Source organism: Proteiniborus sp. (assembly GCF_040308045.1).
Taxonomy (GTDB): Bacteria; Bacillota; Clostridia; order Tissierellales; family Proteiniboraceae; genus Proteiniborus.
In genome coordinates this window covers 1-57671 of the sequence record NZ_JAWRHZ010000039.1, presented here as the reverse complement: position 1 = coordinate 57671, position 57671 = coordinate 1, and the positions used below count along the sequence as shown (strand labels likewise).

Genomic DNA, 57671 nt, shown 5'->3' with positions numbered 1-57671 from the left:
GCGTTTCAAAATCTCTAGGTATCAATGAACAATAAATTTCTTCATCTTTTCCAACTATAAAATCGTGTACATTATAATCATCTAAAAGATATGTTGCATATTTTCTAAAATCAAATATTGATTTTAGAAACTCACCATTATTGGCATCAAATGCATTAATCATTTTAGGATCTGGTACTACAGAGCCAAATCCATATATGTAATTTCCATCTGTCTTCTTCTTCAAGGAAATCTTCAACATAATAAAAAGCATCAGTTGCAGCATCTGAATCTTTATTTAACCCAGTGTTTAGTTCCTCGTTAGACTTGATATTTGACTCTTTTCCTTCATTGTTCTTAATAAGAAAAATACCAATTACAATTATAGCTATTAGTATTATGGATAGTATAATTACTCTATTCTTCTGATTCCTCATATCTTCACCTAATTTCAATTAGTCATTATCTTCTTTTTACCTCACTAGCTGTAATGGATGCATAGCTTACCCAACTTGCTTTTACAAGTTTTGTCAACCTTCCTTTTCCTTTATATTTTTTGGCACTCCTACTCATTCAGCCTAATCATCACATTTTCTTCTGCTTTTTTAAGTGCTTCATCAAGTGTCATTTTATCTTCCATATACAAGCCTATAGGGTCTGAAATATCTAATCTAAGGTAGCCCATATTGTATAGATAGTCTATTTTATGAGAGTTTTCTATCATAGCTTTGTTATACCGCTCTCTATTGCTTTTGTAGCTGTCTGTATTGCTGTCCATAGAACGCATACTAATACCATCTTCTATCATTCTATCGACTCCTTTTTCACTGATAGGCATTCCTGTGTTCTCTTTTGATGCAATTAACTGAATATCTTCTGTGAGCAAAAAGCTTAAATATTTCCATGCATTTTCTTTTCTCTCTGAACGGTTATTTATTGAATACATCCTTATACTATAACCAATTCTGTTATTGTTTTTTTCTCCGATAAAGTCTGGTATCATTCGACTTTTATTAGTCTTGTTATATTCATTAAATTCATATACTTTACCTTCATAAGAAATATCTCGACTCATTGTTAAAGCTAGCAAAGAGCCATATAGTTTGTCAAACCGACTAAATTCAACATCATTAAGTACAAAATTTTTGCTTTTGCTGCATTCCTTAAATTTTATCAAAAGGTCTTTAAACCATTGTTGGTTTAAATTTACTTCTTTAGTTTCTAGGTTAATAAGATCTGGCATATTGGCTATAAGTATAGATTCCCCAAAATCTTCCCAAAGATTTTCTATGTCCACTATGCCCAAGCGTGTAAATAAGTGTCTATCTGGAGCTTTCTCTTCTATTACTTTTACAAGGTCTAACACTTCCGACCAAGATATATTTTCAAAATCTATACTAAGCCCCAATTGTTTTTCTAGCTCTTCGTTTAATTCATATTGATAGAACAGATAGTTAATGGGTAGTCCTCTTATGGCATTATTTATCTTGATAGCATTTAATACATCTTTGTTTAAAAATTCATAATTTTTATCCTTTTGTAGTAAATCTGTTAGATCCATAAACACATCTGTTCTAAAAAGATTGTGATATGCTAATCCTGTACCTCCTGTTTGAATGATATCTCCTATATCTCCTGATATGATATCAAGAGTTAGTTTATCACCGTATTCTTTGCTATTTTCACGAAATGCCTCATAGGTATTGTATGCGTAGCTGTATTCTATATGCTCATCAGGATATTTTAGCTCATATCGTTTAATAGCTTCTGCCATGAAGTCATTTCTATATGGAGCAGTAATGGTAAGAGTGGTTTCTCTTTTTGGTCTTTCTCCTTCTTTTTTTGTGTATAGGTAATAATGATTTCTAATATCGCTCATTTTAAATTCTTGCTCGTCTAGTATTTTAGTTTCTAGCCAGCAATAAATCTCTTCATCTTTTCCTACTATAAAATCATTAAACCAATAATCATCCAAAAGATATGTAGAATCTTTACCAAATTCAAATATTGATCTCTTAAAGCCACCGTCCTTGGCAGAGAAAATATGTATCTTTTCGTCAAATCCATATATAAGCTCGCCATCCTCTGAAAAACGTATAGGCTCTAGCTTATAAGACGTATTTCTGAATATTTCAGTACCTGTTTCTGAATCAATCATAAAAAATCCACTATAAGGAAAGGATTCAGAACTCCAAGTTGTATATATGCAATGATCTTTATTATCTACATCAAAGCTTGTTACATTTTCATACGAATTCTTTAAATCTCCTGTCTTAGTAAATATTTGGAGTATAGGTTGAGTATTTGTGCTAGATAATAGATATATGTAATCATTAGTAACTTTCATATCTTCAACTTGAATATAGGAATCATGGTTAATATTCCCTTTGAATTTCTTTATTTCTATACTCTCTTTTTTATTTCCATCAAAATCGAAGGAGCTAACTATTACTTTCTTGCTATCAGCATCGTATTTCACATTCCAAAAGCCTTCTTCATTAATAATCCACTCTCCTTTCCACTCAATTCCATCGGGAATCTTATGAATGTTTTCTCCAGTTTTTATATTTTTAAAATATCCATCTTTATATTTAACTATTTCCCCATTATATTTAAATAGCTTATCAAAGACATCACCATCAAGTAACGATTCTCCTACAAACTCCTCTACATAATAAAATTTATCTGTTTCTTTTTTTTCATTTCCTTTATTTTCTTTTACAACGTCAAGTTCTTTGTTCAATACGATATTTGATTCTTTATCGTTGTTTTTCTTAACAAGAAAAATACCAGTTGCAATTATGGTTATTAGTACTATAGATAATAAAATTATTCTATTCTTATTATTTCTCATATCTTCACCTAATTTCAATTAGTTATTATCTTCTTTTTGCCTCACTAGCTGTAATGGATGCATAGCTTGTTCAACTTACTTTCACAAGCTAGGCAAGCTCCATTCAGCAATTATAGGAGATTGTTCATTGCATCAATTCCATCTCCATTTCTACATTTCTCTGCACAAGTATAAGAACAACCATAGGCACAGTTGCTAAAACAACCAGTTTCGCATGTATCTGAACAATCCCGTCTACAAATACCCTCACAGCTGGTTTTACAAGTTACGGCACAATTTTTTTCGCAACCGTCTCCACACCCTCCTACGCAATCTCCTGAACATTCTGAACATAGCCCCATAGTTCCGATAGGGTTGTTCATAATACTTTTCTTGATCTTGCTGTTGTATGACATAAGCTCTCCTCCTAATTATATTATTTTTTTGTGAAGCCTTTTCAGACATATCACCAATTCTATATCTCCTTTCCAACTTTTTCTTTAGTCTCCCCTGGTCTTTATCTCCTTATTTTTTATCGCTTGTATTTGTAATACCCTGTAAATTCATTATTGCTCTTGAAAAATTCAACTATTGGGTCTAGGAAATCATTTGTTTTTATGTCTGAATCGTTTTTACCAGATATCACTTCACAGCCCTTTAGTTTATCTTTCAAATCTAAGGCAACTGCTCTTTCTATATGGCTTTTCCTACATTGGAATGATGGTGAAACATTGTACTCTTTTGTGTTCTCTCTGTTGATATAAACACAATTCTTGCATTGGTAAGCATCACAGTTTCTGCATAGATTGCTGTTTTCAATTTTATGTAAACGTGCACCGTATTCCTTTATTATGCCTTCTTTGATATCTCCGATAAAGCTATCTTCATTGTTTGAATACTCTGCACAGCAAGTATATACTCTTCCTGTTGGAGATAATACAAATGTGTTTTCTCCCGCTTGACAGTTATCATGTTTGTCTAAAAGAAGTATATCTGTTAGCAGGTTTATCTCTTTCAATATTCCTTCTTCTTTCCATATATTTATAACTTTGTCTCTTATCATCTCCATTTGCAGTCTGTATTCCTCTTCGTCAAAATGCCTGTCTAGTTCTGTTATGTTTACATTGATTCTGTTTGAGAACTCTATTAATTCATCTATTGCTTTGCCTAGCTCTTTTATTTCATCTGCTTTTACGTTCAGTATTACATTGTCTATAAATGTTTTTTCTTTCCAAACATCTTCTATAGTATATACTGGTAATATTCTCTTGAATCCTTGTTTTTTTGCTTGATTATAACATCTTATGGGGATTATATGAAGTATGTCGTAGGATGTGTATTCTTCTCTGGTTTTTAGGGTTTGTCCATTTTCTCCATGTACAAATATAGGTGTCATGAAGTTCTCTTGTGCATAATTTAATCCTTCTAGGATTACTTTGCTATCCATTTCTTTGTCAAATGTATTTTGATTTTCGTAACTGCAATAGGCAGTATAATTATCTGATAGTAAAAAGTACAGTGATTTCTTATTTGTCTTGTTGTTTTCTCTTTCTATGTCGTATATGTTATATAGCTTTGAGAAAAAGTAGTTGTTTGCTCTAACTCTTGCTTTGTGCATATTGCATATATATTTAGCTCTGTGGAAGTTTGTAGGTATCGGTGCATCATCATAGTTGAAGCCCTGACAAAATCCACAGCCTGTTGCTATTTCACAATTTAGGCATTCTGAATCACTTTGTAGTCTGTTGGTGGATAGTACAAATGGTCTTACCTTTTCCATGTCTATTCCATTTTGTATATCTCCTACTGACCATTCTTCATGATTGTTTAATGAGTAACCATAGTATCTGATACATGGATAGATTTTCCCACTTGGTGATAGTGCTATCATTTTACCTGCTCCGCAATAGGTCTTATCCATATCTTCATATTCATAGGGATACCCTATGGCTTCATCAAAGAATGAGCAATAGTAACCTTTGTCATATAGTTTATTGTCTATTACATAGTCTGCTAACTTTTTAAGCTGTTGCTCTAGTATCTTATCATCTCCATCTTTCCAAACATTTTCAAAGACAACGTTGGCACTGACTTCTTTTATGCCTCTATTCCATAAGTATAATATACTATCGTATAGTAAAGGTAAGTCATCGCTTGCAAATGTCACTTTAGTTGAGCCTCTGAATTGGCTTAACCATAGGTCTATGTTTTTATTGATTTTATCAAATGAGCCTGAACCGTCTGGAAAAATCCTTTGCAAATCGTGTTTTTCCTTAGTCCCATCTACTGATATGGTTACTGATATCTTATTGTAATTCTTTTTGATAAGATTCTGAACTTCTGGACATGAGTAATTAACTCCATTGGTACAGATACTTATCCTATAGTTCCAATACCAGTCGTGATCTAGTTCAAATGCCTTCATCTTAAAATAATCCGCTATTCTATCTATAAGCTTAGCTTCTATCAATGGTTCTCCGCCTATGAATTCTAAGATAACAGCTTCTGAGTATCTCATCTCATCAGTTGTAAGCAAGAGATCTATGAAAGCTTTAGCTGTATCAAAGTCCATTTTGTTGTCAGACTTCTTGTGCGTTATGTAACAATATTTGCATCTCAAGTTACAATCGTCTGTTACTACAAGTGTAACTGTCTGGGCTCTGTCTGCATGCCAACTGCCGACTTGTTTTCCAAAGGTATAATTGTTATTGTTCATTTTGCTCCCCCTTCGTTTGTTTTCAAATAGACAAACTTATGCTTTTTATCCACTTTCCGATAAAGCTACAAAATGATATTAGTAAGGTCCTACATCATTTGAAATATGACTAGAATCATCTTCACATGGTGTTACATAATCATCCTCTTCACAAAAACCAGTTCCACTAAACACACTTAAAATAACTAGTACGCCTATTATCAACATTTTAATTATTTTAACATTATTCCTCTTTTTCCTCATCCCAAGTCCCCCTGACTAAATTTAGAAACTTTTAAATACTTTTACAAATATGTTATACTAAAAGCATAAATAAGTATACCCGATTGAAATCGGGGAAGGGGGATAACAAATGTTTGAATCATATGATTTAAAACAATTCGGGGAAAAAATAAAGAACCTGCGCACCTCTCTAGGTTTTTCGCAGGCGATGGTGTCTAAGGAAACTGGTATTAATATTGATACTATTCATAATATAGAAAATGGTTATTCTATTCCTCGGTATGATACACTTGTTCAACTAAGTCTTTGCTACAAGACAGACCTACATAAAATACTAGCAAGCTATCAAAGATGTAATTTATTATTTGATTTTTACAAGAAGCTTGACTATTTAATAAACTATGGCAAATTTGAAGAAATAAAAAATTTGCATGAATGTTTTTTATCTGAATTAAGTAAAAGTAATGATTTGCGATTAATCACTGTAGTTGAATTGGAGCAGATCAACTGTTTAATATTGGCTGTAAGCTCTAGGTATAAAAAGGAAATCAATTCTGCTTTAGAAACTATACGTTACGCATTTAATTTGACAATCCCAGAATTCACATATGAAAGATATGCTGATTTTAGATACTCTTCTCTTGAAATTCGCTTACTTGTAGTTGCTGCAGCATGTCTAGGAGACATAAGAAAATGTTCATTGAGCATAAGTATTTCCGAATTCATCATAAGCCTAATTGACATCGACTTGTTCAGTGATAAGTCTGAGGATTCATATGTGATTAAATCTCTTGCAAACATCTCATATAATTATCACAGATTGGACAATCATGAAAAAGCACTGGAATATGCTAAAAAAGGAATTGACTTGTCCCTAGAGAAAGGACTTTTGGATATGCTTCATTTTCTATTCTTAAGACTAGCAGTTGCACAATTAAGACTTGGTATTAGTGAATATATGGATTCTTTTAAAAAGTGCTTGTATGTTCTAAAAATCGGGGGGGATCAAGCACATTATGATCATATGGTTGAAATTATTAGGAGCAGATATTCTCTTAATTTTACCGAGCTATAAACAAAACCTAAATTATATAAGAATTAATGTAGATAGATTTTTGAAGTAATATCAAGTAATATTAAGGAAGATTTTCAATGAGCCAAAATTTTAAGCTTGATAATCATGGGAACAGTTTTCTTGATTATGCAAGTTTAAAAAACTGCCCCCTATAGTTTTTAACTATATTATTCTTTTTGACGATCTGGGAATACATTTCTAACAACATATTTATGGAATACCCATTCTCCTATTCCCAAAACTACTGCAGATACCAATGCATCAGCAAATGATATCTCTCTAATGTTCCATATAAATTCATATCCCCCAATATTATGACCATAGTCTATCATGACTCTTACATTTTCTAGTTCAAAAATATTAAATCTGCCAGGATTCATATTAATATCAGATTTAAAGGTTCTTAATCCTTCTCTAATAACTTCTAGTGATGTACCTAATCCATATAAAGCGCTAGCTACTGTAAGTACATTTTCTATGCATAGTGCCTTCTTTCCCTCTTTGATATGGTTAGTCAAAATTTCATTTTCATGAATTTTGAAAACAAAATTAAGTTCCCACTTGCTACCTCAAGTACTGCAATGTCTATTTTTTCTTTAGAGCTCAATACGTTTCTTGCACTTATTGGACCTGTATTATCTCCCTCTAATATACATTTATCATTCTTGAACTCCATTTTTTACAGCTCATAGAAAGTTAATCATGTCATCCTGTGAGCAGGTGAAGATTCTCTACACCAATGTTTGTAAAACAAGCATAATGATTAAGAAAACTCCTATTATCCCCATCAGTGGAAGTATAAACTTTAACCACTTGTTATATGTTACATCTACCATCTCAAGAGTTGCTAGAATTAATCCTGTTGGAGTGATAAAGGCCATCCAGCCCTGACCCCAGTTATAAGCAGTAACTACAACAGCTCTTGATATACCAACTGTATCTGCCAAGGGTGCCATTAATCGGCATAGATAGTGTAGCTAGCCCAGATGAAGAGGGAACAAAAAATCCCAAGAAGCTAAATAGTATCATTTGGACTGCTGCAAAAATACCTCTATTCATATTCCCGACAACTGATGAAGAGCCCATATATATAGCTGCTATACAAACCATTGCATCATATCTACTTGCTAAAAAATAAAGGCATTAGAAAAGGTACTGATTTCTCCCTTATGGTTTTCTACCAATAATACATTCTGCTCAGCATCATAAGACAATTTTGAATAGTGTCCTGCTGGTACTATATAGGTTAAAATGACTGCTAGGATTAGAATGATAACAGGTATGATAAAATAAAAACATAAAACCTACATAATAGTAAATTCCCTTAGGTTATATGTCTAAGGAAATTTAAATTTATTTATGTTATTTTCTATTTATTTTTGGTCTTTATATCCTTCTCTTATTACTTTATATTCGCCGGTTTCTGTATTCAAATCATAGATACTAAAATTAGTTCTCATATCAATACCTTCAAGATGAGTCGCTAAGTTGATAGATGCTGAGCCATCATCTCCACTTATGATCCTATGAAATACATAGGTTGGCCAAGTTAATATAGCTCCACCTTCACAAACTATTTCCCCATTGTGTTCAATATAATCTGGTGTTACTACAAATTTTTCAATCCTTCCATGCTCTTGTGTATATAATTCAACATATCTCCTTCCATGAAGCACAAATAAATTGTCCTCCTGATATGGATGCATATACCATGGACGTTCAACATCTCCTACTGCGCCAGGTGATACTGCGTTGTTTTTATGTAATACTCTATCTATGCCATCAATTTTAGGTATCATTGATTTAACCATAATATCAAAAGCAACTCCCTCGGTTCTTCGGAACTCCTTAAGTTTAATTATTTTGTAAAAGTTCTTTACTTCCTTAATTACATGATCCATTAGAATCCTCCTTATTAATTTTTTGACTCTGTATAATATCTATGAGTTCTTATACCCTTTATATTACTAATTAATTATTAAAAGTAATTTTTGACTATTTTTTATTTTTTATTTTTTAGTTTTATGATTTGTGTTAGATTAAGGGCTTTTGGATACTATAAGTTATGATGGAAAGATAAATCATTAATAACAACTAACAGGTGAAAGGTATAAATAATGAAAATAGGTATTATCTCTGATACTCATATAAAAAAGAATACTAGTAATTTAGCAGCCCTACTAAATACTCACTTTAAAGAAGTAGATCTCATTATTCATGCAGGGGACTATATATCTGCTGATGCAATAGAAATATTAAAGGACTACAAGAACTTTGTAGGAGTTTGGGGAAATGTCGATGAGTCTGAAATAAAGACTCTAATAAACGAAAATGAAATAATTACGATAGATGGCTATAAAATTGGGATTTTTCATGGACACGGCACTGGTAGCTCTACTTTTGATAGAGCTTATGATAGATTTAAGGAAGATAAAGTAGATATTATTATATTCGGACATAGCCATCAGCCTCTAGCTAAGACTAAAAACGGAGTACTGATATTAAATCCAGGTTCCTTAACAAGAAAACGCCGCGAAAGATGGTTTTCATATATTATTTTAGAACTACATGAAGGAAGTTTTGATTTGCAATTTAGATTCTTTTCATGACATTAAATATAACTATTAAGTAATATTTGTAAGCTCTTGGGTCAGGCTTTAACAATTTCATAACTAGTTATGAAATTATAAAAGCCTGACCACTATATATCCCTAACAACCTATATCTATTTGAAGTATGCTACAGCTTGATTTATTGTTTTAGGTTCTAACTCAACTACAACTGGACCATTTAGGAATATCTGAGCATTTGTTGTCCTGTCTTTTAGCATAATAAAATGACTGCAAAGAATTCTATTATCTGTTTTTATCATGTTCATTGGATCATAGCCAATTATCTGGAATTCCCCTTGTACGTATTCTCTATCTGCATTGAAAAAATCTTCGAATTTAGCTCTTTTCCTTTCGAAATATTTATTAGCCATTTCTTCTATGAGGTTAGCATCTTCTATTTCTACTGTAGCAGTTTTGTCAAAATTGGCACTTACAATTTCAAATACAGAGGAATTGCAATTACCTATTTGATGGTAAAATGAAATCCCTACTTCTGATACAATTACTAGAAGTACTGCACCACTAAAATATGATATTCTCCTTGTATCAAAAAACAGTTCACTTTCCGTAGATAAATAGCTTATGTATTCTTCCATACGTGCATTATATTTTTCAGTGGAGATTTGCTTAAGTGCCATTATCCCTACATACTCTGCCATTCCTTCGGCTGTTTCCGAAAGATATTCACATCTTATTATATCTCCTATGATTGCCTCTCTCCTACTACGGATAGATACAAACTGGGTTAGAAGCCTTTTCTTTTTTGCTTTATCCTTTTCTAGATATGCAGCTGCAAGAATTTTGTTTTCAGCATATTTTAATTTGAAATTCTCTATATCTGATGGATAGTCAAGTGTTCGTAAATCCTGTGGCCATCTGCTTTCTTTTAATTCGTATTGGTAGGCATGAAACATCTCATGTACAATGCATGCCGCCAAGACTTCGATATCTTCCTTGTCTGGATTTTCTACATTCCATATAGCTAGATATTGTCCTTCATAATTAATTGCAGTATTACCTATAAAGCGGTTATCATAAGAAATCACCTTATCTTTTAGAAATACCTCTTTATCATTGTATAGTGCAAAATCATAGAAATGGAAGCCCTCCCATAGCTCATTAAAGTTTACTCTACTGAGCAAATTACTAAGTTTTGCATATAGTTTTCTCATTATTCACATTCTCCCCCTTCTATTTCATAATAATAAAGCTCATCAATCCCCTACTTTGACTTTTTTCTTATTTCCATCCTATTTTATACATTTTCATATGTCAACATGTTAAATTATTTTATAATTTTACCATATTTCCTATTGCAATTTCAAAATATCTATTGTATTATTGTATTAAGCGCTTAATACAATAATACAGCTTGAGTGAGAAGGAGTGATGAAATGCAATGGAATATTGACTCTGAACGACCAGTTTATATTCAGCTAATTGAACAGATTCAGGCAGGGATTATTTCGGGTTACTATAACCTTGGAGATAAGCTTCCATCAGTCAGAGAATTGGCAACTGAAGCTGGTGTCAACCCTAATACTATGCAAAGGGCACTAGCTGAACTAGAGCAAACTGGATTAGTTTACACTAATCGAACCAGTGGCAGATATATAACCTCAGATATAGAAGTAATAAAAAAATTAAAGAAGCAATCAGCCAAAAATATCATTGTAGATTTTATAGAAAAGATGAAACAGCTTGGTTACGAAGAAGATGAAATCTTAGAATGTGTAACAAAAATATTAGAGGAGATGAGAAAATGAATCCTATTATAGAGTGTAAATCATTAACAAAAAAATATTCAGGATTTACTGCTCTTTCTGAAGTGAATTTAACATTAGAAAGAGGGCGTATTATCGGGCTATTAGGTCCAAATGGTAGTGGAAAAACAACTTTGCTTAAATTAATAAATGGACTATTAGTTCCTGATAACGGAAGCATACAAATTGCAGGTAAAAAGCCTGGAGTAGAAACTAAAAAAGTAGTATCATATTTACCCGAAAAAACCTACCTAGCTGATTGGATGAAGGTTACTCAAGTCATTGAATTTTTCCAGGACTTCTATGATAACTTTAATCCTAAAAAAGCCTATGATATGTTGATTGATTTAAAAATCGACCCAGAAAGACGATTAAAAACATTGTCAAAGGGAACAAAAGAGAAGGTTCAATTGATATTAGTGATGAGTAGAGAAGCAGATTTGTATTGCCTTGATGAACCTATAGGTGGAGTGGATCCTGCATCAAGAGATTATATCTTAAATACTATTATTAACAATTACAACGAAAATGCAACTGTTCTTATTTCAACGCATCTAATTGCAGATATTGAAAAGGTATTAGATGAGGTTATATTTCTTAAGGATGGCTCTGTAACCCTACATTCCTCTGTAGACGATGTGAGGGTAAGAGAAAACAAATCAATTGATTCACTATTTAGGGAGGTGTTCAGATGCTAAGTAATTTAATAAAGCACGAGTTTAAAGCTACTTCAAGAATATTAGTTCCCTTATATATAGTTCTGATATGTATATCAATTATAAATCGTTTTTTATTCCAATCTGGAATTAATGAAGGAGTTTTCGCTTTTTTCACTGGATTCCTGATGATTACTCAAATATTGCTTATTGTGGCAATCCTAATAACAACGGTCCTGTTTATGGTTATTAGATTCTATAAAAACCTCCTAAGTGATGAAGGATATTTGATGTTTACATTGCCAGTAAATACTCATCAATTAATTATATCTAAGCTTTTAGTTACAATAATATGGATATTTGTTAGCATAATAGCTATATTGTCATCTCTTTATATTGTTTTCGCTACCTCAGGTAGTATCGGTTTAATTATTAGAGAAATACAGAGAGCTTTTGCAGAATTAAAAACTAGCTTCGGTGGAAACTCAGTACTATTAATTATAGAATTAATTCTTATGCTACTATTAAGTGCAGTTACAAATATGCTAATGATTTACAGTTCTATTGCAATAGGTCAGCTGTTTAGTAAGCACAGGATTGTTGCATCCTTTGTATCCTATGTGGTTATTTATAACATTATGCAGCTAATTATGGTCTTAGTTCTAGTTATTCTAAGCTATATTCTATCTGGCAATTTAAATTTCGCGGCTATAGTGCCTCAGGTAATATTCCCAGTTATCATCATAATTACTTCACTGACATGTGTAGCCTTTTATATAACAACATATTGCATCTTTGAAAGGAAATTAAACCTAGAGTAAAAAGTAGACTCCCTCTGTCCTATGTTAGATGACAGAGGGAGTTGCGTTTTATATTTAACGATGTATAATAATATTGAAGGAGGAATTGATATGGAATTTACTAAAACGATAAAGATGAGAAGATCAACAAGAGGCTATAAGCCAGAACAAGTTACAAATGAAGAATTAAGCAAAGTATTATTTGCAGCTAATGCTGCACCTGTTGGAAATGGAATGTATGAAAATGTTCACCTTACAGTTGTACAAAATGCTGAACTATTACATAAAATGGTAAAATCTACAGCAGAGGTTTCTAATAACCCAGATGCTAATCCATTCTATGGAGCGCCAACTGTTATTATTGTTTCATGCAAAGTAACTGACCCTGCTAAAATAGGTAGTGCATATGCAAATGCAGGATGCATTATCGAAAACATGAGTCTTGCAGCTACTGACGCTGGTCTAGGAAGTGTTTATCTACTTGGTTTTATAAGAGCAGGTGCCATTAATGATAGCTTAAAGAAAGAATTAGGAATTCCTGAAGACTTTAATCCAGTTTCTGGTATGACACTTGGCTATCCAACTGAAGAGCTTGTGGAAAGAAATATACCTACAGATAGAATTGCAACAAATTATATTAAATAACCTAAAAACTCCATCCAAATAAGAGAGCTCAAGTTCTTATTTGGATGGAGTTTCTTATTGTATCTAAAACACACTTAAAGACAAATGGATTTCTCGTGTCCCTCTAATCAATTTGTAGGTACATAATCATGGTCAACAGTTATTACTGAGTGATAGTTTGGATTAAGCTTATAAATCCTTTCAGAAATAAGCTTAACTAGCTCATCATCACTCCACTTAAAGTCAAAAGGAACTACCACATCGAAAATCAAATTGGAATGACTTTTACCCCATACAACACGAAAATCATGCATACCTATTTCTGGTGATAAATTTTCAATAACATGTTCTACCTCTGCTCTTAGTCTAGTTGATATCTAGAAATTCAATGTTTCATGCTTACCTGTAATAATATATATTACCCATTCTGCCAAATTCGTAGCATGATCACTAATTCTTTCTATATATTTTGCCACTTGAGAAAGGATGATACCCTGTTCTACATAATCAGGATTCTTTTTCATCAACTCCTGTAAATCTTTTAATATTGCTTCATAGTATTCATCAACAATTTCATCCTTTTCACATACCTTTTTAGCCAGTTCTACATCTTTATTTACATAAGCATCTATCGCCTCTTTTACCATCTCACGTGCGACATCAGCTGCTTTAGGAACATCAATCAAAGGCTTTATATAGTTTTCTTCTTTTATCTTTAACATTAGCTCACTAATATCTGCTGACTGGTCTGCTATTCTTTCTAAATCTGTAATCATTTTAAGAATTGAAGTAATAAGCCTTAAATCCTTTGCTAGTGGCTGCTGTGTTGCTATTAGTCTAATACATTTTGCTTCTATTTCAGCATTCATGTCGTCTATAATATCGTCTTCTTCAACTACCTTTTTTGCTAATTCGATATCCTTATTTTTTAGAGCTAATATTGATTGATCAATTGATTTTTCTACAGCACTTGCCATCCTGACAAGGTCCAAGTTTAAATTTTCTAAGCTTTCGTCAAAAGCATATCTAACCATGCCATCCCCTCCTATTAACCAAATCTACCCGTAATATAATCTTCTGTACGTTTATCATAAGGATTACTGAAAATCTTTATTGTAGGTGAATACTCAACTACTTCACCATGTAAAAAGAATGCAGTATTATCTGATATACGTCCTGCTTGCTGCATATTATGAGTTACTATAATTATGGTATATTTCTCCTTTAGCTGTGAAGCTAAATCTTCTATTTTCAATGTAGAAATAGGGTCTAATGCTGATGTAGGCTCATCCATCAATAGTACCTCTGGCTCTACTGCCAACGCTCTTGCAATACACAGCCTTTGCTGTTGACCACCAGATAAACCTAAAGCATTCTTCTTTAATCTATCCTTTAACTCATCCCAAATAGCAGCAGAGCGTAAGCTCATCTCTACAATATCATCTAATTTAGCCTTGTTACGGACTCCATGAGTTCTGGGTCCATAGGCTACATTGTCATAAATACTCATCGGAAAAGGATTAGGCTTCTGAAATACCATTCCTACTTTTTTTCTTAATTCTATGACATCTACATTCTTGTATATATCTTGTCCGTCTAACTTAATTTCACCAGTTATTCTACAATTTTCTACTAAGTCATTCATACGATTTAATGTTTTTAAAAAAGTTGATTTACCACATCCTGAAGGTCCTATTAATGCCGTAATTTGCTTTTCAGGTATTGTCATATTTACAGATTTAAGTGCCTGCATATCTCCATAAAACAGATCTAAATCCTTTACTGAAAATTTCTCCTTATTCATTCCCTCACTCCTCTATCTATCTTTGACTAAAATACATCTTGTTTATACCCTCTTCATTCTTGAACCTATTTTATTCGCAACAAAATTAATTAAAGCCACAACTATAATCAATACTAATGCAGTAGCATCAGCTTGTTCAAAGGATATTCCTTCTTTAGCTAAAATGTATAAATGAACTGCTAATGTTCTTCCAGAATCCATGATACTTGATGGTAATCTTGGGACCATTCCTGCTGTCAAATATACTGCCGCTGTTTCTCCTACCACTCTACCTATACTCAATATTATAGCTGTTATAATTCCAGGCATAGCACTTGGCAATATTACTCTAAAAATAGTCCTAAGCTTTGATGCTCCTAAGGCTAGACTTCCTTCTCTAAAGCTTTTAGGCACTGCTTTTAGTGCTTCCTCTGTAGTTCTAATAATTGTAGGTAACACCATCATACTCAATGTAATTGCTCCTGAAATAAGTGAGAACTTTAATCCTAAAGCTATAACAAAAAATATCATACCAAACAATCCATATATTATCGATGGAATCCCAGCTAAGCTTTCAGTTGCAAATCTTATAAGACTAACTATTTTACCTGGCTTTGCATACTCTACCAAATATATTGCTGAGCACACTCCTATAGGAGTAGAAATTGCTATGGACAGTAACACAATATATAAAGTACTTATTATCATAGGAAAAATTCCTGGTACATCATCTGAAGCGTTATTTGTTAAGAATCTCCAACTTATTTCTGATATACCATTTGAGATAACGTATAATAAAATCCATGCAAGTGCACCAACTGTAATTAAGGCCGATGTCCAAATCAATACTTTAGCAATGGTATCCTTTAATCTTCTTTTACTCAACTTAATCACCTACCTTACTTGTCATTTTGCTGAGCACAATATTTAAAATCATTATAAAAGCAAATAAAATTACTCCAGTGGCAAACAACGCATCTTGGTGTAATCCAAAAGCATATGACATTTCCATAGCAATATTAGCTGTTAAAGTACGAATAGGTGCTAAAATTGAACCTGGAACAGCAGGAGTATTTCCTGCTACTAAAATTACTGCCATTGTTTCACCTATTGCTCTTCCTATTCCTAAGACTATCCCCGTAAGAATTCCTGAACGAGCAGCAGGTAGTATTACTTTAAAAATTGTTTGTATATGAGATGCTCCTATACCTAATGAAGCCTCCTTATATTCACTAGGCACAGCACGAATCGATGTTACAGAAATGTTAACTATAGTTGGCAATATCATTATACCTAACATTATGTTAACAGCTAGCAAGCTGTTCCCGGGACCACCTAAATAATTACTTATCATGGGTACTATAACTACTAATCCAAAGAAACCGTATACTACAGATGGAATACCTGCTAACAATTCAACTGCTGGCTGAACTATCTTGGCGATTCTTCTTGGTGCAATTTCAGCTAAAAACACTGCAGTTAACACCCCTATAGGAACACCTATTACTATAGCTCCTATTGTAGCTAATATAGAGCCAATTATCATAGGAAATATACCGAAAATATCCTGCATCGGTTTCCATACTGTCCCTAAAACAAAATCACCTAGGCCAATTGTAATTATTGCAGGAATGCCTTTAGCAAAGATATATATAGTAATTATTGCAACAGATAATACAGCAAATAAAGCGCATACAAAGAAGAAAATTTCGATTAACTTTTCACTTGACTTCATCTAATCACCTCTTCATTTTCAGGTTAAAAACATAAGAAATTAAAACGGAAGACAGACTCCAAGGATTTACAATGGAGTCTAGTCATCGTCAAAAGGGGGACATGTAACATTTTCTTTTAACTATTTTACTGGTATATATCCTTCACCAACTATTTTTTGTCCTTCACTACTCATAATGAAATCTATAAAAGCTTTTACCTCTGGTCTTAACTCACCCTTTGTTAACATTAAGAATGGTCTAGCCACTGGGTATTCATTTGATTGTATAGTTTCAACTGTTGCTTCAACACCATCAACTTTAACCGGTTTTATTGAATTATCTATATATCCAAGTGAAACATATCCTACAGCGGCTTGTTTAGTAGCTACATTTTGCTTTACAGCACCATTTCCTTCTGCAATTAAAGCTGTCTCAACAAGTGCATCTTCGATTTTTAATATTTCTTCAAATGCTCCCCTAGTACCTGAACCAGCTTCACGACTTACAACTATAATTTCTTTATCCTCTCCTCCAACTTCTTTCCAATTTGTGATTTCACCTTTGAATATTTTAGCAGCTTGCTCCGTAGTTAAATCAGATACAGAATTACTTGGATGAACTGCAATTGCAATACCATCTCTTGCTATAACATGCTCTGTTAATCCCCATTCTTTTTCCTCTGATTTAAGTTCACGAGAAGCAGTTCCAATATCTGCTGTTCCATCATTAGCAGCTTTTACACCTGCTGTTGAACCTACACCTTGTATATCAATTTGAACTCCTGTTTCAACACTTGCAAAAGCATCAGCTAACTCTTGTGCTAAAGGTTGTACAGAAGTAGACCCAATAATATTTATAGATCCCTTTAAAGTGCTTTCATTTTGAGTATTATTTTGAGTATTATTAGGAGTTTCATTACTATTAGAACCTGTACAGCCAACAAATGCTAATGATGATAACACAACAACTAATATTAAGCTAAGTATTTTTACTCTCTTCACAATAAACACGCTCCTTAAACTTTTAATTTCTGTCTACAATAATAATCTACATCCTCTTTGTTAAATCTGTATGTTTTGTATGTAAAATCTAAGTAAAATATTTTATTTCTATATAGCCTACGGATTTATAATAAGAAGATACCATAACACTAAAAAACTAAAAGGCAGTTCTTCCTAGTCATATGAATGACATAGAAAAACTGCCTCTGTTGTTCTAAGTTTTTTCCGTCTAGTTCATCTGCAATCCAAGCCTCATCTGCGCCACTAGTAAATGTTACACCTAGTCCCCAAAGCACTTGCAGTAAATAATCCACATATCACAAATCCAAACATTATATATCCTGGAGATGTACTATGTGTTCCAGGACTTATAGCTTACCCATGCGTTGTTATGCTAAGAAACTTAGTTCGTGTACCTTTTGGTATATCTTAATTAATGTAATTATAATACGGCAAACAAAACACCTCCTCGATTACTTGATTAGTTCATAACTTTATATTTTATAGTTACTTGATTTTTTAAACTCTCTATGGTAGAATGGAAAAAAAGTTCTTTAGAGGTGATTTTGTGATTAACTCATTAGTATCAACCAATAGTATTAGCTTTATTCTCGTGTTTTTAGAGGGATTTTTATCATTTTTCTCACCTTGTATAATTCCACTAATCCCTATCTATATGGGATATTTAGCTGGAAATACAGATGACATCGGCGAAGACGGAAGTATTAGCTATAATAGAAAAAAAGTGTTTTTTCATACTATATTTTTTGTATTAGGAATATCCTCTGCATTTTTTATTTTAGGGATGTCTTTTACTGCTATAGGTTCATTTTTTCAGAGTAATCAATTGTTGTTTACCCGTTTAGCAGGAATACTTATTATAGTTTTGGGTTTATTTCAGCTTGGTGTTTTTGAATTGAAATTTCTTAATAGGGATAGAAGGTTTAACTATAGATTAAGTAAGAAAAAAACAAATCCACTAATTGCATTTATAATGGGTTTTACTTTTAGCTTTGCTTGGACTCCTTGTGTTGGTCCTGCTCTTTCTTCTGTACTAATACTAGCATCAAGTGCAAGTAGCTCATTAACAGGGAATTTACTTGTATTATTGTATGCCATAGGATTTATTATACCATTCATGATATTAGGACTGTTTACTACCCAAGCTTTAAACTTTTTAGATAAGCATCAAAAGCTATTGAAGTATACGGTAAAAGTAGGGGGAGTTATACTAATCATCATGGGAGTTATGACCTTTACAGGGTGGATGAATGGTATATCAGGATACTTAAATTCTTTTGTTTCAACTTCTATTAGTGATAACAATGATAATCGACAAGAAAATCTAAAGGAAGATTTAGAGACCTCAGATATGCATAACAATGAACAGATAGAAGTTAATGAAGATTCTGAGACAAAAGATATTCCTATTATTGACTTTACATTGATAGACCAGTATGGTAACGAGCACACACTCTCTGATTATAAGGGCAAAGTAGTATTCTTAAATTTTTGGGCAACTTGGTGCCCTCCTTGTAGAAAGGAAATGCCAGATATACAATCACTCTATAATGAATATAATCAAAACCAAGATGATGTAATATTCTTAGGAGTTTCTAATCCAAGAAATGAAAACAATATAAATACACGTGAAGTAGATAAAGATGGAATAATCAGTTTCCTAAAAGAAAACGAATTAGATTTTCCCGTAGTATTCGATGAGTCAGGTGAAATCTTTAGTCTATATGGCATATCTTCCTTGCCTACTACTTTTTTGATAAACAAAGACGGTAATATTGTTGGCTATGCTCCTGGAATGCTTACAAAGGACATCATGAAAAGTGTTATTGAACAAACATTAAAATCTACAAATTAGAAAAGATTAATACTGTACGAAAGGAGTCTTTCAAATGAAGAATCAATACAACTTGCCCTGTAACATTGCACAAACCTTAAATATTATTGGTGACAAATGGACACTACTCATATTACGTCAGTTATCTAATGGTCACAACACTTATAATTCAATACTAGAAAATCTAGAAGGAATACCTAGTAATCTCCTCTCTAACCGATTAAAAAATCTAGAAGAAGATGGATTAATAATTCCTATCCTATACCAGTCACATCCTCCTAGATATAGATATGCTCTAACAGACAGCGGTAAAGATTTAGATGATGTTTTCTATAGCATTATCTTATGGGGTGAAAAGCATTTGGATAAATGCTATAAAGAGCTCATACACAATTCGTGTAATCATAATATTGAGCTACAGTATTATTGTCCACATTGTGAAAAGACTGTTAACAAAAATGAAATTACTGTAAAGGCGGGAAAGGATTATCCACGATAGTCCTTTCTGCTAAGCGTTACAAAAAATGTAATTATGATATGGAAACAAATCCTATCTTTGGTTTATTTCGATGTACTACTTTTCCACTCTTTGTAGTCATTAATATCTTTATCTATATGCTTTAGTATGAATCCAACTACCGAAACATCGTCAATTAACCCTAAAATCGGAATAGTATCTACAATCGCATCAACTGGAGACACAAAATATATTAATCCAATGATTATCATTATAATTGAACTCTTAGGTATTTTCTTATAGCTGCCATTCTTCCAATCTCTAACTAGTTCGAATAACAGTATCAACTTATCCCAAACTTTTTCTAATGGTGCTTTTCTTTTTCTAGCCTTTTTATTAGCTTTCTCGTAAAGTACCTGAAGCTTTTTTGGATTACTTAAATATTCTTGGGCTCTAATATTATGTTTTGATTTATATTCTTCAAAGTATTTTCTTCCGTCACTTTTTTCTTTGTCAGAATGATTGCTCATTATCAACCTCTCCTCTTTAGACATATGTCACTATTATTGTATTGGATATTTCTTGATTTTCTAAACAAATCGGTGCATATACATATTATGTCATAAAAATCAAACTCTAATTAAGTTTTTATGAATAGAGGTTATTTCACTAGAAAAATAATTTTTTTCAATTTGAAAAAGAGATATCACAAACTCATCTCTAACTAGTTTGTGATATCTCTATAGGTGCTCTTATAGTACTCTTATTTTATTTAGTAAATACTACATCTAAGGTTATAGTTCCATCTTCATGTTCAACAATGTTGTCTAATTTAATACTAGTTTCTGTACTCTTTGTGCTCCACTTAAATAAGGTACAGTTTCTAAAACTGTACCCTTCATCTTCGCCAAGCATTTAATGGCTTATTAATTAAATTGATAATTTACAGCCTGTGACTGGAATAGTTTATAATACAAGCTTTCTTTCTTTTCCATTAGATTTTCATGACTGTCAAAATCAGAAACTTTTCCTTCATCGATTATTAGTATTTTATCACAAAAAACACTACTGGACATTCTATGAGAAATATAGATTGCTGTCTTTCCACCTACTAGGTTATTGAAGTTCTCATAAATATCAGCTTCAGCCAGTGGATCTAGTGCAGATGTAGGCTCATCTAAAATGATAAGGGACGCGTCCTTGTATAAGGCTCTTGCTATGGCAACCTTTTGACTCTCTCCACCTGACATTTCTATTCCCTTTTCATCATAGGCTTTTCCAAACATGGACTTAATTCCATCAGGTAAACTGCTTATTTTTTCTTTTAAACCGACCTCTTCTATTAACTCCATAGTTTTATGAGCATCTTTATTTATTTCTTGGCATGTAATATTCTCCTCTATACTGAAAGCAAATAGCTTAAAATCCTGAAATACTGCTGCTATTCTCTTCATATAGCTTTCATGCTCGTATTCGAATATGTCGTGACCATTTATGAAAATTTCACCTGATGTAGGACGGTAAAGCCTACATATAAGCTTAATTAAAGTAGTTTTACCTGCACCATTTAATCCAACTATAGATATCTTCTCTCCGCTTTTTATTTCAAATGAGATATCCTGTAGCACTAGCTTATCACTTCCAGGATATTTAAAGGAAACATTTTTGAACTCTATAGTCTTAATATCACCTATAAATTCCAAGCTTCCTCCTATTTTGCCTTCGTCTGGCAGAGACATAAATTCCATAAAAGGATCCAAATATCCAAGCATTTGAGCGACAGTCATGATGTTCTTTCCAAATTCAGCCGTAGCAGTTGTGAAATTAATTGCTGCTGAAACATACATAGTAAAAGAGCCCAAACCTATTCTTGGTCCAAGTATATCTGTTATCACCCTAAGACCTACATAACCATACGCAATTGCTGCCTGTAAATCATTGATAACTCCGTATAATCCTAGATATTTACCTTGTTTCTTATAGTAACCACTGAACCATTCATTTATTTCAGCATTATATTTAGTTACACGGTCAGTCATCATTTTGCTCATACCATAAAGTCTTATATCTTTTTGAAGTTTATCATTATAACAAAGGCTTACATAATAGCCATATCTTCGGTTAATAGGAATTATTTCCTGGAAAAAGTTGATTTGATATTTCATAAAAAATCTATATATTAGTAAAGATAAACCAATTGTTAGAGCAAGAAAAATTACTAGTAAAGGGCTAAGCATAAACATAATAGCCACAAGTCCTATGATAGTCACAAGATTTTTTAGCATTGCAGCTACACTATTTATCATATTCTGCATTGCACCTTGGTTGTTAGATGCGAAAACTGCCCTCTCTTTTAAATCCAAATAGTATGGATTTTCAAGATAAGAGAACTCAACATTCATAATCTTTTCAGCCATTGCCTGACTCATTTTTTCACGCATATATATGTTTTTTACATCCATAATGCGCTTCATGGTATTTGATAAAAGTGCAAATAGTAAATTCGATAGCACAATCATAGAGCCTATTAGAACTAGCATCTCTATCTGTCTTCCCCCTACTAACTCATCTATTAAATATTTAGGAAGAATTACATTTATAAAAATCTGACCACTGCTTATTAGTGTACTAAGAATAAGAAGAATAATATAGGAAGGTGAAATTTTCCATGAAAGTGAGAAAAACATTTTAAATTTTTTAAAATTATTCATATGCTAATCCTCCCTCATTATAATACTTGCCTTGAATGGTAAACATTTCATAATAGCTGCCACGCTTTTCCATAAGCTCTTCGTGGCTTCCATATTCCTTTAGTCCATCATTATCAAACAAAGCAATGTTGTCGCAAAACTTTGTACTAGCCAATCTATGAGAAACATAAATTGCAGTTTTGCCCTTAACTAGCTCACTAAAGTTTTCATATATTTCTGCTTCTGCCAGCGCATCTAATGCAGCAGTTGGTTCATCCATTATTACCATGTTAGCATCTTTATAGAGTGCTCTTGCTATGGCAAGCTTTTGGCTTTCGCCACCTGAAAACTCAGTACCATTTTCATCAATTATCTTAAGCATCATTTGATTTAATCCTTTTGAGAAGCCCTTTACCTTTTCCCCAAGTCCAACCTTGTCAAGTGCAGTTAAAACCCTATTTTCATCTATTTTATCAGAATTACAAGCAACATTTTCTCCTATTGTATACGCAATTACGTTAACGTCCTGAAATACTACTGAAAACATAGAAAACAATTCTTTCTTATTAAATTCTTTTATAGGAATTCCATTTATTAAAATCTCTCCCTCTGTAACATTAAAAAGTCCTGTCATTAACTTAATCAACGTACTTTTACCTGCTCCGTTGATACCTACAATGGCCAGCTTCTCGCCTTTTTTGATTTTGAAATCTAAGTTTCTAAATATATATTTTTCCGTATTAGGATATTTAAAGCTTACATTCTTAAACTCAATTTCTAGGGTATCATCCTCAATAGCTTCTCTTGTTCCTCCCTTTTCGCCTAAGTCCTTATCCATAAACTCGTAGAAATCGTGCACATACTGTCCTTCATTTATGGTAAAAGAGATATTTTCTATTAATGTCTTCATAAGTAGAGATAAACTAACTATTGCAGCCAAATACATAGAAAAGTCCGCTATAGACATGCCATTTACAGTTTTATAGATAAGTATACCGTAAGTAGCCGCATCACTTAGCAAAAGTGTAATTAACCCTAAAAATCCTAATGCATATTGTTTATTAGCAATCATCTTATGTATATTCATGTATCCTGAGATTTCTTTAGAGTAATTGTTTAAAATCCTATCTTTAAAGCTATAAATTCTAATGTCTTTTCCATAGGCAAAATCATGAGTTGTTGTATAATAATACTGCTTTCTTCTTTCTGCATGAGTCAGAGCCTGACGCTTATTGTATCTATAATTATGAACTCTTCTACTGATCCACATAGAAACTAAAATATTTAGAATTAGTCCTAATAGTATGAAAATATTTAGCATACCTACAAACACTATAAAAGCCAGTGTTGTTAAAAGCATAGGTGGAGTTTCAAACAGCTTATGATACACTCCTTCTACTCCGTTATTGTTACTGCTGGTTGCCTCCATAGCTCTACCATTGTTTTCAAAAAAGGTTGCATCCTCCATATACCTATAATCAACGCTAACAATCTTATCGAACATGTCCCTGATATAATCAATTCTAAGTCTTGTAATCTGAGGATAGGTAAAATCCTTCACATAGGTTTGAACAAAACCAAATACAGATGTTAGCAGCAGGTAGCCTAATATAATATTAATTATATTTCTTATAGTTGCAGCACTACCTAAAGACAATTCTCCGATTAGAAGCTTAGGAAGCACAACTGAAAAAAATGGGTATATTGCTGCCGTAATAGTATAGATTACAAAATATACATATATCTTTTTGTTTTGATCGCTTACGTTTTTAAGTAAGCGCTTTATCATTTTAGTAAAAGGATAGCTAAGTTTTCCCTTCATACATACTCCCCCTAGTATTAATTTACTGCTAGACTTTTTATTGAATTGCCTATGCTTTCTAACTTTTCACCATTTACTTCATAAAATACTTTTCTTGCATTTTCATCTCCAACTGTAATTGAAATCAATTCTGATTTAAGTAAGGTACTGATATGATGCGATACAGTTGCAGGTGTTAATCCTAGGTCTTCAGCCAGCTCTTGTAAGTACATTTTCCTCTCCAAAAGAATGTGTATCATCTTAAGTCTTGTAGCATCTCCTAGAGCCTTTAAATCCGTAATCAAATCATTATCATTGAATCGATTTTTTTCCTTTAAATTTACTAGAGAAATGAAATAAATACCTAAATAATAATAATTCATATCAATATGAATCCCAAAATTAAATCTATTAAAATGAAATATGGTCAAGTAAATATCACAATCAAATTGTGATTTTATTTTTAGACCTACAGATTTATCAAGAAGCTTCTCTAAATCCTCTGTATTAGATAATGCTTCTAAAGCTTTTTCAAAATCTTCTTTAATAATATTGAAGTGCTTTTGACAAATAGGTACACATGATAGAAGCATTTCCCAAAGTTCTTTAATAGTGTCATGTCTTGTGTGATATAACTTTATTAACTGCATTTTAAATGCATCATCTATGCTAATATCGTTAAGTGCCTCTACTAAATCTGAAAGATTATTTATGGTTAATTCCTTATTTCCCGCTTCAATTGTATATTCTGATATGGTACTTACTAAATACTCAATAATCAGCTTATCAATATCAGTATCATTCATATCTAATTTTGCGCTTTTTCCCCAAAAGACTACTATAGATACTCCAAGACAAAAATCCGCTTCTATTTCAATCTCCAATGGCTGAAATAGCCATTTTAATGAAGAATAATTATTGTAAATAGGTATAATTTCCTTTAATACTGCTTTTTTATAAGCCTTATATTTTTTAAAGTAATCAGTCATTTCCTCTTTTGTCATACCAAATTTATTATGATTTTCTATTACTTTCTCTTCATTTTCTATATATTGCTCTGAAATACTTGCTGCTGCTTCAAATAACCAGTTCGGTGTATTATGAATAGTATGATTCATTAGTACTTCCTCCTTATCCTTTCTAAGTTATATATATCACTATATTAGATGGATGTCAAATATATTTTGTGTTTATCTAATAAGTGTAATACAAGGTCAACAAAATTCTGACTATAAGCCATTCCATAAGGCTATAACCAGATTTAAGGGTAATGTTGCTTTAGATATCAAATCACTTTTTACGTCTAAAACCGAAATGCTAAAAAAAGTTCTACTATTATAATCATTACTCCAAACTCTGATAAGGAAATAGGCTCAATAGGAATTCAGTTTTGTTTTGAATCCTAAATTGACAAACTGTAATAATTAATATAAACTATATTTTACCTGAGTTTAAATAAATATAGATAATTCTTACAATATATAGAATTTTTTAGGGGGTAGATATATGGTAAAAATCAAAGAACTATTTGCAGCCAAGGATTTAACTGAAGGTACTCCTTGGAAACGAATCATCGAATTTGCGATTCCAATGTTAATTGGAAATATAGCACAACAGTTTTATAACACTGCTGACTCTATTATTGTGGGAAAATATGTGGGCGACAATGCCCTTGCTGCTGTTGGTAGCTCTTCCCCCATATTGAATCTTTTACTTGTACTCTTTGTCGGGATTGCTGTAGGTGCAGGTATAATGGTATCCCAATATTTTGGAGCTAAGGATAGAGAAAAACTTTCTCACACTATAGGAATATGTATTTCCCTTACTGCCATAGCATCAATAATAATTATGATTATCGGCCCTCTTGTAACACGTCCAATGCTTCATTTTCTTAACACACCAGATACTATTATTGATTGGTGTGCAAATTATCTTAATATTTTCTTCGTTGGAATTTCTGGATTTGCCTATTACAATATTTTAGCAGGCGTACTGCGTGGACTTGGTGACTCATTATCAGCACTTATATTTTTACTTATTTCAACAGCTTTGAATGTAGTACTTGACCTATTGTTCGTGGCAAAATTCAACATGGGTGTTCCAGGTGTTGCGCTTGCAACTGTTATGGCACAAGGAATATCAGCAATTCTTTGTCTTATTAAGCTATTAAAGATGAAAAATAACTTTGATGTTAGCTTGAAAATGCTGAAATTAAATAAAGAATATTCCCTTAAATTAATAAAGCTTGGTCTACCTTCAGGCTTGACTCAAGCAATATTTTCTCTTGCAATGATTGTTGTACAATCACTAACTAATAGCTTTGGAGAAATGGTTATAGCTTGTAATGTTATTGTTATGCGTGTAGATGGATTTGCTATGATGCCAAACTTTTCTTTTGGAAGCGCAATGACAACATATGCAGGACAAAACATAGGTGCAAAAAAAATGGATAGAGTTGACAAGGGAACTAAGCACGGCACCTTGATTGCAGTTGGAGTGTCAACCGTAATAACTATCACTATTCTAGTTTTTGGTAGGTATCTTATGGGAGTCTTCACTGACACTAAAGAACTAGTTGATTTAAGTATGCACATGATGAGAATTCTTGCAGTAGGTTATATTGCAATGGCTGTAACTCAATGCTTATCTGGGGTTATGCGTGGTGCAGGTGATACAATGACACCTATGTGGATTTCACTTATTACTACAGTTGTTCTTCGTGTACCTGTAGCCTACACCATAGCTTACTTTACGCGAAGTTCAGCTTATCCTACAGGAAGACCAGAATCCACATTTATTTCCTTACTTGTATCTTGGACAATGGGAGCATTAATTACTACAATTTTCTTTAAAAGAGGTAAATGGCGTAAGAAAAGCATTGTTAATGAGGCATAGTCCCAAAAACGAGGAAGTCAGCTTAGACTCCTCGTTTTTTTATTCTAGTTATTAAGTTCCACAGAAGGTTCTATAAGGTTTAGTAGTATGCAATGTATTCAAAAGTACCTACATGTATATAGTAGCAGCCACACGAGTGGGAATTGCACCAGGTAATTCTGTTTCACGCATTACCATATCACCTGTAGTCACCACTGCTAAGCTACGAGTAGTTGGAATTCTTCCTGAACCCTTAAGTTGAATATCAAATCTTTCTCCATCTGGAGTTAGTTGCTCGCTATTATTTTGTCTCTATTATAATATTTCTTTTCTTTTTCAAATTTTTTTGAATCCTAGATTTCTTGTATGTTGCATTGCCAATTCACTATATCTACAAAACTTTTTTGCTTTAATTACTTACTTAACATAATTATTATATCCTTACTTAGCAGGGATGACTCTTACAAGTACTTTTACCTTTACTTCAATAATTGCCAACCATATTTCTAAAAAATTATTTTTTAATGCTTGACAAATTTTATTATTAAAATTATAATTAAGTTGCAATCATTACAAGTTAATACTCAATACATTAAAATGATTAATTTAAATTAGGATGTGTATTAAATGAAAATAACTTTTGAAGATTTATCAAAAGAATTAAAAAATAAAAATATACGACTATCACATCAAAGACTTAAAGTATTAGAGTATTTAGCTAATCACAAATGTCATCCTACTGTAGATCAAATATACAATAATCTACACAATGAGATACCTACCCTTTCAAAGACTACTGTATATAATACGTTAAATGCTTTGGTAGAAGCCGGAATTGTAAGACTAATAAATATAGGGGATAATGAATCTAGATATGATATAAATACAGAAAATCATGGGCATTTTAAATGTGAATCTTGTGGTTCCATATATGACTTTGAAATAAATATAGATTCATTTGACTCAAAGGATTTAAACGGCTTCAAGATAAATAATAAAGACGTATACTTTAAGGGAATTTGTCCAAGATGTACTAATTGATGCAATGATTTACTCAACTTAGGTCAACTAAAAATAAATTTAAATAAATGGAGGAGATAAATATGTCAGAAAACAAAACACTTCAAAATTTAATGGATGCATTTGCTGGTGAGTCTCAAGCTAATAGAAAGTACATAGCTTATGCAAAGAAAGCAGAGGCTGAAGGAAAAACTAACGCTGCTAAACTATTCAAGGCAGCTTCAGATGCAGAGGCTTTACATGCTCAGAAGCATTTAGAAGTAGCGGAAAAAATCCTATCAACCTCAGAAAATCTTAAGGATGCAGAGAATGGTGAAATATACGAATTTGAAAGTATGTATCCAGAATTCTTAAAGGTTGCTGAAGAAGAAGGAAACAAGGCAGCAATTAAAACATTTACTTTTGCAATGGAAGCTGAAAAGGTTCATGCTAAGCTTTATAGAGAAGCACTAGAAACTATTGATGAAACTGAAGAAGTATTCTACTATCTTTGTCCTGTTTGTGGTAACATTGAAAAGCTTGTGCCAGAAAAATGCAGCATATGTGGTGTACCAGGTTCAAAATTTATTAAATACTAAAATTAATGCACTGAGCAATCTGAACATGTCCCTGTCAAGTAGACAGTGGAAACAATAAAAAACTTTTTATACGCCAATCATTAAATCATGGTTGGCGTAATTTTTTATGCACTTATACCCAATAGATAATCTCTGTATTCTAATGGGGTCATGCACTTTAACCTCTTCTGATATCTACGGTTGTTGTAATAATTTATATACTCCATAACAGCAGACTTTAATTCATCATAGGTGTTTAATTTTTTAAGGTAATACATTTCGGACTTTAACATTCCTCAAAATGCTTCCATAGGGCCATTATCTATACATCTTGATACTCTAGATATACTCTGTGTCATACCTGCATCATCTAGTTTCTTTTTTAATGATTTACTTGTGTATTGATATCCTCGGTCGCTGTGAAAGATTGGTTCGCTATTTGGATATTTAGAATGTGCTATATCGAAGGTATCAAATACCAGTTTGTTATTATTTGAATGACCTAATACAAAGGATACAATACTTTTATCTGCAAGATCCAATATAGCACTAAGGTATGCCTTGCCTCCAGTTCCATACTTCATTTCGGTTAAATCTTAAGCCATTTCTCTCCAAATTTATATGATTTAAAATCTCGATCAAGTATATTATCAGCTGTAATTTCAGGAGTCGATTTAATGTAATTTTTCCTCTTTTTACGGCATACTGATTTTAGATTTAAAATATCCATTAGACGATAAATTCTTTTGTGATTAACTTTTAAATCATACTCACGATTAAGTTTAATTGTCATTTGTCTGTAGCCTAATATTCCATTTCTTTCTTCATAAGCATCTTTAATTAATGGAATTAGTTCTTTATTAAATCTTTCATTATTGCTATCTTTCCTATTAAGCCATTTGTAGTAGGATGCTCTTTGTATACCTGCTATTTTACATAATTCATTTATTAGATACTTTTTTGTATCATGTAATTCTCTTATAGATAAATATATATTTTCATACCTTACTTGGCTTAAAAACGCCCCCTTTCTAACTCTTTCAGCTTTTTTAAGAAATCAAGCTCCATTTGCTTTCTTTTATTTTCTGCCTGTAATAATTTATTCTCTGCTTTTAACTTTTCTAATTCAGAGACTTCTTCTACGGATTTTCTTTTACCACGTCTATCTTGAAGTGCTTCAACCCCATCCTTTTTATATTTTAACATCCATGAATAGACCTGCTGATATGATACCTGGAAATGCTCTGCTGCTTTAGCATAATTATATTCATTTTCTATACAATATTTTACTATTTCAATTCGCTCTTCATAAGTTGTTTTACGTCCTTTAGTCATGATTGGTATTCCTCCAGTTCCAGAAGATTTTAGTTCCTCATGACTATTATACTTAATAATCCAGTCTTTTAACTGTCTTGTTGATTTTATTCCATATTTTTTACATATGTCTCTTAGTGATCCTTCTTCTGAAAGATAATCATTAACAGCCATATTTTTAAGTTCTTCTGAATAAGAGGTGCTTTTAGATGTAGTATTTAATCCAGATATTCCCAAGGATTGATAGTTTCGAATCCAACTTTCTAAAGATGATTTATTCACACCAATTATCTTAGCAATATTTATTATTATACCAATAGGTGTATCTACTCAATTTAGCGTTGCTTCAGGTATTGTTCACAATCTGATTGATCCAAGTGTAATACAAGAAGATTCCGAAAACCCCTCAGGCTATTCAAGTACCAACGCTTATTATAATAAGTCAGAAGGAAGTATAGCAAAATCCATAAAAAACCCTATAAATTATGATTTTATATTTGTTCTTGCAATCCCTTTAGGTGCAATAGTAGGATATTTCCTAGATAAAAAAATCAAATCAAAAAAAGAAGAGAATTCAGAAGAATTAATAGTTAAGAACGATGATATGGAGTTATTGCCTACAGCTAAAAAAAACATTTTTACGAAATTATGCCCTTACATTTCTAGGGGGATTTTTAATATTATTTGGTGCTAGGATGGCAGACGGATGCACTAGTGGACATATGATGAGCGGTATGATGCAAGGTAGTGCAAGTGAGTTTTTATTTGCTGCTGCAGTTTTTGCCTCAGCTATTCCAACTGCAATAATAACTAAGAAAATAAATACTAGAAAGGCAGGTTAGATTCATGAAAATTATATTAGCAATTATACTAGGAAGTCTATTTGGCTTCGCACTATATAAATCAGGCGCATCAAACACCAAAAAAATATTATCTATGCTTAGACTAGAAAACTTAAACTTGGCCAAAATTATATTATTTGCAATAGGTTTTTCCAGTATTTTAGTATTTATTGCAAATAGCCTTGGGATATTTGATATAAGCCACTTTAGCGTTAAAGCAACAAATTTAGGTGTAATAATTGGTGGTATTATATTTGGAATAGGTTTTGGCTCTATTGGTAGTTGTCCTGGAACTTGTGTGGCAGCAGCAGGAGGAGCTAGTTTTAAAAAGGCTTTTAGTGCTATCCTAGGAGGACTATTTGGAGCATTCATCTTCTCTCTTAGTTATGGATGGTTTAGCGAGTTAGGGTTATTTAGTACTATAGATTTAGGAAAATTAACTTTATTTCAAATTTCCGATAAGTATCCATCAGTGTTTCAGTTAGGTTTTATAGGGCTATTGATTTCTGGAATAATATTATCAGCAGTTGCATGGTTTTTACCTAGTAAACCATTTAAAAAAGATACTATAAGTAGTTTAAGTGAAGAATAATGAAAAAGGGACAGTTATGCTCTCCATCACAGGATTTGAAAAACTGTCCCTTTTAATAGTTAAGAATTTGATTTAGCTTTCCTTTATCGATGATTTCAATAGTCCCTCTAGATAGTGATACCATATCCTCATTTTGAAAATATTTAAGCATACGAGTAATGACTTCTCTGGCAGTTCCAAGATTTTTAGCAATATTCTCATGAGTAATATAAAGCTTATCTGTTCCTTCGATATCTGCTTGTTCTAGGAGAAAGTTAGCTAATCTTTTATCCATACTCATGAATACAACTTGCTCCATTAGCCACATAATATCTGATAGTCTTGAAGCCATTATTTGTGCTTCAAAATCCTTCACATAGAAATTTGATTTGCACAGTTGTTTATGAATCTCACTTGGAATAAGATATATCTCGCAGTCTTTCTCTGCCTCAATATTAATATCAAAGGTAATATCTCTTAGTATGCAGGATGAAGATAAAATGCAAGTATCCCTATCCAACAACCGAAACAATGTTATCTCTTTGCCTGATTCAGAAAGAAAAAGGCTACGAATAATACCACTAATCACTACTAAAATACCAGTGCAATCATGACCTCCTTCATGTATACTTTGACCTTTCTTGAATCTAAGTAAGTTTCCATTATTTAAAACTAACTTTTGCTCATCGATTGATAACTTATTCCAGAATGGGAGTAACTCTTTTAGTAATTCTATGTCATTATTTATCATTAACCTCACTCCATTCAAAGTGTCCATATATTATACTTATGTTTATTTTTAAGAATTATGAAATTCTATACGCCCTCTTCATTAAACTCTGGAATGAAACTTTCTGAAGCAGTATCCCCTTCCTGTATAAATCCATTTTCTACTCCTAGCTGAACTGCAAAATCAACTAACTCATTGTACTCGTTCTCTGCTATCTTTCGATTAAGCTCAGGATATTTTTCTACATTTGGAAGAGGTGTATATTGATTCATAATACTAATATATATTGAGTCTCCATGGGTTTGGTAAAGATATTCTATTATATTTTTAGAATCTTCAAGATAGCCAGGTAGAGTCAGAGGCAAAGAAATATAGTAATATTCTTATATATTAAAAACCTCCTCCCACAATGTAGTGAAAGAAGGTAAAGTTATTAATTAGCCTCTCATTTCTAAAAGCTTAGTTTTCAATTCTCCCTCAATTCTGTTTAACTCAGCTTCCGCTTCTTTCCTCTTTTGATGACCTTCATTTTGAATACGTATTACTTCATCAAGGGTAGATATTAATGATTCATTAGTAATACGAAGAGTCTCAATATCTACAATTCCCCGTTCTGATTCCTTTGCTATATCAATAGTTGCCATTTTAAGTGTTTCAGCATTTTTTCTTAATAGCTTATTCGTCATATCCGTTACTTCCCTTTGAGCTTTTGCAGCCTGACCCGAGTGAGTAACTCCCAAGGCTAAAACCATCTGACTTTTCCAAAGTGGAATTGTGTTTACAATCGTTGACTGAATTTTCTCAGCCATCATGGTATCATTTCCTTGAACCAAACGAATCTGCGGTGCCATTTGAATCGAAATCATCCTCGTTAATTCCAAATCATGAATTTTTTTTTCAAAACGGTTACAGATGGCAGTTAAATCATTAACGGCCTGTGCATCTTCTGGAAGTCCACTGGCAGCAGATTTTTCTATCAATGCAGGTAATTCTTCATTTCGAACCTTAGCCAGCTTCTTTTTACCTGCTAGAATATACATGGAAAGCTCTTTAAAATATGTCTTGTTAATTTCATACATTTTATCAAGCATGGCTATATCTTTTAGTAACTGTATCTGATGCGTTTCTAATGCATCACAGATTTTATTTATATTAACTTCTGCCTTATCATATTTCGTCTTCATAGCAGCAAGTTTATTAGATGTTTTTTTGAAGAACCCTAAAAACCCTTTCTCCTCTTCATCTATATCAAAGCTTTTCAATTCCGTTACAACACCTGAAAGCATTTCACCGATTTCACCTAAATCTTTGGTTTTTACATTATTTAAAGCAGTTTCGGAAAAATCTGCTATCTTCTTTTGAGCTCCTACGCCATATTGAAGAATCTTATTTGATTTGCTTAAATCAATCTGATTTGCAAAATCGTCGACTATCTTTTTCTCTTCTGGTGAAAGGATGCTTTCATCAAATACTGACTTTTCAATCTGATTGTTATCATTATTTACTATGTCTTTGCTTAGTAGCTCTTGAGCTGATGTATCATCACTAAAAGGCTCAAAAGTTAATGTAGGTACTTCCTTATTCATTGTTTATCACCTCATAGTTTGTTTTTATCTCTTATATTCTTCTCAGTTAATCCTTCCTGTGCAAACATAGTTTGTAATACAGATATATCTGTTGATATATCCATTGCCACATCCTCGAACAAACCATCTAATAAATTTTCAAATGCAAGGTTAATAGTATCCATTGTTTCCTCTATCTCTTTCTTTGCGTTTGAAATATTATCCCCTTGTACAGGCTGATAGTCAAATTCTCTATAAGCATCTACCAGTTTTAATGTTGTTGGTAGAAAATATTCCGCAAATTTCTTTATTTCAGGAAATTTCTCAGGATGGATTTCTACATAGTCATAAATTTTTCCTGTTACCTCTTCTAATCTATCTAATTTCCTTGAAATTTCTTCTCCAGGAATTGCTATATTCGCATTTTTGATTTCTAATACAAATTGTCGTCCTTCATCAATTGCCTTTCTAATTTCTGGTTTCAATGAATCACTTTTACTATTTTTTTCTCCCTGTCCAAATTCATGACGAGTCGATTGTTCTTTCTGGTTTGCTTGTTCCTCCAGATTTTTCATTCTTATATTTTCCTGCAAATTAAGGTATTGTTCATAGCATTCATTATCTAACATAAAACAGGTCTTTTTGTCATCAATATGTCCTTCCGGGAACATTCCGATATCAATCATTTTCTGTAAATCCTTTACTGTAGCTTTATTACTCAATCCTGTTGCGGAAGAAAAGTCCTTAATCAAGCAGTAATTGCGACCATGTAGCTGTGTTACATACCTTTGAAATCTTTTTAATCTTTTCCTAATCCGACTTCCATTCATGTATAAAATTATACTTGCAATAAAACAAGGTAAAAGTACCATTGCAATGGTAAGGAACACACCCTTAATTCCAATCAGATATCCTAATACAGATAATACGGTAACTGCTATTCCAAATGCAATACTACCTATGGCCCCAAATACAGTTAACAATGTTCCAGACACCCGTCCCATTGGAACAGTGAGCTTAGTAAATTTTGGAACTGGTTTACTCTGACCATAACCCTGTCTATGAGCATTATTGTGATTATTTATATTATTATAGTTATCTCTTTGTTGTTTTGGTTCTTGGTCCTTCCATGTCTGTGAAGCTTTTTCATATCCTTGTTGATAATTATTAGCCTTACCAGCCTGACTATTCCAGCTTTGATTCTTCCAATTATGATGATAATTTTGTTTCCAGCCAATTGACCTTCTCACCTCATCAAGTGCACCTTTAACAACATTTTCAATATCGTGATTTAAACTATTAAAATTCCTATTGTTAATAGCATCCTGAACAATATTTTTAATCTCATCACCTAAATTTAAATATCCTCGATTATTCATACTCGCCTCCAAGTAATTAACTTTAGAATGAGTTTTTCTTCATAGTACTAAATCCAATTTTTATCATTTTTTAAATCATATCATATCTAATTTTTGAAATCAACTATCATTGAAAATGAGTATAATTCCCTAGTCAAGCGGAAATAAAAAGGAGTTGCCCAAGACAGCCAGTCCATCCCCTCAGCAATTCATAAGTGAATTTGAAAAATTAGTATGAATTAATCTCTGAGCCATGTGAGCCGAGCCATGGGGGCATTTTGTCTGCCATCAATTTATTAACACCATCTATTATTTTTTCCAATTTTCATGATTTGAGTAACTGTCTCCAGCTTACTTTTGTTTTTTCTCTGAAAATCTTATAAAGTTCTTAGTATCCTTAAAGTAACTTAGTATAAAATATGGCTTATTCTTGGCACATTTGTCATTTCCTTTCATTGTAATTAATTCTAAAAATATAACAAGAATAACATCTCTATGAACTCTACTACTATATACACATAAAAAAACTCCTTTTTATAAGAAAATTAATATCTTATAAGAAGAAGTTTTAATTTAATATTCATTGAAGTAATCATCAATTTAATATAGTTATTCATATATTAGATATAGCTCGAATATGGCAAACAAATCGTTCTCTTGTGTTAAAGCTTATATATAGGAAATCAGAAATTAAAAACCTGTAAAAAATCTTACTAACAAACCTGCCACCATACCAATAAAGGGATCTGTAACAGCGGTAACAATTGTGGTAACACCTGCTACCATAGGAGCATCACTAAGACCTGCACCAGCATTGTTGGGAAACACTACCAAGGCACCCAAAACGAAAAGGAAGCCTGCAATGGATTGACTAGGAACATACTTGGCTATTTTGGGTAAAAATTTGATAAGAAGGATAACGGCCATGATAGTCATCATCAAAACACCACTTCTTACAGGGTTTGGTGCTGCAGCGGTACCGCTGATGATAGCTTCTACAGGACCTCCACCAAAGAAAGCACTAGCTGAGTCCGCAAGCCCTGAATACAGGGTAATCTTATCAACATCCACTGCTGCTCCTGCAATACTTCCAGTAACGCTAGCATAAGCAATGTTGCCGCCTATTTGCAAAGTAACCAAAGCAAGGATATTGCGAATAACATTATAATTGCAAGTAAACTTTAATGGCTCAAATTTTTCGTTGCTCAAATCTAGAGAACTTTCCTCGCTTACGGTTTTTTGAGAAAAACGTTTTATTAAAACATGCACTAGAGTGCTGACAAATACGCTGATAACAATGGTGTATATCAAGTTATTATCAGTGAAGAAATAGGTCAAAATAGCGGATGTCATAGCAACACCACCTGCTATTTTGTTTTCCTTGCACATCACAATACCTGTTTTGGCAAGCATGATACCTACACCTGCCATCATACCGTTTAAGATTGCTGTGCCGATAAAATCAATAGTAGGATTGAGGAGTCCAAATCCACCGATGATTGCCATTACAATACCTGTGAAAAATACTATGTTCAATCTTTCGTTTCTATTCTTACCTAAGGTACCTGCCATAACAATGGATTCTGCCTGAAAAGAGATGGGAGCTACCTGCCCAAATACCAACATGCCTATAGAACCAATCAAAAAGCCAGCTGCAGTGGGCAGTACGCCAAATCCGTAAGAAAGAGCTAAAAGACCTTGGGGTAATCCATTTATTACAACGGCTATCGCCGCAAGTAAATCTTGAAAAAACATGATTTTCCCTCCTTATATGCGTATTTTATATTATTCTATTTTGAAAAATGATTTACCAATTCTTCACTTGTAACGACATCGCCAAATACATAGTCGACGTTTTTCAAAAATGCAGTATGAAGGTCTGGGCTTGTACCTGCTACACAATCAGATAACACAATGGCGCGCATATCTCTCTGATGAGCGTCTAGAACTGTGGCAAAAACGCAGACATTGGTTGCTACACCTGTAATGATCAGAGCTTTTTTGTTTAATCCCTTCATAAGAATTTCAAGCTCAGTAAGATAGAAACTAGAATATCTTCTTTTAATGATAACATAGTCTCTTTCATTGGGAATCAGTTCATTTACGATTTTAACACCTTCCGTGCCTTCAACGCAATGCTCTGGTTCGCTTCTCTCTAACTCCATGCCAAAATCAGTTTTCTTGGTATTATGCATTTCCTGAGTGTAGAAAACAGGTACATCATTTTCATATGCCCATTTTTTCATCTCCAAAATATTAGGAATCAAATCTCTTCCTCCAGGACATTCGATGGGAGCACCTTCTGTTATGAAATCGTTTTGCATGTCGATAATAAGAAGTGCACAATCATCTTTTTTCACTTTTGATAAATTATTCACAGCCACATTCATCTCTCCTTTTATTTCTAAATTTTTAAGTTGTGATACATTCATAAATATCACTCTGTTTTTTTGTAATTTTCTGTTTATTTAATTATATCATCGGGTTGTGATAGAGTAAAATATATAAAACTTTGTGAAATCAATAGGATTTTCCTATTGTTCATCTTGACTAAAAGCTTAATAAAATGTAATATAATAATAATGTTATTTGGAATAAATCAATTATTGATAGTTCTTGTCTATTATATAAAGGAGTCCAAATATGAACTATAATATTCTTCGTTATATCATCGCTGTAGCTGAGGAGAGAAATTTTACCAAGGCAGCAAAAAAACTCTATATTGCTCAGCCTTCATTGAGTCAAATCATCAGAAGTGAGGAGGAAAAGCTAGGAATTTTGCTGTTTGACAGAAGCTGCAGTCCCATAGCTCTCACAGATGCAGGTCATGAATATGTCCGTTGGGCACGCCAAGTGGTATCTATACAGGAAAATATGGAACGACGTTTACAAGATTATTCCGTAAACGAGGTTTCGGTCCTTCGAATAGGCATACTGCCTGAATGTAGTGCTTTTATTCTTCCTGACCCCCTCAAAGCCTTTCGGGAGACAAATCCTAAGCGGTATGTCCAAATTCGTGAACTGAGCAGCAATGATCTCCAAAACAGTCTTGAGAATTCCGAAATGGATTTTATTGTTGGCCTTACCCATCCTGATACATTTAAATATTGCAGTGAGCCTCTCTATGATGAACAAATTGTTTTGGCCGTAACTCCAGATTTTTCCCCTGCAGACAAAACTGTCAAGGAAGTGGATCTTGCTGATTTTGCAGATGCACCCTTTGTAATGATGGAAGAAGGACAATTTCTCTATAACATGACCCATGAGCTTTGCAAAAGATGTGGCTTTGTCCCCAAGGCAGTAGTAGAATGCTATAATCTAGAAACTGCTATGCACATGGTTAAGGCAGGGGTAGGAATAGCTCTTATACCTGATCTGATGTCTTGCCTAGTGGAGGGGCTTCATTATTATAATATCAAAGGTTTAACTCCCGAATCTCAAATATCCGTGGTTTATCCCCGTAATCGTTATCTTACTAGAGAGGCTAGAGAGTTAATAGAACTTATCAAAAGCAATGCAAAAAAATAATTAATTAGCATCCATGTTGTAAGAAATATCGCTTTTATTTTAGAGAAGAACTTTTGAACCGATTGGCTTGAAGTTCTTCTCTTTTTTGCTTTAATTCTATTTTATTTCCATCTGTTTTCAACTCTTCTATAAAACACAAATTAAATTTATCTTAAAATTTTATCTTATTAAACTTACATATTTGCTATAAATAATCAGAAACTTATTTCATGCATTAAGAAATAGCATTTTTTATATATTTAGTCTTTATAATTCTAATAAATGATATTAACAATACCGATAAAATTCCACTGTTCATAATAGCTATTACTATTTCACCAATAGAAAAACTTTTCTTTATTTTTAAGACTATAAAAAATATTAGAATACTAATTGATAAGACCTGTAGCCAATATTTTATTTTCCCATTTATATTGTAATTAAAAACTTCCGCTTTTTCTGACTTAAATATATATACAACTATAATCATGAAACCTAACATAGTAGATCCATGTTGTAGATATTTATATATTGGTATATTAAATATATTATTAGATAATACATCTATTCTATTTACAACATACCCGCTTTTATGGGTAAAACTGTCCCATACTACATGGGTTACCATTCCTATAAATGATGAATATGAAAAAATAATAAACTCCTTAAGACTAGTTAATTTTATTTCATCATTGTATAGTACATATAAGTGTTGATTTATTCCCCTAGGTAAATTTGAAATAAGGTCATTTTTTATAACTTTATAAAAAATTAAATATAATAAAATCACTAAAGGTAAATTTATTAATAAAAATCCTTTTATACTATGGCCAATCACTCCTATAGGCTTAAAATATATAAAGTATTCATAATCTGGCGCCATAGTTCCTAGAATCATGGCAGCATTATTTATAAATGATCTAGTTTTTTTTGTGAAATTAATTACTGCTGCTGGATGAGCTAAAGTAAAAGCCATATCTTCACCTTCTTTTAATATTATCAATTTTCCTATTTGTTTTTACAAGAAATTTCACTTTATCAAAGTTAGAATCTTAATCCTTCTTAGAGTCAATTTACATATAACATATATTATAACATTAATTTTACTACTAGAAAAATATCTCCGTCAAGCCTAGTCCTCCCTTGGTCTTAGATGAATTTCTTAAAATATACCTAATCCAAAAATAGTTTTGACATATCTTTTCAACATGTAAACTAATTATTAAAAATAGACTGCATATTTTTCCCTACTGCTTTTAGCAGTTCTTTTGGTAGTTTTTCTACTTGTTCACCAATCATTACTCCGTGTGGCTGTTTGTATCCTTCATTCCATACAAAGTTAAAGAATTTTTCATTTGTTTCGTTGCTTTTTCCTATTTGAAATCCATAAATTTCAACGTTTTTAGATAATAATTCTTGTATAGCTTCTTTTGCTGATCCTGGAAAACTTGATGCACCATCTGTAATTTCGAAGATTATTTTTACTTGTTTTCCTTTTTTTATTTCACTTTCTTGTATAGAAGTAATACTACCTAATATTTCCCTAAGACAGCTTGAATCATCAGTTGCTCCATCTGTTGCATCAAGCTTTACAATTGAGCGAATAATATCGCTTTTTTCTTTTTCTTTCATACTTTTATAGTTAAATTCTTTAACATTATAAAACTTACTGCCAAAAAACCAAGTTTCGCTTAAAACTTCTACTTTTTGATTCAAATGTTCTGCATTGCTTTTCAAATATCGATTGAAATCATCTATTGACAACAAAGTCACAGCCAAAGCTTTCCTTGCAGCTTCGATTTTTGATGCATTCATTGAACCTGAATTGTCTATCACAAAAGAAATCTCTATTCTTTCAGGCAATATATCTGTTTGGGGCTCTAGGAGGTATCTATTAAAAATTCGAAGGTTTTTATAGGTTCTCTTTTTTTCAGCTTCTACAAAATCCGGATAAGAGTTAATAAGGCTATCCACATCTAGTTTTCCCTTTACTTGTCCACCTCTTTTTACACTTATTTCTTTTTTTGCATCTCCTATTAACTTTTTCCAAAATTGACGCATTTGATCTCTTTCCGATTTCATCTTATTAGAATAAAATTGAAATAATTGTTGGTCTGTTTGGTTAATCCCATAGGAGGTTAAATCCAACTTGCCTTGCATAGTATTTTGTATACTTTCAATTGTTTTGTCTTGTTGTTCTACCATTTCTTCTAGAATCTTTTCCACTTCTTCCTGTGTAGATTCTAGCGAATCTGGTAACTCATCTGCTTTAGACTGTTCAAAAGGATTTTTATCTCTCTTTATGTTCTCTCTTTTCTGTCCTTTTGATCTATGAAACATCATTTCATCAATTTCTTTTTCCCATAATTCTTCAAAAACTGGGAAAATAAAAGAACGAGTAAGTGAATCTCTTTCTATAATTCCTTGTTCATTATTTATCTGTCTAACTAATTGATGATGGACAAAGTCAAAAAAAGGCTGATTAAAAATTTTTCTATCAAATGGATTTTCAGCACATCCTTCTATTATAGGCTCTTTCTTATATAATTCTATAATTAAAAAACTGTTAACAAAAGCTCTATGTCTAGGCATTTGAGAAATTGATCCGATAGTCTTTCCTGTCTGTTTCATATATGAAACAATTCCTCTGAAGTTTTCTTCATCTCTATATATTGGACACATCTGCAAAACTCTTAGAAATGATGTGTACTTATCCAATAGATGTAGCATATCAAGAATTTCTTTTCTTACATAATTAGAAATAACTTTGGGTTGATATGCGTTGTCTTTTTCTAGTCCTTCTATTTTTATCCTAGCTAGAATATAGCTTGTCATGTGATCAATTTCTTTCTGCCAGTCTTTTCTTCTAAACAAATATTTTTTAGTTTGCTTTTTCCAGTCAGAGTATAAGGCTAGCTCATAGTAGATATGCCACATGATTTGATTGTCATCTAATTTTCTATCTAAAAAGCTTTCTAATGGCAAGTACAAAACTCCCTTGGAAGGATCTAATAAAAATCTTTCTAGTCTAGAATCGGGAATATACATCAAACTAGAATCTCCAGTAAATGTGACTAATGAGCGTTGTTCTTTTTGTAAAAATTCTTCCAAATGTTTTTTAGATTCTTCAATTAGAGTTTGTTCATCGAAGTCAAACACACTCATCCCTCCTATTGATACAGTGGCAAATCCCACAAGTCTTTTGGTGTATCAATTCTATCAATGTCTAACAAATTTAATTTACCTTCTATGTCCATAAGCAAATATTTTGAAATACCTAATTTATAGACATTTGTAAAAAAAACTTCTTTAATCGTTGCCTCTTCATTTAGATACCAATTTCCAAAATTCTCTTCAAGTAAGTATATGATTCCATCTTCGCTTAAAACTACAGCTGTACCCTGCTTAGATTGAACCTCAAATAAATTACCTTTAAAATCATTCATTTTGGTTTTTCTGATTTTTACATCTTCGAGTAAAGAAAGTACCTTGAGCTGCCCTTTATTTCCTATCACTATAAGGGAATTTTTATTGCTATCTTCATCTTCTAAGCACCTAATTTGTCTTATTTCATCATTTGAAAAATCTTTTTTTTCTGTAATAGTAAGTCGTCTATTCTCATATTTGATAAAATATAATTTCCCCATCTTTGTTCCAACTACAAAATAGTCATTATTTATTCTTTCTAATGCAGTCCAATCTGGAATAGTGCAGCATATATCTTTATGAAAAACTAAACGATACTTATTTTCTTCTTTTACTACTTCAAATAAATATAACTTTTCGTCTTCATTTTCCACTACAAATAAACCATCGTTAATTGCTAGACATCTTCCAAATCCTTTAAGCCCATGATCTGTTTGAATCATTCTAACTTTAATCTGCCCATTGACATCAGGTATTTTATCAAAATTATCACTTGAAAGTAGATAGCATCCACCTCTGACTCCAAAAAGCAAAATTACTTTATCGTTCAACTTATATATAAATGAAATTCTCTCTTTTATTTCTTTAATAGGATGGCTCCACTCTACTTCAAGTTGATTATGCTCAGAAAAGTCATCTGGAACATCTATATAAAAAAATTGAACTTTTCCATCTATACTACTTGTAATAAAAAGCTTTTCATTAATCATCAATGTAGTTTGTAAGAAACTATCAAAACTAAAAGCACCCAATTGTTTTATGGGTTTTATCTGCATCGAAGTCTTTTTGATATTATTTGCATAAACTCGATAATACGGGATTAAGCCAGCTAATAGTGTTTCTTCAATTTTTGAAAGTTTGTTTAATTGTTCTTCAAAATCATCATATAAGATCCCATTTGTCAGGCATTCATTCAGCTTTTTTCTTAAAACTTTAACTTGGCTCTTGAAATCTTTCTCATCAACTGATAAATTAACTTTCATTTTTTCCTCCATTATCTTCTAAGTATTCAAGTAGTTCTTTTGAATGCTCTAAATGAGATAATTGCTGGTCTAACTTTTGATATTTTTTGGCATCAATTCTTGATGAATCATCAATATCATCTCCAAAAAATTCTTTTAGTCCCTTTGGTAAAGCTTTTCTTGGGACTCCTTTCCCAAATATCAGATGAACCACATCTAAATAGCTTAAAGCTTCTATTGATTGACGAACATAATGATATGTACGTGTTCGAATCTCATCATATGTTGTCGTTACTTCCCCTATACCTTTAGTCTCAATTTCCCATCCTTCACTTATAGGAAAAAATCCAAAACGTACTGCCTGTGAGAGAATATAGTTTTGGTCGTCAGGATATGTGATTGAAGTAATAAAACCATCCCACAAAGCTTTGCTTAAGTCTTTTTCTTCACCTTGATTCCAGTTATCTAAAACGTGTAAAATATTTCGGATTGATAACACTGATTCTCGGAGCTCTAGTTCATCTGTTCCAAAACCGTTTTGAACTTCACTATCTCTCCACTTACCCATAAAAACATTCTGAGTAACCCTACACAACTGAGAAAAGCGAAACAGTTCTTCTAATGTCCTTTTGGAATCGGGAATATGAATATTACCATTTTTATCAGCTAATCGTGTTATTATTATTCTAAAAAGTTCATTTTTTTCAGGAAACTCTTGGTCTTCTAAGGAACCAGTTATGTTTTGAGGTACATAATTGTATTCAATGGTTACAAAACGTGATTTAAAGGCAGGATTTAGTTCATTTGTTCCTTCATAATTGGCATTTGAGTTGATAGATTTCCTGTGCCAATAAATCCAAATCCAGGTTTAATCAAAACAGGGCCAACTCCTGTAATGTAAGCTGTACTCCCAGCGTGACGCTGCAAAATATCATTCAAAGCAATTAAATTTTGCATGGCAATTGTATTTAATTCGTCTACGATTACAGGGCGACCTTCCCTTACCGCAATCAAAATTTCTCTTTCTATTTTTTTGATTTCAGTACCAAAAGCGCTATTACTTGCTACTAATAAATCAGAAAAACTTTTCCATATTTGAATCTTAAGCTGCAACTGCTCCTCATCAGTCATCTGCTCTAGTCTCCCTTTGTGCTCATCCATCCACTTATAAAAATCTCCTATAATCATATTCAGATAATCCGCAAAAGAACCTCGAGAGAAACTGTGTTTCAGTGACAAAGTTTTCTCTACAAACATATCTTCGTAAGTTAAATTATGTGAACCAGATATAAATAGTGGCTGTAAAGATTCTATTTCCTCTTTACTTCCATTAGTTAAAATATTTTTATAGTAGAGCTTTCTTTCCTCATTAAGATCTCTAAATTTCTCAATAGCATCTTTTTCTGTCGCATTTGGATTGGCAGAAAACCAATCCTCCATTTTGTCTTCTAATTCTCTTTGTGTTCTATTTTGAATAGAAAAATCCACAGCTGCTTCGATTGCTAATTGTGTTTTCCCACTTCCTAAATGTCCTACAATATATACGGGAACGCCCATATTCAACGAATCTATTACTTTTTGTTTTGCTTTGACTACATAGGGGACAGTTATCAAACGTTGTTGGTGTTGGGTTTCTATATCGCTTATTAATTGACGCTTATAATAAAATTCCCATGCTTCAGGAGAGCTTTTTAGGACTGTCTTTAACTCTTTCTCCAATTTTTCTATACGATCAACACGGTATCTTGTAGCTGAATTACTCCCATAGTGGCTGTAATTACTATTCTGGCTACTCATTCTCCTTTCGAATCTGAGGAAGAACTTTTCGTATTGGATTAAATTTTCAATTTCCTGTATTCTCTTGCCCATATTTGCTGTTTCTTCTTCTACATAAGCTTTATATTTTTCATAATAAATATTATCTTTTTTAGGATCAAAAGTGATTTTATCGTTCCTTTCTTCAAATCTTCTAAAAGCTTTAAAAAATGACCCTTGTTCTTCTATTTTTTTGCTGTTTTCACATCCTAATGATTTTAAAGCTTCCTTACGCAAATCATCTTTATACCAACTTTGCATTTCTTCTATAGAGGGAATACAAGCTTGATTAAGATTTTTGTTTTGTCCTTTCATGGAATTTTTTTCCTTTATATAGTGTTCTATTATATTATCAATATAAATTAAAATCCCGATTTTTCAAATTCGGGATTTTAATCATATTATTTAATTCTAGACATCATTAAATGATTTTATATTCTTTCAATAGCTTTTCAATCTCTGTTCCAGCTACTTGTTTTTCAATTTTACGTCTAACTAGTGGTGGCAAATCAATTTCTGGTTTTTCTCCATCTAATAAACATACACCTGCATTTAACAAATAGCGGATATCATATCTGGAAGCATATACTTCAGGAACTCCTTTTTCAACTCCAGTTAAAACATATACTGCTTCCATAGCTGTACGTCCTGAGTATTCAATAGTAAATACAGTATCACGTCCTGGATCATCTAATGTTTCAGCATATTGTCCAAGGAAAGCAAAGTTTACTGCGTTCTTTGGTACAACATAAGGACGATCTCCAAATTCACGAGGCATAAATTGAGATGTGATAAATGGCATCATAACAGGAACTGCAGTACAGCTTTCTGCTAATTCTTCTATTTTATCTGTAGGAACTCCTATATGATATAACCATTCTTTTGTAATTTCCTTGCCAGTACAATCTCTCATAGATTTCTTAATATAGTCTCCAGGAACATCAGTAAATAAACCATATACCCAAACAACAACATCTTTTTCAGGCTGACCATAATATTGTTCTTGACGATTTATGGTCCAACTCATTAACCATGAAGAGTCAACTGCAGTAACTATACCACCCGTTACAGTGTGTCCAGTATATGGGGAACGTTTTGTAATCTTTTCAATATATTCAGGAACACGTTCATCATGACAAGTTACTGTACAAGACTCCCAATTAGATTTTTCAGGATCTGTACAGAATTTATCTGGATTTCCAAACTCATCACATTGAGCCGCTATATTTCTCCACAAAGTCCAACATCCTTTTGCCTCCTTGTTAAATGGAGCTGGAGTATTGTCATCACCATATCCAGAACCTTCAGTCATAGAACCATTAGTGATAAATATCAAATCATTTTCTGTTAAGTCAATAGAAATGTCATTTCCATTTTTATCCCTTGCAACTATTTTCTTTGCAACTTTTTTATCATCTGAAATTGAGAATTCAACATTATCAACAGTGACTCCATATTCAAATTTAGCACCATGATCTTCCAAATATTTAACCATAGGTTTTACAAATGAAGTGTATTGATCATGGCGTGAAAATTGTAGTGCAGAAAGATTTGTTAAACCGTCAACGTGATGAATGAAACGATTCATATATAATTTCATCTCTAAAGCACTATGCCAGTTCTCAAAAGCAAACATTGTTCTCCATATTGTCCAGAAATCAGTGTTTAAAAGTTCTTCAGAAAAAATATCTTCAATAGATTTGTTTTGAAGCTCTTCATCTGTCATCATTGTAAAAGCAGCTATTTCTTTTGCCAAGTCTTGACCTAAATTGAATTTTCCATTGTCATAGCGTACACCTTGGTTTTCAGTAATACGACAGTTGCTAAAGTTTGGGTCATCATGATTTGTATAATAAAAATGATCTAGTACAGTCATATTAGGATCTTCTGTAGATGGTAAGGAACTAAATAAATCCCATAAAACTTCAAAATGATGCCCTTGTTCACGTCCACCACGTGCCACATAACCTACATTTTGGCGAATTTGACCATCCAAAGATCCTCCAGGAATATCTAATTGCTCTAAAAAAGCAATCTTGCTTCCATCCATGTGTGCATCACGAATCAAAAAACATCCAGCAGCTAATGAAGCAATTCCAGTTCCAACTAAATAAGCTTTTTTGTCTTCAATTCCTGTTGGCTTTCTTGAATTTACTAAAGAGTGGTAATTTCCATTTGTAAGTGTAAGCCTATCATCATGTGTTTTTAATTTCATTTAATCTCCCTCTTTCTTAATTTTTAATAGTCCTCTAAATCAAATTATTTTATGTTGTTTAAACTTATAATATAGCTTTTTTATGCCTTTTACATTAGATAAACAAACTGCGGTGTTCAAAATTCGAACACCGCAGTTAATTTGCTTAATTTTTAAGCATTGATATTATATTGCCTGATAAAAAAGGAATCTCTCATTGTTTTTTACTGGACATCTCTTAATCCAGCACTTCGTTTAAGGGATAATTCAATGTTTCCATCAAAGAGCTGCCCGATTCGCCTGATGATAGTATCAGAGTCTTCCTTCATTCCGGAAGCAACCCAGCGTAGGACCATTTCAGTGAGGGCACACTGATAAAAGGAAGCAATCAGTTTTTTGTCTCCCAAAGAGGCGGGGATACCGTCGCTTACTTTTTCAACATACCGAATCATGACATTTCCTGATACATTGTATATATAGTTTTCTAATTCCTCTCTCTGCATGGAATTATATACATGATTAATAGCTGTTTTGTTTTCTAAAGCAAACTTAGCAGCCGCAATAAAGCTCTCCTCCCAAGAGAGTGTATCATTATATTCGTCAATGACTGTCTGAAGTTCTGTTTGGAAAAGCTCTGACAGAACTGCATATACATCGGTGTAGTAATAATAAAAAGTATTTCTGTTAATCTCACATGCCGTAGCAATATCCTTAACTGTAATTTTTGTAAGTGGACGCTCATTTAGCATCTTGATGAATGACTCACGAATCATTTTTCTGGTATACTGCTGTGCCAAGCCGTTACCTCCTTAATGCTTTATCTGTATTCAAAATTAAAACACATAGTGAGTTACTTGGAAATAATCTATCATCATATAATTTATTATACCTCCTAACCCCTAAAAAAACAGGGATTTCAAAACACTCTGCTGTGGCAATTGCGTCGATGTTTGCGCCAAGAAACATAATCTCCAGCCAGTGGAAAAGCTCAGCTGGCATCAAGGGTAATCTATGGGCAGATTTCTAGATGCGATGCTTCCGAATATTACAAGTAAGTTCATTCCTTACTATGTTTCCTAGCACCAGACAATATCTAATGTGGAAACGCTATTTCTGCCGCTATCTAAAATATAATCAGTAATCCAGCAAGGATAGACAAAATTGTAAGTATTGACCTGTCTTTGTTTTTTGCAAATGACACAATACCCAATATAAAGCCGATTACTCCTAAACCAGCAATAAATGGAGTAGGTATAGGAATTCTGATCGAAATTCCTAGATGATTAGCTAAGGCTTCTTGAGGAAATACTTTTAATTGCATTTAAAAACAATAAATTTATTTATTAAAAAGCTTGCTATTCCTGTAATAATAGAGCCTGTTAAAGCTGATATATTGGACCATAAAACCTGTGATATACCTAGTAAGTTATAAAAAGATAGGTTAGAAAGTATAAAAGCATTAACTATAGCTGCTGCACCTATAACAGAGGTGAATTTTATATAGGAGCCTTCTGTTTTAAATGTATATTTTTTATTCCAGTAGTATCCATTAGCAGAATAAGCTAAAAAAGAAATACCTTTAAACAAAAAATTTATGTAACCGCTATATACACCAGTGATCTTCCAAAGTGTATTTAATATGATAAGGTCTAATAAAAAATTTGAAGCACCAATAATAGCATATAATATAAATTGTTTCATATTTTTTTTACCCACTATTAGCCCCCCTTATATATGATAACATTATTATACTACTAAGCATAAATTAAATTTATTATAATGGAAATTTTTTGAATCGTTAATTATGTAATAAAATACTTTGGTTTCAATAGCAAAATAAATTGATATGAATCCTATGATACTATATTTTTTATATTACATAATCTGAATTGGACAAGCCTTGCATGAGACATTCATCTGCTTCCTCAGTCGTAATACTCCTTCACAAGCAGTATTACGACCTCAACGTAAGTTGAGATGATGAAACGATACTAATACGAAATTGTAAAAATCCTAATCTTCTACCCACTATTGACATAGAGCCTAAACAATTAGAACCTAAGGAAATAATCCTTAGGTTCTAATTGTTTAATAAGATAATTTAAATTATAATATCAATTGAAACTTATCTAGTTTCCTCGCTTTTTAGTTCTTTCTAAATAGTCATATAATGTCCATATAAATTCACAACCTTTTATTCTGCCCAGCCCACCGTGACTACAATCAATTTCGCTATATTTTTCTATTCTATCTCTTCTAACTCCAGGGCCGTTTATTAATACAGGTACTGGATCCCCACTATGCTCTCTTCTTTCACATGGTGTTGAATGATCTGCTGCAACAGCTATAATTGTATCATTTAAGTTATAACTTAATATATTTTCTATAAGCTTGTCAAACAATTCTATAGCCTCTACTTTTCCCTTCGGATTATCATCGTGGCCCATTATATCTGGTGCTTTTAAATTGACTACTACAAAATCATTATTTTGCAACTCCTCAACTACCTTTTTTGCTTTAAGTTTTACATTTGTATCTAAATTCCCAGTCATTTTTATATCTGTAGCTGTACTAAATCCGGCTAATCTAGCAACTCCTAAAACTGTTCCTTCTGCCGCAACACATGAGGCTTTGAATCTTAATTCTTCAGTTATCTTTCTCATATTCGGCATCATGCCAGCTCCCCTTGTGAGGATAAAGTTTGCTGGTAGTTTTCCTTTGACTTCCCTATCCTTGTTAATTTCATGTTTTTTTAATATTTCATTCGCTTTTAGTAAAAATTTATTCAGAACATTTGCAGTATGCATAGATTCTTTACTTCCATCAGTTGATTGAACTTTTTTATATTTTGTTTTTCCATCAATTATTTTAGGATCTGAATCAGTTATATTTTCACTAAGGTCTTGACCTCTCAATATTAGTACTGCTCTATGTTCTGTGGCTTCTTTAAACAATATTTTTATCCCATCTATTTCAATACCATTAATTGAATCTGCTAATATATGAGTATTTTCTCTAATACGTCCTGCTCTTCTATCTACCACATTGAACTCTTCATCTACTGTTGCGAAATTGCATCTAAAAGCTACATCCCCAGGCTCTAGCGTCAATCCCGCTCCAGATGCTTCTATAGGTCCTCTTCCTGGATAATCTTCTAAACCATAGCCAAATAAAATCATATGTCCTAGGTCGGTTCCAACTGGTACCCCTGGCCCTAATAAATCCATAATACCAGTTGCACCTGTCTTAGCTAATTTATCTAAATTAGGAGTTTTTGCATATTCTAAAGGTGTCATATCACCTAATTCTTTACAAGGTCTATCCCCAATTCCATCTGCTATTGCTAATATTACTTTTCTTTTCATGATTTCATCTCCAGTTATTACCTTATTTTAAAATATTACTTGTAGCCAAGTAAAGTACATAAGGGATATAGTTATAGATGCTATCAAACAAGCTAAAAGTCCAAGTTTTAGTTGGTCTGATACATCAAAATAACCTGTACCAAAGTATAGTGTATTTACTTTTGAATGTGGTGGTAATGTGATAGTATAGGATATTCCAAAAGAACACGCCATGGCTATTGGTACTGGGTCCATACCCAATGTTTGAGCCAATGTAACTATAGTTGGTATCAATATTGTTGTACGTACAGTTTTACTTGTAAATATTAAATGACTAAATATTGAGGTAAATATAAGTATTACTGCTACTAATCCATGATTCATAGTTTCCAATCCTAATGCACTTACTAGACCTCCTATTATATAACTTGCTCCACCTGAATCATTAAATGCATTCCCTACAGCATATGCACCTGCTGAAAATATCATTAGGTCCCACTTTATATCTGCTTTCTTCCATTCTATTACTCCAATCTTTGGTAGTAAACAAAGTAGCATACTCAAAACAGCTGTCTGCTCTGTGCTTATTTCAAAACCAAACCATTGTTCGTGATAATTTCCAGTAGCCCATAAAAGAAGGGTAATTACAAATATTGCCGCAGCCCTTTTTTCTAATGCTGATATAGGTCCAAGATCATCTAATTGTTTTTTTAGTATGCTATTAGATTCTGATGATCCTTTTAACTCATCTTCTACTTTATAAAGTTTGTAACCTATAATGAACACTAATAAAGATGTTATTACTGCCTGTGGTAAAGATCCTAGTAACCATTCCATGTATCCTAAACTTGAGCCAGTCATCTCATTAATAAACCCTAGAGCTAGTACTTGTGCTGATGTAGCAGTAATTACCATAGATGTAGCAAATGCATTGTTTTGAACTCCTTGAAGTGTCATGAGCTTTCCGAATTTACTTTTTCCAGGAATTTGTTTATATACTTCTAAGAGTACAGTTACTATTGGTACCAATAGTGCTGCTCTTGCAGTTGTAGATGGTACAAAAAATGCTACTACAAAATTTGTAAGTATTAGTGCTACCAATGTCCCTTTAGGAGTTCTACCAAGTTTTGTCACTAAAGTAAGAGCCAAACGCTTTCCTAAATTTGTTTCGTTAATTGCTGATGTCAATACAAACGCTGCTACCATTAGCCAAATAATATCAAATCCCAATGTACCGAATGCTATTTCTTGATCTTTTACTGCTCCTATAAGGGGCAATAATAAAATACTTATAATTGAGGTTTGATATATAGGTATCGGTCTTGACACCCACATTATAAGTGCAAATGTAAATATTGCAAGACTTTTCTTTCCTTCTATTGTCATGCCCTCTGGAGTTGGCATACTCATTATGACAATAAATAAAAGTATTGCTATAATTCCGCCTATCGTTGCTCCTTTTCCATTCTTTTTGCTTTTCTTTAGTGTTTTACCTTTGTCCATATTCACCTTCACCTAACCTCTCTTTATTAAACTTTAATTTTATTATATTCCGTATATATATATAACACAATTCTATTTAGTTTGAATATCTATAACGATATGTTATAATTAAGAAAAAAAGTATGTAGGTGATGTATCTATGGATATAGTCAAGTTAAAGTCATTTTTAATCCTTGCTGAATGTAAAAGTTTTTCTAAGACTGCAGATATCTTGTATTGCTCTCAACCAGCCATAAGTAAGCAAATAGAAAGTCTTGAAAACGAATTGCAAGTCCCTCTTATTAATAGAATTAGAAATAGGATTTCCCTAACAATACAAGGTGAACACTTTATACAATATGCTGAGGAAATTGTGAGATTATACGAGAATTCAAAGGAGCATATTAGACAGATTGAAAATCTCAACGAAGGTACCCTGTTTTTTGGTGCTACTAACTTTATAGGTGTGTATATTATTCCTAAACTTATAAAGAGGTTTCAAACGCTATATCCTAAAATAAATATAAATATGGTTATACAATCGTCTAAAAAACTTTTTTCGATGCTAGAAAAGCATGAAATAGAATTTATATTTTTATCTCATTATGTAGATATAGATCAAAATAAATATATAACCAAACCTTTTTGCACAGATGAGTTAGCATTAGTACTAAATAATAATCACAGATTGTCGGATAAATCCAGCTGTAAATTAATTGATGTTAAAGATGAGCTATTCATTACAAAAGATTCAAATTCGTCATTATATAAGTTCTTAGATGAAAAAATGCAAGACTTTACTTTCAATAGAAAACTCATAATAAGTAACCAAGAAGCCATTAAACATGCAGTCATAGAAGGTATTGGAATTTCCATTATGTCAAAAATTTCTGTGGAAACAGAAGTAAAAGCGGGTCTTATAAAAACATTAGAAATTGAAGATTATAATTTAACAAGAGAAATAAATTTAGTATATGATCGTAGAAAACATATAACACCAGCAGGGCAAGCCTTCTTCAAGCTACTAGCATTATAAATGTTAACGGAGCGTTGTATCATCAAAAGAAATGCAATTTTAGATAGACTAATTCATCATGCGTGTATTATCAAAATTACAGGTCCATCATATAGACTAAAAGGAAAGATGGACCTAATAGAAAGCAAGAAAAATAGCAACAACTAATTCTAATAATTGTATATTTTGAGATTCTAAAAGTTTACAATTTAACGAAACCTATCCCATGGGGTGGAGCCCTAGTTTTTGTAATGTGCCCTAGTTAATATTTCTTTTCGAAACCAATGCCTGGTTAAGATTTAATCCCTTTATGCCTTCTTGATGAATCATTTCAAGTAAATCCTCGGCTTCGGCAAATACAAGAACTCCATAGGTCTTTACCCCTTGATTTTTAGCATACTCTAAAGCTGATTTATAAAATTCATATTTTCCTGTTCTATGTTCAAGAACATTTACCGCTGCTTCTCGATCAACCACATATTCAAGTAAGCTTATATAATGATGGTTATATGCTTGAGCTTCCAATGGTGAATCATTCTCAAAACCTACTGGATTTACCAACCAACCCAATATGAAAAATGCAGGATATTTAACACTAATATGTTTTTCATCACCTAATAGAGCTGTTCCGCTTTTACTGTTTTTTAATTGTATCCCTATTACTTCGTTGATTTTCTTATCAGGAGAATCTGTTCTTATACCAGCCCATTCAAATTCAATATCCGGATACTTCAATTCTAAGTTATATAGCTCTTCCATGGTTAAATCATTTTCGAATATTATTTCCATTGATACATAAGAAACAGGATTTAACTTTTCAAGATGGTTTATAACATTCTGTTTCTTTTCCTCTATATAAGTCTCATTGATATCTGTATATCTAATATCTAGAAATATACTCCGGTTCAAAATAGGATCTTTATTAGAAGATACTATTTTACCACGCTTTATTCTATGATTAACATTATAACTTTCATCAGTAAACACATTTCTATAAGAGTACATAGCATTGTATTCGCCAAATCCCTTCTTATCTACTAATACAGTACTAGGACTTAAGCCAGGCATATTTAACTCAGAAATAGCATATACATCAAAACTGATATCACTATCTGAATAGCCAACAGTAATTTTTTTAGGATTATAATATATTGTATCAACTAATGGTGAGGCTATAAAAAATATCGTAATTACTAAAGAAATTACTATGGCTACAGAGGCAAACATCACTTTTCTCAATCTGTTATTCACACTTTTCTTCAGCTTAATAGTTTCTTCATCATGGTTTTCAGCTTTAGCTATTTTTGTTAGATTTTCAAACTCTTTATCCATAATTTCTGATAGATACTCTTCTATTGTCTCGTACTTTTCTATTTCTCGTTCAATATAATGCTTTTCCTCTTCTGTAACTAAGCCTTCTTTATATAGATTTAATAATTCTTTAAAGTCCATTTTCTCCCTCCAATACAATTTTTAGTTTTCTTCTTGCTCTAAAGAGTATTGTCTTTGCAGCACCTTCTGTAATATCTCTTGATATGCTAATCTCCTTAATTGAAAATCCACAGTAATAATAAAGGATAAGAATTTCTCTGTAGGAATCCTGGAGATTTATTACTAGATTATATAAATACCTTTTTTCTTCTGATTCAATTATCTTATCCAATGGAGTCTCATTACTAAATAGAATATTTTCTAATCCAGTTTCACTACTATATTCTTTTTTCTTTTTAAGAAAATCTAAATATAGATTTTTGCAAACTCTAAAAATCCAATACTTAAAATATTCCACATCATTATCGAGAGATAAATAGGCTTTGAAAAAGGTATCACTGGTCAAGTCCTGATGTTAGCATTTCAAGATTATTAAATATCTTCTCTTCATCCCAGTTCCACCATTGAAGCTTTAACAGCATTTCAATTTGTTCATCGCTAAAGCGTTTCTTGATAAACTTAGCTGGATTACCACCGTATATTGTATATGGTTCAACACTTTTTACTACTGTTGAGTTAGCAGCAATAATCGCACCATCACCTACCTTCACTCCTGGCATAACAGTTACATTTTGACCTATCCAGACATCATTGCCAATCACAGTATCTCCCTTAAAGGGGAGTTGTTCTATTGTTGGAGTAACCCTTTCCCAACCCCCACCAAAAATATTAAAAGGATATGTTGTTATGCCATCCATCCTGTGATTTGCTCCGTTCATAATAAACTTAACACCCTCTGCTATTGCGCAAAATCTACCTATAATTAACTTATCTCCTAGGAATTCATAATGGTGTTCTATATTATCATAAAATTTCTCAGGTGACTTTTTGCTATCACTATAATAAGTGTATTCCCCAATCTCTACATTTGGTCTTTTCGGCAGATTACTTATATAACAAACCGTTTTGAGGTTTTCATTTGGATATAGTTTATTCTTATCTGGTCCAGACTTCTCATTTGGAAAATTATACTCATTTATCTTTATATTCATCTAATTATCATCCTCTCATTTTTTTATAAAACAAAAAACCTTTCCAAACTGTCAAGTTTCGGAAAGGTTATAGGTATCATCTATATAGAGTTAGCACAAAGCAACTATTCTAAAACAAGAATAGCATAAAAATACTCTATAAATACAAGTGAAGTATAATACAATTATAATCCTATCCAAAGCTTACACTAGTTTAGTCCAACTGAAAATAACATATCCTTATATCAAAAAGAATATGCCAACTCTACTTATACTACTGTAAATAATAAAAACTGGATAAGATTACATGATCATTTTAACTAATCACCTCAAAGTTATAAATTTGTACATATAGATTATAAGATTTTTGAATTACATAAGTCAAAGATTAAATCATTGTAAAATTTAACCCTCTTGAGGAAGACAATATCTTTCCCCTTTATAAGATTTCTACATACCTCTCTGCTCCATGCACACGAGTTTGTTGTCCATCTTTTATTAAAATTGTTAGTAGTTAACCCTTTAAATTATATGTAATATTTCATTTTTACTTTACTGTTTTGTTGATGAAATTAATTTCATACTTCTTTTCACCGTATTTTTCTGCGTTGTCAATAATCACACCTTCTGTGAGGGTGATACGCAAAACAATTGAGTTTGGATTGTCCTCATCACCAACTTCATCGAACCAGTCAAAGATTTCTTTAAATTTAGCTCTAATTTCTGCATTCTTCTCGTCCTTGACCCAACCGAGATTTTCAGCCCTGCCCTGAAAAGTGTACCAACCTAACCCAGCGACAGAAACCTCTTTGTTCTTCTCAATTTGTAGTATTTTATTTTTTTTTGCATCCGTAGAAACATAAAATATGCCGTCTTCATAATAGGCGCAAACCATACGAACAGCAGGGCTAGGACTGCCAGCAGCGTTCGGGGATAATGATATTGTCGCAAGTGCAATAACTTCCTCTTTACCATTTCCGCAAAGTTCCTCCATAAGTTTCATCGCATTTTCGTATTTGCTCACTTTAAATTTCTCTTTTCAAATTTTTAGTGCTGTAACTATAGTCAAACCACTTAAATCGTGCCCAAGACTTACAATTCCAACCTTAGCCACAAAACGGGACGAACGCCGCCTGTACATTTGCCATCGCTGATATTGCCTTTCAATATATTGTTGCCTTGGATACCTATATTACCGTCAGTCCCGAAGATGTACACGGCTTTTACATTAACACGGCCGAGTGACCGAAGCCACCACCAACAACACCATTCTTTTCCCTGAAGTCTTGCCAATCGCTTACTGTTGTTTTCATCTTTTCCTTCAAACCAATATCTTTGATTTTTTCCTCGATTATACAGTTTTTAAAGGCTATCACCAAAATATTTGCACACTTCCTCAATGCTTAATAAAAATACTCTGTCTTGTGTATCTGCTCCGCCTTTTGAACCATACCACTGATTGTCAGGATTTTTATTTATTACCGGAATGATTCTTGATTTATCAGCTGCACTGAATTTGTCATAAAATTCACCATTAAGATATTTTCTTAACGCGCAGTCAGCCCATGTTATATCTTTATAAGCATCATGGTAAACCCGTTGTTCTATAATTTCTTCGGTTATAATCAAAGTAGTGTTGTTTTGTATGTTAAGTATACGCCAATTATAACCGCCGAATGATAATGATGAGCCGATTTTAACATCTTCCATTTAAAATAAAATAACATAATCTTTGAATAAAAAATAGACCTTTTATCCATTTATGGTTATCTTGGCTCGAGTCGATGGAATTGATGTTAGGGGGCGATTTTGCACGTGGCGTATACGGAAACATATCCACTGGCTGCACTCCCAACACTTTAAATAATACTTAGATCGCAATATATAATTGATGCGTCGTAAATAAACACTAGATAGGCTATACTAAATAGGACAAGCTGATTCCGAACATGATATAATAATAATAATAATAGTTATCACGGGGAGGAATTTTAATGGCAAAACATTATGAAGAACCATTCAAAAAGCAGATAGTAGCTTTATATAATAAT

The 57671-nt window shown here is 32.4% G+C and carries 61 protein-coding genes and 4 pseudogenes (1 of these 65 running past the window's edge); 16 read left to right on the top strand and 49 right to left on the bottom strand.

Going from position 1 to position 57671, the window contains the following annotated elements; all coding sequences use genetic code 11:
- The 6 genes from ABV008_RS07710 to ABV008_RS07685 all read right to left on the bottom strand — a co-directional run.
- A protein-coding gene (locus tag ABV008_RS07710; RefSeq protein WP_352419241.1) for an ABC transporter substrate-binding protein crosses the window boundary here: on the bottom strand, window positions 1-226 show its 5' portion. Its footprint begins 1289 nt before the window's first position; 226 of the gene's 1515 nt are visible here — the first part of the coding sequence; the start codon lies at window positions 224-226; the stop codon falls past the left edge of the window.
- Window positions 165-434 (bottom strand): hypothetical protein, encoded by a 270-nt coding sequence (locus tag ABV008_RS07705; RefSeq protein ID WP_352419240.1) that lies wholly within the window; start codon window positions 432-434, stop codon window positions 165-167. Before ABV008_RS07705 ends, ABV008_RS07710 begins: the two co-directional genes overlap by 62 nt.
- A 110-nt stretch (window positions 435-544) precedes the next feature.
- Window positions 545-2851 carry an ABC transporter substrate-binding protein gene (locus ABV008_RS07700; RefSeq protein ID WP_352419239.1) on the bottom strand — a complete coding sequence of 769 codons (2307 nt, stop codon included), beginning with the start codon at window positions 2849-2851 and terminating at the stop codon, window positions 545-547.
- 92 nt (window positions 2852-2943) lie between these two features.
- The gene (locus tag ABV008_RS07695) at window positions 2944-3228 is read right to left on the bottom strand and encodes a hypothetical protein (protein ID WP_352419238.1); all 285 of its coding nucleotides are present in this window, start codon (window positions 3226-3228) and stop codon (window positions 2944-2946) included.
- A gap of 116 nt (window positions 3229-3344) precedes the next feature.
- The gene (locus ABV008_RS07690; protein WP_352419237.1) at window positions 3345-5528 is read right to left on the bottom strand and encodes a radical SAM peptide maturase, CXXX-repeat target family; all 2184 of its coding nucleotides are present in this window, start codon (window positions 5526-5528) and stop codon (window positions 3345-3347) included.
- 78 nt (window positions 5529-5606) lie between these two features.
- Window positions 5607-5771 (bottom strand): hypothetical protein, encoded by a 165-nt coding sequence (locus ABV008_RS07685; protein WP_352419236.1) that lies wholly within the window; start codon window positions 5769-5771, stop codon window positions 5607-5609.
- Between the two features lie 109 nt (window positions 5772-5880).
- Between ABV008_RS07685 and ABV008_RS07680 the strand changes: the two genes are divergently transcribed.
- The gene (locus ABV008_RS07680; protein WP_352419235.1) at window positions 5881-6825 is read left to right on the top strand and encodes a helix-turn-helix domain-containing protein; all 945 of its coding nucleotides are present in this window, start codon (window positions 5881-5883) and stop codon (window positions 6823-6825) included.
- Window positions 6826-6992: 167 nt separating this feature from the next.
- Here ABV008_RS07680 and ABV008_RS07675 read toward each other — a convergent pair whose 3' ends face one another.
- The 4 genes and pseudogenes from ABV008_RS07675 to ABV008_RS07655 all read right to left on the bottom strand — a co-directional run bounded on the left by ABV008_RS07675 (window position 6993) and on the right by ABV008_RS07655 (window position 8726).
- On the bottom strand, window positions 6993-7343 hold the full coding sequence (locus tag ABV008_RS07675) for a hypothetical protein (protein WP_352419234.1): 351 nt from the start codon (window positions 7341-7343) through the stop codon (window positions 6993-6995).
- Window positions 7340-7501 (bottom strand): hypothetical protein, encoded by a 162-nt coding sequence (locus ABV008_RS07670; protein WP_352419233.1) that lies wholly within the window; start codon window positions 7499-7501, stop codon window positions 7340-7342. Before ABV008_RS07670 ends, ABV008_RS07675 begins: the two co-directional genes overlap by 4 nt.
- Window positions 7502-7556: 55 nt before the next feature.
- Window positions 7557-7917: pseudogene (locus tag ABV008_RS16295) on the bottom strand (YfcC family protein); the annotation flags it as partial.
- A 281-nt stretch (window positions 7918-8198) separates the two neighbouring features.
- Window positions 8199-8726 (bottom strand): hypothetical protein, encoded by a 528-nt coding sequence (locus ABV008_RS07655; RefSeq protein ID WP_352419230.1) that lies wholly within the window; start codon window positions 8724-8726, stop codon window positions 8199-8201.
- A 216-nt stretch (window positions 8727-8942) separates the two neighbouring features.
- On the opposite strand from ABV008_RS07655, the gene ABV008_RS07650 reads away from it, so the two are divergent.
- Window positions 8943-9434, top strand: coding sequence for a metallophosphoesterase family protein (locus ABV008_RS07650; RefSeq protein WP_352419229.1), 492 nt, complete (start codon window positions 8943-8945; stop codon window positions 9432-9434).
- A 116-nt stretch (window positions 9435-9550) separates the two neighbouring features.
- Here the strand turns inward: ABV008_RS07650 and ABV008_RS07645 are convergent, their stop codons facing one another.
- A complete protein-coding gene (locus tag ABV008_RS07645; RefSeq protein ID WP_352419228.1) occupies window positions 9551-10609 on the bottom strand; it encodes a hypothetical protein in 1059 nt (352 codons plus the stop codon).
- A gap of 222 nt (window positions 10610-10831) precedes the next feature.
- Between ABV008_RS07645 and ABV008_RS07640 the strand changes: the two genes are divergently transcribed.
- The 4 genes from ABV008_RS07640 (at window position 10832) to ABV008_RS07625 (ending at window position 13301) form a co-directional block, all read left to right on the top strand.
- Window positions 10832-11203, top strand: a complete 372-nt coding sequence (locus tag ABV008_RS07640; protein WP_352419227.1) for a GntR family transcriptional regulator — start codon at window positions 10832-10834, stop codon at window positions 11201-11203.
- Window positions 11200-11898: an ABC transporter ATP-binding protein gene (locus ABV008_RS07635; protein ID WP_352419255.1), complete on the top strand. Its 699-nt coding sequence runs from the start codon at window positions 11200-11202 to the stop codon at window positions 11896-11898. The genes ABV008_RS07640 and ABV008_RS07635 overlap by 4 nt, the downstream gene beginning before the upstream one ends.
- Window positions 11892-12677, top strand: a complete 786-nt coding sequence (locus tag ABV008_RS07630) for a hypothetical protein (protein ID WP_352419226.1) — start codon at window positions 11892-11894, stop codon at window positions 12675-12677. The genes ABV008_RS07635 and ABV008_RS07630 overlap by 7 nt, the downstream gene beginning before the upstream one ends.
- Before the next feature lie 90 nt (window positions 12678-12767).
- Window positions 12768-13301, top strand: a complete 534-nt coding sequence (locus ABV008_RS07625; RefSeq protein ID WP_352419225.1) for a nitroreductase family protein — start codon at window positions 12768-12770, stop codon at window positions 13299-13301.
- 107 nt (window positions 13302-13408) lie between these two features.
- Here the strand turns inward: ABV008_RS07625 and ABV008_RS07620 are convergent, their stop codons facing one another.
- From ABV008_RS07620 to ABV008_RS07590, 7 genes are all read right to left on the bottom strand, one after another.
- The gene (locus tag ABV008_RS07620) at window positions 13409-13594 is read right to left on the bottom strand and encodes a hypothetical protein (RefSeq protein WP_352419224.1); all 186 of its coding nucleotides are present in this window, start codon (window positions 13592-13594) and stop codon (window positions 13409-13411) included.
- Window positions 13595-13657: 63 nt separating this feature from the next.
- Window positions 13658-14314, bottom strand: coding sequence for a phosphate signaling complex protein PhoU (gene phoU, locus ABV008_RS07615; protein WP_352419223.1), 657 nt, complete (start codon window positions 14312-14314; stop codon window positions 13658-13660).
- A gap of 14 nt (window positions 14315-14328) precedes the next feature.
- The gene (gene pstB / locus ABV008_RS07610) at window positions 14329-15084 is read right to left on the bottom strand and encodes a phosphate ABC transporter ATP-binding protein PstB (RefSeq protein ID WP_352419222.1); all 756 of its coding nucleotides are present in this window, start codon (window positions 15082-15084) and stop codon (window positions 14329-14331) included.
- Between the two features lie 42 nt (window positions 15085-15126).
- Entirely contained in the window at window positions 15127-15948 is an 822-nt protein-coding gene (pstA, locus tag ABV008_RS07605; protein ID WP_352419221.1) for a phosphate ABC transporter permease PstA, read from the bottom strand.
- Between the two features lies 1 nt (window position 15949).
- A complete protein-coding gene (pstC, locus tag ABV008_RS07600; protein WP_352419220.1) occupies window positions 15950-16798 on the bottom strand; it encodes a phosphate ABC transporter permease subunit PstC in 849 nt (282 codons plus the stop codon).
- A 120-nt stretch (window positions 16799-16918) separates the two neighbouring features.
- On the bottom strand, window positions 16919-17779 hold the full coding sequence (locus ABV008_RS07595) for a phosphate ABC transporter substrate-binding protein (protein WP_352419219.1): 861 nt from the start codon (window positions 17777-17779) through the stop codon (window positions 16919-16921).
- Between the two features lie 149 nt (window positions 17780-17928).
- Window positions 17929-18093, bottom strand: coding sequence for a hypothetical protein (locus ABV008_RS07590; protein ID WP_352419256.1), 165 nt, complete (start codon window positions 18091-18093; stop codon window positions 17929-17931).
- A 254-nt stretch (window positions 18094-18347) separates the two neighbouring features.
- Between ABV008_RS07590 and ABV008_RS07580 the strand changes: the two genes are divergently transcribed.
- Entirely contained in the window at window positions 18348-19655 is a 1308-nt protein-coding gene (locus ABV008_RS07580) for a redoxin family protein (RefSeq protein ID WP_352419217.1), read from the top strand.
- Between the two features lie 34 nt (window positions 19656-19689).
- On the top strand, window positions 19690-20133 hold the full coding sequence (locus tag ABV008_RS07575) for a winged helix-turn-helix transcriptional regulator (RefSeq protein WP_352419216.1): 444 nt from the start codon (window positions 19690-19692) through the stop codon (window positions 20131-20133).
- A 62-nt stretch (window positions 20134-20195) separates the two neighbouring features.
- Here the strand turns inward: ABV008_RS07575 and ABV008_RS07570 are convergent, their stop codons facing one another.
- From ABV008_RS07570 to ABV008_RS07550, 5 genes are all read right to left on the bottom strand, one after another.
- The gene (locus ABV008_RS07570; RefSeq protein WP_352419215.1) at window positions 20196-20621 is read right to left on the bottom strand and encodes a YkvA family protein; all 426 of its coding nucleotides are present in this window, start codon (window positions 20619-20621) and stop codon (window positions 20196-20198) included.
- A 238-nt stretch (window positions 20622-20859) separates the two neighbouring features.
- Window positions 20860-21006, bottom strand: coding sequence for a hypothetical protein (locus tag ABV008_RS07565; RefSeq protein WP_352419214.1), 147 nt, complete (start codon window positions 21004-21006; stop codon window positions 20860-20862).
- Between the two features lie 11 nt (window positions 21007-21017).
- Window positions 21018-22802 (bottom strand): ABC transporter ATP-binding protein, encoded by a 1785-nt coding sequence (locus ABV008_RS07560; protein WP_352419213.1) that lies wholly within the window; start codon window positions 22800-22802, stop codon window positions 21018-21020.
- The gene (locus ABV008_RS07555) at window positions 22795-24603 is read right to left on the bottom strand and encodes an ABC transporter ATP-binding protein (RefSeq protein WP_352419212.1); all 1809 of its coding nucleotides are present in this window, start codon (window positions 24601-24603) and stop codon (window positions 22795-22797) included. The genes ABV008_RS07560 and ABV008_RS07555 overlap by 8 nt, the downstream gene beginning before the upstream one ends.
- A 17-nt stretch (window positions 24604-24620) precedes the next feature.
- Window positions 24621-25700 (bottom strand): ArsR/SmtB family transcription factor, encoded by a 1080-nt coding sequence (locus ABV008_RS07550; protein ID WP_352419211.1) that lies wholly within the window; start codon window positions 25698-25700, stop codon window positions 24621-24623.
- A 388-nt stretch (window positions 25701-26088) separates the two neighbouring features.
- Between ABV008_RS07550 and ABV008_RS07545 the strand changes: the two genes are divergently transcribed.
- Window positions 26089-27477 carry an MATE family efflux transporter gene (locus ABV008_RS07545; protein WP_352419210.1) on the top strand — a complete coding sequence of 463 codons (1389 nt, stop codon included), beginning with the start codon at window positions 26089-26091 and terminating at the stop codon, window positions 27475-27477.
- A gap of 88 nt (window positions 27478-27565) precedes the next feature.
- On the opposite strand, the pseudogene ABV008_RS07540 reads toward ABV008_RS07545, so the two are convergent.
- Window positions 27566-27753: pseudogene (locus tag ABV008_RS07540) on the bottom strand (hypothetical protein); the annotation flags it as partial.
- A gap of 330 nt (window positions 27754-28083) precedes the next feature.
- Between ABV008_RS07540 and ABV008_RS07535 the strand changes: the two are divergent.
- Together ABV008_RS07535 and ABV008_RS07530 are read left to right on the top strand one after the other, a co-directional pair.
- Entirely contained in the window at window positions 28084-28497 is a 414-nt protein-coding gene (locus ABV008_RS07535) for a Fur family transcriptional regulator (RefSeq protein WP_352419209.1), read from the top strand.
- A gap of 62 nt (window positions 28498-28559) precedes the next feature.
- Window positions 28560-29054: a rubrerythrin family protein gene (locus tag ABV008_RS07530; protein ID WP_352419208.1), complete on the top strand. Its 495-nt coding sequence runs from the start codon at window positions 28560-28562 to the stop codon at window positions 29052-29054.
- A gap of 104 nt (window positions 29055-29158) precedes the next feature.
- Here ABV008_RS07530 and ABV008_RS07525 read toward each other — a convergent pair whose 3' ends face one another.
- From ABV008_RS07525 to ABV008_RS07510, 4 genes are all read right to left on the bottom strand, one after another.
- Entirely contained in the window at window positions 29159-29326 is a 168-nt protein-coding gene (locus ABV008_RS07525; protein ID WP_352419207.1) for an IS3 family transposase, read from the bottom strand.
- A 3-nt stretch (window positions 29327-29329) separates the two neighbouring features.
- Window positions 29330-29617 (bottom strand): DDE-type integrase/transposase/recombinase, encoded by a 288-nt coding sequence (locus ABV008_RS07520; protein WP_352419206.1) that lies wholly within the window; start codon window positions 29615-29617, stop codon window positions 29330-29332.
- A gap of 5 nt (window positions 29618-29622) precedes the next feature.
- The gene (locus ABV008_RS07515; protein ID WP_352419254.1) at window positions 29623-29883 is read right to left on the bottom strand and encodes an IS3 family transposase; all 261 of its coding nucleotides are present in this window, start codon (window positions 29881-29883) and stop codon (window positions 29623-29625) included.
- A 164-nt stretch (window positions 29884-30047) separates the two neighbouring features.
- Window positions 30048-30629 (bottom strand): helix-turn-helix domain-containing protein, encoded by a 582-nt coding sequence (locus ABV008_RS07510; RefSeq protein WP_352419205.1) that lies wholly within the window; start codon window positions 30627-30629, stop codon window positions 30048-30050.
- Window positions 30630-30946: 317 nt separating this feature from the next.
- Here ABV008_RS07510 and ABV008_RS07505 point away from each other — a divergent pair, with 317 nt between their 5' ends.
- A complete protein-coding gene (locus ABV008_RS07505) occupies window positions 30947-31189 on the top strand; it encodes a YeeE/YedE thiosulfate transporter family protein (protein ID WP_352419204.1) in 243 nt (80 codons plus the stop codon).
- A gap of 4 nt (window positions 31190-31193) precedes the next feature.
- Window positions 31194-31781, top strand: a complete 588-nt coding sequence (locus ABV008_RS07500; protein ID WP_352419203.1) for a YeeE/YedE thiosulfate transporter family protein — start codon at window positions 31194-31196, stop codon at window positions 31779-31781.
- 52 nt (window positions 31782-31833) lie between these two features.
- On the opposite strand, the gene ABV008_RS07495 is transcribed toward ABV008_RS07500, so the two are convergent.
- The 6 genes from ABV008_RS07495 to ABV008_RS07470 form a co-directional block, all read right to left on the bottom strand.
- On the bottom strand, window positions 31834-32511 hold the full coding sequence (locus tag ABV008_RS07495) for a Crp/Fnr family transcriptional regulator (protein WP_352419202.1): 678 nt from the start codon (window positions 32509-32511) through the stop codon (window positions 31834-31836).
- 65 nt (window positions 32512-32576) lie between these two features.
- On the bottom strand, window positions 32577-32855 hold the full coding sequence (locus ABV008_RS07490) for a radical SAM protein (RefSeq protein ID WP_352419201.1): 279 nt from the start codon (window positions 32853-32855) through the stop codon (window positions 32577-32579).
- A 72-nt stretch (window positions 32856-32927) separates the two neighbouring features.
- Window positions 32928-34076, bottom strand: a complete 1149-nt coding sequence (locus ABV008_RS07485; RefSeq protein WP_352419200.1) for a toxic anion resistance protein — start codon at window positions 34074-34076, stop codon at window positions 32928-32930.
- Window positions 34077-34087: 11 nt separating this feature from the next.
- Window positions 34088-35434, bottom strand: a complete 1347-nt coding sequence (locus tag ABV008_RS07480) for a 5-bromo-4-chloroindolyl phosphate hydrolysis family protein (RefSeq protein WP_352419199.1) — start codon at window positions 35432-35434, stop codon at window positions 34088-34090.
- A gap of 669 nt (window positions 35435-36103) precedes the next feature.
- Window positions 36104-37168 (bottom strand): NCS2 family permease, encoded by a 1065-nt coding sequence (locus ABV008_RS07475; RefSeq protein WP_352419198.1) that lies wholly within the window; start codon window positions 37166-37168, stop codon window positions 36104-36106.
- Window positions 37169-37203: 35 nt separating this feature from the next.
- Window positions 37204-37845, bottom strand: a complete 642-nt coding sequence (locus tag ABV008_RS07470; protein ID WP_352419197.1) for an isochorismatase family protein — start codon at window positions 37843-37845, stop codon at window positions 37204-37206.
- Window positions 37846-38056: 211 nt separating this feature from the next.
- Between ABV008_RS07470 and ABV008_RS07465 the strand changes: the two genes are divergently transcribed.
- Window positions 38057-38941 carry a LysR family transcriptional regulator gene (locus tag ABV008_RS07465; RefSeq protein ID WP_352419196.1) on the top strand — a complete coding sequence of 295 codons (885 nt, stop codon included), beginning with the start codon at window positions 38057-38059 and terminating at the stop codon, window positions 38939-38941.
- Between the two features lie 214 nt (window positions 38942-39155).
- On the opposite strand, the gene ABV008_RS07460 is transcribed toward ABV008_RS07465, so the two are convergent.
- From ABV008_RS07460 to ABV008_RS07415, 10 genes and pseudogenes are all read right to left on the bottom strand, one after another.
- The gene (locus ABV008_RS07460; protein WP_352419195.1) at window positions 39156-39896 is read right to left on the bottom strand and encodes a DUF4184 family protein; all 741 of its coding nucleotides are present in this window, start codon (window positions 39894-39896) and stop codon (window positions 39156-39158) included.
- A gap of 239 nt (window positions 39897-40135) precedes the next feature.
- Window positions 40136-42079 (bottom strand): vWA domain-containing protein, encoded by a 1944-nt coding sequence (locus tag ABV008_RS07455; protein WP_352419194.1) that lies wholly within the window; start codon window positions 42077-42079, stop codon window positions 40136-40138.
- An 11-nt stretch (window positions 42080-42090) separates the two neighbouring features.
- A complete protein-coding gene (locus ABV008_RS07450; protein WP_352419193.1) occupies window positions 42091-43329 on the bottom strand; it encodes a hypothetical protein in 1239 nt (412 codons plus the stop codon).
- A pseudogene (locus ABV008_RS07445) lies at window positions 43319-45438 on the bottom strand (P-loop NTPase family protein). Before ABV008_RS07445 ends, ABV008_RS07450 begins: the two are co-directional and overlap by 11 nt.
- A 106-nt stretch (window positions 45439-45544) precedes the next feature.
- Window positions 45545-47338, bottom strand: a complete 1794-nt coding sequence (locus tag ABV008_RS07440; RefSeq protein WP_352419192.1) for an oleate hydratase — start codon at window positions 47336-47338, stop codon at window positions 45545-45547.
- Between the two features lie 203 nt (window positions 47339-47541).
- Complete coding sequence (locus tag ABV008_RS07435; protein ID WP_352419191.1) at window positions 47542-48114, bottom strand: TetR/AcrR family transcriptional regulator C-terminal domain-containing protein; 573 nt, start codon at window positions 48112-48114, stop codon at window positions 47542-47544.
- Window positions 48115-48440: 326 nt separating this feature from the next.
- A complete protein-coding gene (locus tag ABV008_RS07430; protein ID WP_352419190.1) occupies window positions 48441-48638 on the bottom strand; it encodes a hypothetical protein in 198 nt (65 codons plus the stop codon).
- The gene (locus ABV008_RS07425) at window positions 48629-49033 is read right to left on the bottom strand and encodes a GtrA family protein (RefSeq protein WP_502929757.1); all 405 of its coding nucleotides are present in this window, start codon (window positions 49031-49033) and stop codon (window positions 48629-48631) included. The genes ABV008_RS07430 and ABV008_RS07425 overlap by 10 nt, the downstream gene beginning before the upstream one ends.
- 413 nt (window positions 49034-49446) lie before the next feature.
- The gene (locus ABV008_RS07420; protein WP_352419189.1) at window positions 49447-50682 is read right to left on the bottom strand and encodes a 2,3-bisphosphoglycerate-independent phosphoglycerate mutase; all 1236 of its coding nucleotides are present in this window, start codon (window positions 50680-50682) and stop codon (window positions 49447-49449) included.
- A 27-nt stretch (window positions 50683-50709) separates the two neighbouring features.
- Window positions 50710-52164, bottom strand: a complete 1455-nt coding sequence (locus ABV008_RS07415; RefSeq protein ID WP_352419188.1) for an SLC13 family permease — start codon at window positions 52162-52164, stop codon at window positions 50710-50712.
- A 139-nt stretch (window positions 52165-52303) separates the two neighbouring features.
- Between ABV008_RS07415 and ABV008_RS07410 the strand changes: the two genes are divergently transcribed.
- Window positions 52304-53179 (top strand): LysR substrate-binding domain-containing protein, encoded by an 876-nt coding sequence (locus tag ABV008_RS07410; RefSeq protein WP_352419187.1) that lies wholly within the window; start codon window positions 52304-52306, stop codon window positions 53177-53179.
- Window positions 53180-53326 carry an ATP-binding protein gene (locus ABV008_RS07405; RefSeq protein ID WP_352419186.1) on the top strand — a complete coding sequence of 49 codons (147 nt, stop codon included), beginning with the start codon at window positions 53180-53182 and terminating at the stop codon, window positions 53324-53326. It abuts the gene before it with no gap.
- A 90-nt stretch (window positions 53327-53416) separates the two neighbouring features.
- On the opposite strand, the gene ABV008_RS07400 is transcribed toward ABV008_RS07405, so the two are convergent.
- From ABV008_RS07400 to ABV008_RS07380, 5 genes and pseudogenes are all read right to left on the bottom strand, one after another.
- On the bottom strand, window positions 53417-54610 hold the full coding sequence (locus ABV008_RS07400; RefSeq protein ID WP_352419185.1) for an anti sigma factor C-terminal domain-containing protein: 1194 nt from the start codon (window positions 54608-54610) through the stop codon (window positions 53417-53419).
- Window positions 54600-54947 (bottom strand): RNA polymerase sigma factor, encoded by a 348-nt coding sequence (locus ABV008_RS07395; RefSeq protein WP_352419184.1) that lies wholly within the window; start codon window positions 54945-54947, stop codon window positions 54600-54602. The genes ABV008_RS07400 and ABV008_RS07395 overlap by 11 nt, the downstream gene beginning before the upstream one ends.
- A gap of 37 nt (window positions 54948-54984) precedes the next feature.
- Complete coding sequence (locus tag ABV008_RS07390; RefSeq protein ID WP_352419183.1) at window positions 54985-55641, bottom strand: Vat family streptogramin A O-acetyltransferase; 657 nt, start codon at window positions 55639-55641, stop codon at window positions 54985-54987.
- Between the two features lie 526 nt (window positions 55642-56167).
- A complete protein-coding gene (locus tag ABV008_RS07385; protein ID WP_352419182.1) occupies window positions 56168-56644 on the bottom strand; it encodes a pyridoxamine 5'-phosphate oxidase family protein in 477 nt (158 codons plus the stop codon).
- Window positions 56645-56712: 68 nt separating this feature from the next.
- Window positions 56713-57330: pseudogene (locus tag ABV008_RS07380) on the bottom strand (DUF6273 domain-containing protein).
- Window positions 57331-57671: the final 341 nt, after the last annotated feature.

Bases quoted from the DNA above. Each gene is read 5' to 3' on its own strand.
- ABV008_RS07500 (WP_352419203.1), top strand. From the start codon at position 31,194: ATGAAAATTATATTAGCAATTATACTAGGAAGTCTATTTGGCTTCGCA.
- ABV008_RS07475 (WP_352419198.1), bottom strand. From the start codon at position 37,168: ATGTTTTTTCAAGATTTACTTGCGGCGATAGCCGTTGTAATAAATGGA.
- phoU (WP_352419223.1), bottom strand. From the start codon at position 14,314: ATGGTTAGATATGCTTTTGACGAAAGCTTAGAAAATTTAAACTTGGAC.
- ABV008_RS07400 (WP_352419185.1), bottom strand. From the start codon at position 54,610: ATGGACTTTAAAGAATTATTAAATCTATATAAAGAAGGCTTAGTTACA.
- ABV008_RS07460 (WP_352419195.1), bottom strand. From the start codon at position 39,896: ATGGCTTTTACTTTAGCTCATCCAGCAGCAGTAATTAATTTCACAAAA.
- ABV008_RS07405 (WP_352419186.1), top strand. From the start codon at position 53,180: ATGTTAACGGAGCGTTGTATCATCAAAAGAAATGCAATTTTAGATAGA.
- ABV008_RS07440 (WP_352419192.1), bottom strand. From the start codon at position 47,338: ATGAAATTAAAAACACATGATGATAGGCTTACACTTACAAATGGAAAT.
- ABV008_RS07575 (WP_352419216.1), top strand. From the start codon at position 19,690: ATGAAGAATCAATACAACTTGCCCTGTAACATTGCACAAACCTTAAAT.
- ABV008_RS07495 (WP_352419202.1), bottom strand. From the start codon at position 32,511: ATGATAAATAATGACATAGAATTACTAAAAGAGTTACTCCCATTCTGG.
- ABV008_RS07525 (WP_352419207.1), bottom strand. From the start codon at position 29,326: ATGTTAAAGTCCGAAATGTATTACCTTAAAAAATTAAACACCTATGAT.
- ABV008_RS07465 (WP_352419196.1), top strand. From the start codon at position 38,057: ATGAACTATAATATTCTTCGTTATATCATCGCTGTAGCTGAGGAGAGA.
- ABV008_RS07635 (WP_352419255.1), top strand. From the start codon at position 11,200: ATGAATCCTATTATAGAGTGTAAATCATTAACAAAAAAATATTCAGGA.
- pstC (WP_352419220.1), bottom strand. From the start codon at position 16,798: ATGAAGTCAAGTGAAAAGTTAATCGAAATTTTCTTCTTTGTATGCGCT.
- ABV008_RS07695 (WP_352419238.1), bottom strand. From the start codon at position 3,228: ATGTCATACAACAGCAAGATCAAGAAAAGTATTATGAACAACCCTATC.
- ABV008_RS07410 (WP_352419187.1), top strand. From the start codon at position 52,304: ATGGATATAGTCAAGTTAAAGTCATTTTTAATCCTTGCTGAATGTAAA.
- ABV008_RS07430 (WP_352419190.1), bottom strand. From the start codon at position 48,638: ATGCAATTAAAAGTATTTCCTCAAGAAGCCTTAGCTAATCATCTAGGA.
- ABV008_RS07690 (WP_352419237.1), bottom strand. From the start codon at position 5,528: ATGAACAATAACAATTATACCTTTGGAAAACAAGTCGGCAGTTGGCAT.
- ABV008_RS07415 (WP_352419188.1), bottom strand. From the start codon at position 52,164: ATGGACAAAGGTAAAACACTAAAGAAAAGCAAAAAGAATGGAAAAGGA.
- ABV008_RS07630 (WP_352419226.1), top strand. From the start codon at position 11,892: ATGCTAAGTAATTTAATAAAGCACGAGTTTAAAGCTACTTCAAGAATA.
- ABV008_RS07685 (WP_352419236.1), bottom strand. From the start codon at position 5,771: ATGAGGAAAAAGAGGAATAATGTTAAAATAATTAAAATGTTGATAATA.
- ABV008_RS07645 (WP_352419228.1), bottom strand. From the start codon at position 10,609: ATGAGAAAACTATATGCAAAACTTAGTAATTTGCTCAGTAGAGTAAAC.
- ABV008_RS07655 (WP_352419230.1), bottom strand. From the start codon at position 8,726: ATGGATCATGTAATTAAGGAAGTAAAGAACTTTTACAAAATAATTAAA.
- ABV008_RS07620 (WP_352419224.1), bottom strand. From the start codon at position 13,594: ATGCATGATTTTCGTGTTGTATGGGGTAAAAGTCATTCCAATTTGATT.
- ABV008_RS07530 (WP_352419208.1), top strand. From the start codon at position 28,560: ATGTCAGAAAACAAAACACTTCAAAATTTAATGGATGCATTTGCTGGT.
- ABV008_RS07670 (WP_352419233.1), bottom strand. From the start codon at position 7,501: ATGGAGTTCAAGAATGATAAATGTATATTAGAGGGAGATAATACAGGT.
- ABV008_RS07450 (WP_352419193.1), bottom strand. From the start codon at position 43,329: ATGAAAGTTAATTTATCAGTTGATGAGAAAGATTTCAAGAGCCAAGTT.
- ABV008_RS07650 (WP_352419229.1), top strand. From the start codon at position 8,943: ATGAAAATAGGTATTATCTCTGATACTCATATAAAAAAGAATACTAGT.
- ABV008_RS07550 (WP_352419211.1), bottom strand. From the start codon at position 25,700: ATGAATCATACTATTCATAATACACCGAACTGGTTATTTGAAGCAGCA.
- pstB (WP_352419222.1), bottom strand. From the start codon at position 15,084: ATGAATAAGGAGAAATTTTCAGTAAAGGATTTAGATCTGTTTTATGGA.
- ABV008_RS07560 (WP_352419213.1), bottom strand. From the start codon at position 22,802: ATGAATAATTTTAAAAAATTTAAAATGTTTTTCTCACTTTCATGGAAA.
- ABV008_RS07570 (WP_352419215.1), bottom strand. From the start codon at position 20,621: ATGAGCAATCATTCTGACAAAGAAAAAAGTGACGGAAGAAAATACTTT.
- ABV008_RS07390 (WP_352419183.1), bottom strand. From the start codon at position 55,641: ATGAATATAAAGATAAATGAGTATAATTTTCCAAATGAGAAGTCTGGA.
- ABV008_RS07505 (WP_352419204.1), top strand. From the start codon at position 30,947: ATGATATGGAGTTATTGCCTACAGCTAAAAAAAACATTTTTACGAAAT.
- ABV008_RS07545 (WP_352419210.1), top strand. From the start codon at position 26,089: ATGGTAAAAATCAAAGAACTATTTGCAGCCAAGGATTTAACTGAAGGT.
- ABV008_RS07480 (WP_352419199.1), bottom strand. From the start codon at position 35,434: ATGAATAATCGAGGATATTTAAATTTAGGTGATGAGATTAAAAATATT.
- ABV008_RS07640 (WP_352419227.1), top strand. From the start codon at position 10,832: ATGCAATGGAATATTGACTCTGAACGACCAGTTTATATTCAGCTAATT.
- ABV008_RS07470 (WP_352419197.1), bottom strand. From the start codon at position 37,845: ATGAATGTATCACAACTTAAAAATTTAGAAATAAAAGGAGAGATGAAT.
- ABV008_RS07520 (WP_352419206.1), bottom strand. From the start codon at position 29,617: ATGAAGTATGGAACTGGAGGCAAGGCATACCTTAGTGCTATATTGGAT.
- ABV008_RS07565 (WP_352419214.1), bottom strand. From the start codon at position 21,006: ATGCTTGGCGAAGATGAAGGGTACAGTTTTAGAAACTGTACCTTATTT.
- ABV008_RS07485 (WP_352419200.1), bottom strand. From the start codon at position 34,076: ATGAATAAGGAAGTACCTACATTAACTTTTGAGCCTTTTAGTGATGAT.
- ABV008_RS07535 (WP_352419209.1), top strand. From the start codon at position 28,084: ATGAAAATAACTTTTGAAGATTTATCAAAAGAATTAAAAAATAAAAAT.
- ABV008_RS07625 (WP_352419225.1), top strand. From the start codon at position 12,768: ATGGAATTTACTAAAACGATAAAGATGAGAAGATCAACAAGAGGCTAT.
- ABV008_RS07420 (WP_352419189.1), bottom strand. From the start codon at position 50,682: ATGAAAAGAAAAGTAATATTAGCAATAGCAGATGGAATTGGGGATAGA.
- ABV008_RS07680 (WP_352419235.1), top strand. From the start codon at position 5,881: ATGTTTGAATCATATGATTTAAAACAATTCGGGGAAAAAATAAAGAAC.
- ABV008_RS07555 (WP_352419212.1), bottom strand. From the start codon at position 24,603: ATGAAGGGAAAACTTAGCTATCCTTTTACTAAAATGATAAAGCGCTTA.